At 67.6% G+C, this 47,798-nt stretch carries 43 protein-coding genes and 2 pseudogenes; 23 read left to right on the forward strand and 22 right to left on the reverse strand.

The window, feature by feature from the left end; all coding sequences use genetic code 11:
- The 3 genes and pseudogenes from ACOJTB_RS07575 to ACOJTB_RS07585 form a co-directional block, all read right to left on the reverse strand.
- Positions 1-127, reverse strand: a pseudogene (locus ACOJTB_RS07575) (ABC transporter permease); the annotation flags it as partial.
- A 93-nt stretch (positions 128-220) separates the two neighbouring features.
- Positions 221-1,765 (reverse strand): ABC transporter substrate-binding protein, encoded by a 1,545-nt coding sequence (locus ACOJTB_RS07580; protein ID WP_420101916.1) that lies wholly within the window; start codon positions 1,763-1,765, stop codon positions 221-223.
- Between the two features lie 20 nt (positions 1,766-1,785).
- Positions 1,786-2,664: an alpha/beta hydrolase family protein gene (locus ACOJTB_RS07585; protein WP_420101917.1), complete on the reverse strand. Its 879-nt coding sequence runs from the start codon at positions 2,662-2,664 to the stop codon at positions 1,786-1,788.
- 107 nt (positions 2,665-2,771) lie between these two features.
- On the opposite strand from ACOJTB_RS07585, the gene ACOJTB_RS07590 reads away from it, so the two are divergent.
- Entirely contained in the window at positions 2,772-3,446 is a 675-nt protein-coding gene (locus ACOJTB_RS07590; protein WP_420101918.1) for a GntR family transcriptional regulator, read from the forward strand.
- Between the two features lie 23 nt (positions 3,447-3,469).
- On the opposite strand, the gene ACOJTB_RS07595 is transcribed toward ACOJTB_RS07590, so the two are convergent.
- Together ACOJTB_RS07595 and ACOJTB_RS07600 are read right to left on the reverse strand one after the other, a co-directional pair.
- Positions 3,470-5,047, reverse strand: coding sequence for an ABC transporter substrate-binding protein (locus ACOJTB_RS07595; protein WP_420101919.1), 1,578 nt, complete (start codon positions 5,045-5,047; stop codon positions 3,470-3,472).
- A 50-nt stretch (positions 5,048-5,097) separates the two neighbouring features.
- A complete protein-coding gene (locus ACOJTB_RS07600; RefSeq protein WP_420101920.1) occupies positions 5,098-6,240 on the reverse strand; it encodes a C45 family autoproteolytic acyltransferase/hydolase in 1,143 nt (380 codons plus the stop codon).
- A gap of 74 nt (positions 6,241-6,314) precedes the next feature.
- On the opposite strand from ACOJTB_RS07600, the gene ACOJTB_RS07605 reads away from it, so the two are divergent.
- A complete protein-coding gene (locus ACOJTB_RS07605; protein WP_420101921.1) occupies positions 6,315-7,178 on the forward strand; it encodes a GntR family transcriptional regulator in 864 nt (287 codons plus the stop codon).
- Between the two features lie 46 nt (positions 7,179-7,224).
- Here the strand turns inward: ACOJTB_RS07605 and ACOJTB_RS07610 are convergent, their stop codons facing one another.
- Entirely contained in the window at positions 7,225-8,508 is a 1,284-nt protein-coding gene (locus tag ACOJTB_RS07610) for an NAD(P)/FAD-dependent oxidoreductase (RefSeq protein ID WP_420101922.1), read from the reverse strand.
- 387 nt (positions 8,509-8,895) lie between these two features.
- On the opposite strand from ACOJTB_RS07610, the gene ACOJTB_RS07615 reads away from it, so the two are divergent.
- The 3 genes from ACOJTB_RS07615 (at position 8,896) to ACOJTB_RS07625 (ending at position 12,135) form a co-directional block, all read left to right on the forward strand.
- Positions 8,896-10,023: an NAD(P)/FAD-dependent oxidoreductase gene (locus ACOJTB_RS07615; protein WP_420101923.1), complete on the forward strand. Its 1,128-nt coding sequence runs from the start codon at positions 8,896-8,898 to the stop codon at positions 10,021-10,023.
- Positions 10,024-10,132: 109 nt separating this feature from the next.
- Positions 10,133-11,029, forward strand: coding sequence for a LysR substrate-binding domain-containing protein (locus tag ACOJTB_RS07620; protein WP_420101924.1), 897 nt, complete (start codon positions 10,133-10,135; stop codon positions 11,027-11,029).
- Positions 11,030-11,334: 305 nt separating this feature from the next.
- A complete protein-coding gene (locus ACOJTB_RS07625; protein ID WP_420101957.1) occupies positions 11,335-12,135 on the forward strand; it encodes a DUF72 domain-containing protein in 801 nt (266 codons plus the stop codon).
- Here ACOJTB_RS07625 and ACOJTB_RS07630 read toward each other — a convergent pair whose 3' ends face one another.
- The 5 genes and pseudogenes from ACOJTB_RS07630 to htpX form a co-directional block, all read right to left on the reverse strand.
- Positions 12,136-12,624, reverse strand: coding sequence for a YbaK/EbsC family protein (locus ACOJTB_RS07630; protein WP_420101925.1), 489 nt, complete (start codon positions 12,622-12,624; stop codon positions 12,136-12,138).
- Positions 12,625-12,639: 15 nt separating this feature from the next.
- The gene (gene purH / locus ACOJTB_RS07635) at positions 12,640-14,232 is read right to left on the reverse strand and encodes a bifunctional phosphoribosylaminoimidazolecarboxamide formyltransferase/IMP cyclohydrolase (protein WP_420101926.1); all 1,593 of its coding nucleotides are present in this window, start codon (positions 14,230-14,232) and stop codon (positions 12,640-12,642) included.
- A 154-nt stretch (positions 14,233-14,386) separates the two neighbouring features.
- Complete coding sequence (locus ACOJTB_RS07640) at positions 14,387-16,168, reverse strand: heparinase II/III family protein (protein WP_420101927.1); 1,782 nt, start codon at positions 16,166-16,168, stop codon at positions 14,387-14,389.
- A gap of 91 nt (positions 16,169-16,259) precedes the next feature.
- Entirely contained in the window at positions 16,260-17,603 is a 1,344-nt protein-coding gene (locus ACOJTB_RS07645; RefSeq protein ID WP_420101928.1) for an RsmB/NOP family class I SAM-dependent RNA methyltransferase, read from the reverse strand.
- Between the two features lie 4 nt (positions 17,604-17,607).
- Positions 17,608-18,531: pseudogene (htpX, locus tag ACOJTB_RS07650) on the reverse strand (zinc metalloprotease HtpX).
- Positions 18,532-18,629: 98 nt separating this feature from the next.
- Here htpX and ACOJTB_RS07655 point away from each other — a divergent pair.
- Together ACOJTB_RS07655 and ACOJTB_RS07660 are read left to right on the forward strand one after the other, a co-directional pair.
- Positions 18,630-18,854: a DUF1674 domain-containing protein gene (locus ACOJTB_RS07655; protein ID WP_420101929.1), complete on the forward strand. Its 225-nt coding sequence runs from the start codon at positions 18,630-18,632 to the stop codon at positions 18,852-18,854.
- 74 nt (positions 18,855-18,928) lie between these two features.
- Positions 18,929-20,251: a class I SAM-dependent methyltransferase gene (locus tag ACOJTB_RS07660; protein WP_420101930.1), complete on the forward strand. Its 1,323-nt coding sequence runs from the start codon at positions 18,929-18,931 to the stop codon at positions 20,249-20,251.
- A gap of 16 nt (positions 20,252-20,267) precedes the next feature.
- Here ACOJTB_RS07660 and ACOJTB_RS07665 read toward each other — a convergent pair whose 3' ends face one another.
- On the reverse strand, positions 20,268-20,585 hold the full coding sequence (locus ACOJTB_RS07665) for a DUF2853 family protein (protein ID WP_420101931.1): 318 nt from the start codon (positions 20,583-20,585) through the stop codon (positions 20,268-20,270).
- 293 nt (positions 20,586-20,878) lie between these two features.
- Between ACOJTB_RS07665 and ACOJTB_RS07670 the strand changes: the two genes are divergently transcribed.
- Positions 20,879-21,826, forward strand: a complete 948-nt coding sequence (locus ACOJTB_RS07670; RefSeq protein ID WP_420101932.1) for a 2-hydroxyacid dehydrogenase — start codon at positions 20,879-20,881, stop codon at positions 21,824-21,826.
- Between the two features lie 26 nt (positions 21,827-21,852).
- Here the strand turns inward: ACOJTB_RS07670 and ACOJTB_RS07675 are convergent, their stop codons facing one another.
- The 4 genes from ACOJTB_RS07675 to ACOJTB_RS07690 all read right to left on the reverse strand — a co-directional run bounded on the left by ACOJTB_RS07675 (position 21,853) and on the right by ACOJTB_RS07690 (position 25,356).
- Positions 21,853-22,368, reverse strand: a complete 516-nt coding sequence (locus tag ACOJTB_RS07675) for a L,D-transpeptidase (protein ID WP_420101933.1) — start codon at positions 22,366-22,368, stop codon at positions 21,853-21,855.
- 120 nt (positions 22,369-22,488) lie between these two features.
- Positions 22,489-23,322, reverse strand: coding sequence for a heme ABC transporter ATP-binding protein (locus ACOJTB_RS07680; RefSeq protein WP_420101934.1), 834 nt, complete (start codon positions 23,320-23,322; stop codon positions 22,489-22,491).
- On the reverse strand, positions 23,315-24,367 hold the full coding sequence (locus ACOJTB_RS07685) for a FecCD family ABC transporter permease (protein ID WP_420101958.1): 1,053 nt from the start codon (positions 24,365-24,367) through the stop codon (positions 23,315-23,317). The genes ACOJTB_RS07680 and ACOJTB_RS07685 overlap by 8 nt, the downstream gene beginning before the upstream one ends.
- A 65-nt stretch (positions 24,368-24,432) precedes the next feature.
- Positions 24,433-25,356, reverse strand: a complete 924-nt coding sequence (locus tag ACOJTB_RS07690) for a heme/hemin ABC transporter substrate-binding protein (protein ID WP_420101935.1) — start codon at positions 25,354-25,356, stop codon at positions 24,433-24,435.
- Between the two features lie 228 nt (positions 25,357-25,584).
- On the opposite strand from ACOJTB_RS07690, the gene ACOJTB_RS07695 reads away from it, so the two are divergent.
- From ACOJTB_RS07695 to ACOJTB_RS07705, 3 genes are all read left to right on the forward strand, one after another.
- Positions 25,585-25,932 (forward strand): antibiotic biosynthesis monooxygenase family protein, encoded by a 348-nt coding sequence (locus ACOJTB_RS07695; RefSeq protein WP_420101936.1) that lies wholly within the window; start codon positions 25,585-25,587, stop codon positions 25,930-25,932.
- 9 nt (positions 25,933-25,941) lie between these two features.
- A complete protein-coding gene (gene hutX, locus ACOJTB_RS07700) occupies positions 25,942-26,463 on the forward strand; it encodes a heme utilization cystosolic carrier protein HutX (protein ID WP_420101937.1) in 522 nt (173 codons plus the stop codon).
- Positions 26,464-26,586: 123 nt separating this feature from the next.
- A complete protein-coding gene (locus ACOJTB_RS07705) occupies positions 26,587-28,044 on the forward strand; it encodes a hypothetical protein (RefSeq protein ID WP_420101938.1) in 1,458 nt (485 codons plus the stop codon).
- A 1-nt stretch (position 28,045) separates the two neighbouring features.
- Here the strand turns inward: ACOJTB_RS07705 and ACOJTB_RS07710 are convergent, their stop codons facing one another.
- Positions 28,046-28,768 (reverse strand): fused DSP-PTPase phosphatase/NAD kinase-like protein, encoded by a 723-nt coding sequence (locus tag ACOJTB_RS07710; RefSeq protein WP_420101939.1) that lies wholly within the window; start codon positions 28,766-28,768, stop codon positions 28,046-28,048.
- 154 nt (positions 28,769-28,922) lie between these two features.
- Between ACOJTB_RS07710 and ppa the strand changes: the two genes are divergently transcribed.
- Positions 28,923-29,459 (forward strand): inorganic diphosphatase, encoded by a 537-nt coding sequence (gene ppa / locus ACOJTB_RS07715; RefSeq protein WP_420101940.1) that lies wholly within the window; start codon positions 28,923-28,925, stop codon positions 29,457-29,459.
- A 66-nt stretch (positions 29,460-29,525) separates the two neighbouring features.
- Here the strand turns inward: ppa and ACOJTB_RS07720 are convergent, their stop codons facing one another.
- Positions 29,526-30,401, reverse strand: coding sequence for an HpcH/HpaI aldolase/citrate lyase family protein (locus ACOJTB_RS07720; protein WP_420101941.1), 876 nt, complete (start codon positions 30,399-30,401; stop codon positions 29,526-29,528).
- Positions 30,402-30,490: 89 nt separating this feature from the next.
- On the opposite strand from ACOJTB_RS07720, the gene ACOJTB_RS07725 reads away from it, so the two are divergent.
- From ACOJTB_RS07725 to ACOJTB_RS07750, 6 genes are all read left to right on the forward strand, one after another.
- Entirely contained in the window at positions 30,491-32,200 is a 1,710-nt protein-coding gene (locus ACOJTB_RS07725) for a serine/threonine dehydratase (protein ID WP_420101942.1), read from the forward strand.
- Positions 32,201-32,290: 90 nt separating this feature from the next.
- Positions 32,291-33,352 (forward strand): MaoC family dehydratase, encoded by a 1,062-nt coding sequence (locus ACOJTB_RS07730; protein ID WP_420101943.1) that lies wholly within the window; start codon positions 32,291-32,293, stop codon positions 33,350-33,352.
- 166 nt (positions 33,353-33,518) lie between these two features.
- Complete coding sequence (gene sdhC / locus ACOJTB_RS07735; protein WP_420101944.1) at positions 33,519-33,920, forward strand: succinate dehydrogenase, cytochrome b556 subunit; 402 nt, start codon at positions 33,519-33,521, stop codon at positions 33,918-33,920.
- Positions 33,921-33,931: 11 nt separating this feature from the next.
- Positions 33,932-34,321, forward strand: a complete 390-nt coding sequence (sdhD, locus tag ACOJTB_RS07740; protein ID WP_420101945.1) for a succinate dehydrogenase, hydrophobic membrane anchor protein — start codon at positions 33,932-33,934, stop codon at positions 34,319-34,321.
- Positions 34,322-34,325: 4 nt separating this feature from the next.
- Positions 34,326-36,158, forward strand: coding sequence for a succinate dehydrogenase flavoprotein subunit (gene sdhA, locus ACOJTB_RS07745; protein ID WP_420101946.1), 1,833 nt, complete (start codon positions 34,326-34,328; stop codon positions 36,156-36,158).
- 3 nt (positions 36,159-36,161) lie between these two features.
- Positions 36,162-36,959 carry a succinate dehydrogenase iron-sulfur subunit gene (locus ACOJTB_RS07750; protein ID WP_420101947.1) on the forward strand — a complete coding sequence of 266 codons (798 nt, stop codon included), beginning with the start codon at positions 36,162-36,164 and terminating at the stop codon, positions 36,957-36,959.
- A 237-nt stretch (positions 36,960-37,196) separates the two neighbouring features.
- Here ACOJTB_RS07750 and ACOJTB_RS07755 read toward each other — a convergent pair whose 3' ends face one another.
- Positions 37,197-38,438, reverse strand: coding sequence for an NAD(P)/FAD-dependent oxidoreductase (locus ACOJTB_RS07755; RefSeq protein ID WP_420101948.1), 1,242 nt, complete (start codon positions 38,436-38,438; stop codon positions 37,197-37,199).
- Positions 38,435-39,229, reverse strand: coding sequence for a glutamine amidotransferase (locus tag ACOJTB_RS07760; protein WP_420101949.1), 795 nt, complete (start codon positions 39,227-39,229; stop codon positions 38,435-38,437). Before ACOJTB_RS07760 ends, ACOJTB_RS07755 begins: the two co-directional genes overlap by 4 nt.
- A gap of 236 nt (positions 39,230-39,465) precedes the next feature.
- On the opposite strand from ACOJTB_RS07760, the gene ACOJTB_RS07765 reads away from it, so the two are divergent.
- The 5 genes from ACOJTB_RS07765 to ACOJTB_RS07785 all read left to right on the forward strand — a co-directional run bounded on the left by ACOJTB_RS07765 (position 39,466) and on the right by ACOJTB_RS07785 (position 46,405).
- Positions 39,466-40,104: a TetR/AcrR family transcriptional regulator gene (locus ACOJTB_RS07765; protein ID WP_420101950.1), complete on the forward strand. Its 639-nt coding sequence runs from the start codon at positions 39,466-39,468 to the stop codon at positions 40,102-40,104.
- Positions 40,101-41,345: an efflux RND transporter periplasmic adaptor subunit gene (locus ACOJTB_RS07770; RefSeq protein WP_420101951.1), complete on the forward strand. Its 1,245-nt coding sequence runs from the start codon at positions 40,101-40,103 to the stop codon at positions 41,343-41,345. Before ACOJTB_RS07765 ends, ACOJTB_RS07770 begins: the two co-directional genes overlap by 4 nt.
- A gap of 13 nt (positions 41,346-41,358) precedes the next feature.
- Complete coding sequence (locus ACOJTB_RS07775; RefSeq protein ID WP_420101952.1) at positions 41,359-44,583, forward strand: efflux RND transporter permease subunit; 3,225 nt, start codon at positions 41,359-41,361, stop codon at positions 44,581-44,583.
- A gap of 89 nt (positions 44,584-44,672) precedes the next feature.
- Positions 44,673-44,837, forward strand: coding sequence for a DUF2256 domain-containing protein (locus tag ACOJTB_RS07780; protein ID WP_420101953.1), 165 nt, complete (start codon positions 44,673-44,675; stop codon positions 44,835-44,837).
- Positions 44,834-46,405, forward strand: a complete 1,572-nt coding sequence (locus tag ACOJTB_RS07785) for a cryptochrome/photolyase family protein (RefSeq protein ID WP_420101954.1) — start codon at positions 44,834-44,836, stop codon at positions 46,403-46,405. Before ACOJTB_RS07780 ends, ACOJTB_RS07785 begins: the two co-directional genes overlap by 4 nt.
- Before the next feature lie 34 nt (positions 46,406-46,439).
- On the opposite strand, the gene ACOJTB_RS07790 is transcribed toward ACOJTB_RS07785, so the two are convergent.
- The gene (locus tag ACOJTB_RS07790; RefSeq protein ID WP_420101955.1) at positions 46,440-47,117 is read right to left on the reverse strand and encodes a hypothetical protein; all 678 of its coding nucleotides are present in this window, start codon (positions 47,115-47,117) and stop codon (positions 46,440-46,442) included.
- Positions 47,114-47,798, reverse strand: a 685-nt coding sequence (locus ACOJTB_RS07795) for a hypothetical protein (protein ID WP_420101956.1), incomplete at its 5' end; no start/stop codon positions are given. The genes ACOJTB_RS07790 and ACOJTB_RS07795, both read right to left, overlap by 4 nt.

A 47,798-nucleotide genomic window follows, 5' to 3' on the forward strand; every position in this document is an offset into this window, starting at 1 on the left:
CCAGATCCCCCAGCATCAGCTGCGCCGGATCCCCCGGTATCAGACGGATCAAGACAAAAACCGACACCGCAACGATCACAAGCGTCGGCAACGCCATCCCAAGCCGCGTCAACCCAAAACGAACCATCAATGCCCTCCCAAGCCCGATGCCGCCCGATTACCGGCGGTCTGCGCAGAGACCATCACGGCGACCCACGCCTTTCTCCCCTACGCTGCCCAGCTACTTCGCGACGCTGACCTCCCAGAGCCGGGGCTTCGAGGCCACCCAAGGCGCAAAGCCCCGGATCCGCTTCGAAACGGCGGCCGTGTCGACCTGGTTGTAGAGGAAGATCAGCGGCGCATCGGCCAGCATCATCTCGTGCAGCTGGTCGAAGAGCTTCTGCCTTTCGGCCTGATCGTTGATCAGCGTCGCCTTTTCGATCAGCGCATCGGCCTCGCGGTTGTCCCAGACCTTGGACGGCATCTTGTCCTTGGCCCCGGAAAACTGGTTGTAGCTCTGGGCCGGGTCGATGCGCGCCGAATAGCTGAAGGACATCATCTGGAAATTGCCCTTGGAATAGCGATCGAGCTGCGTCGCCCATTCCAGGATCTCGATCTCCGCCTTGATACCGGCGGCCTGCAGCATGGCCTGCGCCATGATGGCGACCGGATAGCTCGGCACGGTGGAACGCTTGTTGGCGATGAGCTTTATCGTCTCGCCCTTATAGCCCGCCTCCGCCAGCAGCTTCTTCGTCCGGGCGGGGTCGTGCGCGTAGCGCTTCTTCTGGACCTCGTCATGGAAGGGCGAGGAGGTATAGACCGCCGAGTTGTTGGTCTGGCCCAGGCCATTGGAGGCCGCGCCGACGATTTCGTCGATGTCGAGCGCCGAGGCGATGGCCTGGCGCATGCGCACGTCCTGAAGCAGCGGGTCGCGCGTCTGCATGAGGAGCGCATGCTTGGTGGCACTGGGGGCGGTGAGGACCTGAACGGCGCCGCCCTTCTTCATCTCCGCGACCTCCTCGTCGGGGATGTCGGCGACGTCGAGCGCGCCCGAGGCCAATCCCGCCTTCACCGTGGCACCGTCGGCGATCGCGAGGAACTTGACCTCCGCAATCAAGGGACGCTTAGCACCGACATAGCCGTCGCGCTTGTCCCCCGGCGGAGAAATATAGCCGTCGAAACGTTTCAGCAGCACATATTCGCCGCGCCGCCAATCCGCGAGCTGGAAAGGCCCGGTGCCGATCGGCTTGTCCCAGCTGCCGTCGGGCTTCACCGAATCCTTGTGCAGCACCGCGACCATGGCGCAGTCGGTGCGGGCCATGGTGTCGAGGAAAAGCGCACTCGGCTTCTCCAGCGTCATGACGAAGGTCGCCGGGTCCGGGGCCGCCGCCTGCGTCACCTTGAGGCCGATGCGCCCGTCGAATTCCGGCCGGCAGCGCCAGTCGGTCTTGGCGTCCATGTAGCGGTTCCAGCTCCACAACACATCGGCCGAGCTCATCTCGGCGCCGTTGTGGAACGTCACGCCCTTGCGCAGATGGAAGGTGTAAGTCAGCCCGTCCGGCGAGATGTCGATCCTTTCGGCCAGAAGCGGCCCGACCGCCCCGTTCTCGCGATAACCGACCAAGCCTTCGACCATGTGCAGCACCACGGCATCGGTGTTGTCGTCACGGTTGACGCCCGGATTGGTCGAACGGATGTCGGCGTTGAGCGCGACGTTAATGGTCTGCGCCTGTGCCGAGGCGGTGCCCAGTACCAGAGCCAGGGCGGATACGGCGATACGGATCATGCGCGTTCCTCTCATCGTCGTCAGGCAGCCAGACCACGCCGCTTCGCCAGAACCCCGGCCAGGAAATCCTCGACCTTCGGCACCGCCCGCGGGCCGTCATGGGCCATGTTCGGGACGAGGTCGAAGCGGACGTCGATCCCGGCCGCGACGAAGGAGTCGCGCAGGGAGGCGAGCCGCTCGGGCCGGGTCCGGCCGGCATCGTTGGCCCCCGCCATCCAGTTGCGCCCGCCTTCGCGATGCGTGATCTCCCAGGTGTCGAGATCGGCGGCACCGACGACCATCTGGACGGCGACCTCGCGCATCGCCGGCAGATCCGGCTCCACGCCGAAGAGAGCGTGGAGATTGCGGGTGCCGACCCACCAGTCGCGCGTCGGGTCGAGCAGCGTCACCGAGCCCGGCGCACCGATCGAGACCGCCCAGAGCCGCTTCGGATTGAGCAAGAGGAAACGATGGGCGAAATGCCCGCCGCCGGAATAGCCGAACAGCGCGAAGCGGTCGAAGGCGAGGCCGTAGCGCTGCGCCACCTCTTCGACCATCGCCAACAGGACGTGATCGTAGCGGATCTCGCCCTCGCGCATGTATTTGAAACCGTCGCGGTAGCCGTCGCCCAACACTCCGATCGGGAAGAGAGGCGCCAGCACGATGCAATGGTTCCAGCGCGCGAAGGCCTCGAAGGCGTCGCGATAGCCGGTGAAGCCGCGGCCGGTGCCGTGCATGGCGACGACCAGCTCCGGCCTGACGCCCGAGGTTTCCAGGTCGTGCGGGACATAAAGGCAGTAGCTGAAACGCGGGTCCCGCTTCGAGGCATAGACCGGGGTGGCGCCGAATTCGTAGAGGGCCTTGCCGCGGGCGGCCGCATCCTCCTCGGGCTTCAGCTCCGGTGCGAGCGCCTGGCTCATTGCGCATTTCCTTTGGCGTTATAATTGGCGCCAATTATGTTGCACGTCGAAGCAGGAGGCGCAACCCGGCCGTTCCGGCCCGCGAGATTTCTGCTAGAGAGACGCCCATGCCGGAACGGACGACGCGCAAGACCAGCAGCAACGCCAGCACCCGACGCGCTGCGCTCGCCAACGAAATCGCCCAGGCGATTCGTCAGCGCCAATTTCGGCCGGGGGAGTGGCTGCGGCAGATCGATCTGGAAGAACGCTTCGAGGCGACGCGCTTCGACGTGCGCAGCGCGCTGGACGAGCTCGCGGTTCGCAAGACGATCGAGCACGTGCCCAACCGGGGTTATCGCGTCGCGGAGCTCGATGGAAAGACCTATGCCGAGATCCTGGCGACACGGATCATCCTCGAACAGGCGACGGCCGAGGGCATCGTGGCGCGGATCGACGCCGCCGGGATCGCGCGACTCGAGGAGCTTGCGGCACGCTTTTCCGCCGCCGTGACGACGGGCAGCCAGAGCGAGCAGAGCGAGATCAACCGAGCCTTCCATCAGTTCCTGTATGGTTTCTGCGGCAACGCGGTCCTCGAGGAGCTCATCTGGAGCCTGCGCGACCGGGGGCGCGGCTCGCAGATCACGGTCTGGAGCTCGCATGAGCGGCTCCAGAGGAGCGACCGCGAGCATCTGGACATGATCGCGGCGGTAAAGGCGCGGGATGCGGGCGTTCTGGCGACGCTGATTGCCGAGCATATCCAGAAAGGCGCGCCCGTCGGCCCGGCTCCGGCCGAACCGGGCTGAGCCGCCGCCCGACGGCCCGCGCCTCACGGCTCGGCCGTGACCTCCCAGGCGCGCGGCAAACCGCTCATCGTGGAGACATAACCCTTGACCCTGGCGCCCATCGCGCCGCCGACGATACCGTTATAGAGCATCACCATCGGCACATCGGCGAGGAAGCGCCGGTGCAGCTCGTCGAAGATCGCCTGGCGCTCGGCCTTGTCGTTGACGATCATCGACTTGTCGAGCAGTGCCTGGACCTGCGGATCGTCCCAGAGCTTGCGGGGCTGCTTGTCCTTCGGCCCGGTCATCGAGTCGTAGCTCAGCGCCGGATCCATGCGGCCCGAATAGGGGAAGGCCTGGATCTGGTAGTTGCCCTTGGTGTAGCGGTCGAGCTGCGTCGCCCATTCGAGCACCTCGATCTCGACCTTCAGCCCCACCGCCTGCAGCATCTGCTGCGCGACGACCGCGGCATCGAAGCTTTCGGGGTACCGCTTATTGGCGAGCATGGTGATGGTCTCGCCCTTGTAGCCGGCCTCGGCGCTCAGTTTCCTGGCGGCGGCCGGATCGAAGCTCCACCCCTGCTTCTGCACGGGTCCGTAATAGGCCGACTGCATCGGCACGATCGAGTTGTTGAGGGTGCCAAGACCGTCCGTCGTGGCCGCGACCAGCTCCTTGCCGTCGATGGCGGCGGCGATCGCCTGCCTGAGCTCGACCTTGCCGAGCAGCGGATCGCGAGTCTGGATGATCAGCCCGACGAGGCCCATGCTGCTGACCACCGAGGTCTGCACCGCTCTGTTGCTCTTCATCTCGGCGATGTCGGTGTTGGCGATGTCCGGCACGACATCGACCTCGCCGCTCAGGAGCGCCGCCTTGGCGGTCGCGTTGTCGGGAATGACGAGGAAGCGGACCTCGTCGACCAGCGGCGTCTTCGCGCCCGTCAGCCCGTCCGTCTTGCCGGGCCGCGCGGCATAATCGGCGAAGCGCTCAAGCCGAATGTATTCGCCGCGCCGCCATTCGGCGAATTTGAAGGGCCCGGTGCCGATCGGCTTGTCGAAGGAGCCGTCCGGCTTCAGCGAATCCCTGTGCAGGATCGCGGTCATGCCGCAATCCGTGCGGGCCAGGGAGGAGAGGAAGAGCGCGCTCGGCTTGTCGAGCCGGAACACGACCGTTCTGTCGTCGGGCGCCGACACGTCCTCGACCTTGACCTGGCCGCGTCCGTCGAATTCCGACAGGCAGCGCCAGTCGGTCCTGGGGTCCATGTAGCGCCGCCAGCTCCACAGCACGTCCGCGGAGGTCAGCGGGGCGCCGTTGTGGAACTTCACCCCCGGACGCAGCGCGAAGCTGTAGCTCCTGCCGTCCGGCGAAACGTCGATCTTTTCGGCCAGGAGGGGCTTGGGCAGCGCGTCCTCGCCATAGGCGACGAGGCCTTCCACCATCTGAATCACGACGCCGTCGGTGTTGGCATCGCGGTTGACGCCCGGATTGATCGAGCGGATGTCGGCCCTGAGCTGGATCTTCAGGGTGCTCGCGGGTTTTGCCTGCGCCTGGGCCTGCATAGGGCCTTGCGTCAGGCCGCCGCAAAGGAGAGCGGCGACGAGCAGGTCGGTCTTGGTACGGCGCATCGTGTTCCCCTTGTCTTTATCGGTCGTGACGCGGTGCGGCGGGCAGCTCTTTATTCGGCGGCTTGCGCCAGCAGCATCGGCTCCTCGGTCAGGCTGTAGCGGGTGAAGACTCGGTTCTGCGCCGGCAGCGGGGCGACTTCCATGATGCCGCGCGCCGGCTGCATCACCACCATCGCGACGGTGGCCGAGAGATTGCCCTGCTCGTTCGGGCGGGCCGGACGGCAAACGGAATAGGGCGAGAGGAAATCGTCGAAGAGCGCGTCCTTGAGGTCCGTGACCGTCAGCTTTCGGCCGGCCTCGTCCAGCAGCTTTTTCACCCGCCAGTCGCGGTAGAAGCTCTCCGGCACGCGCGGAATGCTGGTGTTCTTGACTTTGGTCAGCGCGATCGCGCCCACCCAATGGTTGGCATGCACGATCATCCCGTCTTCCGGGTAGAGCGGGAAGGCCTCGTCCGGCGCGCATTCGAAATCGATGCCGAAGCCCTGCACGGCCGAGAGCATCATGTTGTTCGAGCAGGCCTTGGGCGTCGCCGCCACGGCCTTGATCGCGAAGGCGAGATGCTCCTGCTCCAGCACCTTGCGCCGGATCAGCGCCAGCGGCACGCCGGCTTGCGTGAAATCGCGGTCGCATTCGAGATAATTGGCGGTGATCGAGATGCCGGCCGCGTTCATGCCGCAGCGGGCGAGGCCGCCGGCCTCGACGAAGGTCAGAAAGTCCGGCCCATCCTCGCGGCGCACGCGCAGCACGATCGCGGTCTCGGCACATTCTGCGCGCCAGTCCCAGTTCTGTCCGTGGATCAGCTCGCCGGTGGCGCTGCGCTCGGGCAGGATGATCGCACCGGTGCAGCCGTCGTCATGCTCGTCGGTCACCTCGACCGGGCGGTTCTTCACCATCCGCGCCTTGGCGATCACCTCGGTGCGGGCATTGATCATGATGACGTCTTCGAGCGAAACGCCGGCACCATCGGCAATGCCCCGCATCTCCTCGATGTAATGGGCGCCGAAGGCTTCGATCTCCTCGGCGAACTCGCCGATCAGCTCCGTCTTGGCCTCCCGATCATAACCGAGATCGCCGAGCTGGCCGCCATAGAGCTCGATCGAGCGCTTGACGCGGGAGGTCACGGCGGCGCCATGCTGGCGGCCGCGCTCGTAAGGGCTGCCGGAGACGTCGACGAAGGGGATGGGTTCGATCATGGGACAGATCCGCAAACGGGCTCGGGATGACTGCTAGTGTATTTCATCGCTCAGAAAAACAATCAAGCGCGATCATGACCACGAAGCTGCAGCAGGACCTCGCCGGGCGGATCCTGGCGCTGATCCGAGAGGACGGCTTGCCGGTCGGGAGCTGGCTCAACGAGAGCGACACCGCGCGACGGCTCAATGTTTCGCGCACGCCGATCCGTGCGGCTTTCGATCATCTCGCGCAGTTCGGCACCGTGCGACGGCATCCTCATCGGGGAATCGAGCTCCTCCAGATCGACCCGTCCGGCCTCGATTGTCGCGCCGAGGACGACATCGTCGAGGCCGCCATGGTGCGGCTGGCGCATGACCGTGAAGCCGGTGCGCTCGCAGACGAGTTCTCGGAAGGGGATGCGATGCGCCGCTACCACCTCTCCCGGCCTCAGGCGCAGCAGCTCCTGCGCCGGCTGGCCGAGCTGGAGATGGTCGAGCGCAAGCCCGGTTATGGATGGCGTTTCCTGGCGCCGCCGCGTGACCCGAGCGCTCATGACGAGCGCTACCGGTTCCGCCTGCTGATCGAACCGATGGCGCTGCTGGAGCCTGGCTTCGCTCTCTCGGCCAGCTGGATCGAGGCGATGCGGCAAGCCCATATCGACACGCTGTCTCGGCCGTGGCGCGAGAGCTCCGCCATCGGCTTCTTCGAGATGAATGCGAGCTTCCACGAGGGCCTGGCGGCCGCCTCCGGCAACCGCTTCATCCACTCGGCCATCAGGCGTCAGAATCAGCTGCGTCGGTTGTCGAACTATGACTGGGTCTTCGGCTTCGAGCGTGTCGAGGTCAATTGCCGCGAGCATCTGGCGATGCTCGACGCTGTCGCAGATCAGAACCTGCAAAAGGCGAGCGACCTCATGAAGAACCATCTCGAGCGAGCCAGCCGGTTGCGACGGATTTGAGGAAGGCGACCGGCCAATGGCAGCGGGACCCTGCAGGCCCATCGGTTCAGAGCGGAGCATGAGCGCGGGCATAGGTGCCGGCAGCAAAGCGCCCCAGGCGCAAGGGCGCGAGGCACGCATCCGCAACGCCTCCGGTCGCGAGACGCGCGACATGTCGGCCGACCGCCGGCGCCAGACCGAACCCGTGGCCTGAGAAGCCGGTCGCGACGATCAGGCCTTTCACCGGGTCCGGCGCGTCGATCACCGGCAGCGCGTCCGGCAGAACGTCGATCAGTCCAGCCCAGGATTTTTCGACCGCAAGGCTCGCCGCGGCCGGAAACAGCGCCCTGACCGCATCGCTCGTGCGCTGGACCCGCAGCGTATTCGCCGGGATGCTCGGATCGCGCCCTGCCGCAGCGTGCTGCCGGCGCGGGACGGTCAGCCGCTCGCTCAGATCGTGCAGGAAAGGGCGCCCGAGCCGGAGCGAAAAGCCCGAGCGGTTTCGCCAGAACTCGGGCAGGAAGAAGCGCACCGCTCGAAACGAATCCAAAGTCAGGTCGATGTCCGAGGTCGAGTCCGCGGCGATGATGCAGGAGCCGTCCGACCTCTGCCGCAGACCGATGCCGAAGCCGCAGAAACAGGGATCGCTGATCGGCGGCAGCGGGCTCGTGAGCGACACCGTGCTGCGGACCGTCTGCTGCGGCAGGGTGAGCCCGAGCGGTGCCAAAAGAAGGTGGCTTTTCGCACCGGCCGCGCAGACGACGACGCCAGCCTCGATCGGGCCCCGCTCCGTGACGACTCCGGTCGCACGCCCAGCCCCCGCTTCGATCGCAAAGGCTCCGCAATGCTCGAAGATCTGGACGCCGGCACGGAGAGCGGCCCTTGCGAAGGCCATCGTCGCCATCAGGGGCTCGGCCTGTCCGTCGGAAGCCGTGAAGAGCGCACCCATGGTCGTGCGCGCGAGCGCCGGCAGAAGCGCTTTGGTCTGGCGCGCCGAGAGCATCTCGGCGGCTTGGGAGATCGCTCGCGTCTTGTTCAGCCAGGCGCCGAAGGCAGCCTCCTCTGCCTCTGTCGCGGCAAGAAAGACGCAGCCTGTCCGGCGCCAGCCGATGGCTTCCTGCAACTCGACCTCCAAGCGAGGCCAGATCGCCAGCGCCTCCAGGGCCAGGGGCAGTTCGTGTGGGTCCCGGTACTGGGTGCGGACAAACCCCCAGTTGCGGGACGATTGCTGCGCCGACACCGTGTCGCGCTCGATCAGGACCACCGACAGGCCGGCGCGAGCGAGGTAATAGGCCGAAGCGCATCCGATGATGCCACCACCCACGACCACCGCATCGGCGCGTCTCGGCAAGGTCGAGCTGTCCCGCATCCGCCCCGGTTGAAGGGCATCGCCAGCCTGAGCGAGTGAAGGGGGCGTCGGCATTCGTCAGCTCTCGGCCGCAAGGATCGGCGGAAAGCCGTTTCCGAAAGGGCCACTCGCCGCGATCCTCCGCCGGGGTGACTTTCGATCGAAAAACGCCATGGCCACCCCCGTCGTCCCGCTCTTCACGCAGGCAAGGGTGAGGCCTCCGACGAGGGGCTGTCGATGTCATTAATTCGAGGCGTACCCCAGGAAATCGGACCCGGCCCGCGTTTCCCAGCACACCTCTTCGCAAAATTGGAATCGACAAGGGACGCGCGCGATGCCGTGGTCGCGATGGCGCCGGCAGTCCGGCCTAGCGTGAGAGACAGGGATCCGATGCAAGTCGATATTGCCATCGTTGGCGGAGGAATAGCCGGGGCCTCGGCTGCCTATTTCCTCTCGAAGCATGGCTCGGTCGCGCTGATCGAGCGCGAAGAGCATTTCGGCTATCACAGTTCCGGCCGCACCGCCGCGCAGTTCACCGTGGGCATCAGTGCCGACACGATGCGCCGAATGGCCCAGGCGAGCCGGGGTTTTCTCGAGGCTCCTCCGCCGGGATTTGCCGAAGGCGCGCTTCTGTCGCCACGCGGCTGCCTGACGGTGGGCCGTCACGAGAACGAAGCTCGGCTGACCCGCTTGGCGGACAGGCTCGCCAAGGCCGGCGCCCGCGCCCAGCGGCTCGACCGCGACGAGGCTCTGGCGTTGTTCCCGGCGCTACGCCCCGAAGTCTTCGATCTCGGCGTCTATGAAGCCGATGCGATGGACATCGACGTCGATAGGCTGCTTCAGGGCTATCTTCGCGGCGCCCGGGCGGCGGGGGCAAGGCTCGTCACGGCCGCGGGCATCGAGGCGATCGCCAAAGAGGACGGGCGTTGGCGGCTGGCATGGCCGGGCGGCGAGATCGTGGCACAGACCATCGTGAACGCGGCCGGAGCCTGGGCGGACGAGATGGCCGCGATGGCAGGGCTCCGTCCGATCGGCAACGTACCGCATCGGCGCACGGCCTTCACCTTCGCGCTGCAAAAGGAGTTCGACACCCGTAACTGGCCGCATCTGGGGACCGCCGCCGACGATTGGTACGTCAAGCCCGAGCCCGGCTGCCTGATGGGCAGCCTGTCGGATGCGGTGCCCGTTGCCCCGGGTGATGCCTATCCGGAGGATATCGACATCGCTCAGGCGATCGCGAATATCGAGCGCGACACCCGGCTTCATGTCGGACGACCGCTCAGCCAATGGGCGGGGTTGCGGAGCTTTGTCCAGGACCGTGAGCCGGTCGCTGGAGCGCACCGAGACGAGGCCAGTTTCTTCTGGCTCGCGGGCCAAGGCGGTTGCGGGATTCTCACATCACCCGCGATGGGCCAGGCCATCGCCGCGCTCGTCGCCGGCTCGCCCTTGCCGCCTCTGATCGCCGAACACGGCGTGAGCGAGGCCGATCTCTCGCCACGTCGCAGCGGCCTGGCGTAGACCGGTCCGGTGGGACGCCTCTCATCGCCTCGAGCCATCGAGGCGGGAGCCGGATACGCCGATGGACCTGAAGAGGCCCGGCGGTTAAGCCTCGTCCAAGGAGATCGGGATGGGCCGCAGACTGCCGTCGCTCAATGCGCTTCGCTGCTTCGAGATCGTCGCCGAGCAATTGAGCATCAAGAAGGCCGCGCAACTCCTCAACGTCAGCGAAAGCGCGGTGAGCCGCCAGGTGAAGATCCTGGAAGATCAGCTCGGCACGCCGCTGTTCATCCGCGCGCCCAACGGGCTGACGATCACCGATGGCGGGCGTCATCTGGCCATCAGTGTCAGGGAAGCCTTCGACCACATCGCCAATGCGATCCACCCGTTTCGTGATGAGCGCGACGCCGTCACCATCAAGGCGCTCCCGACCTTCGCGTTGCGTTGGCTTTTGCCGCGACTGAACGGCTTTCGCGAACGCCACCCCCTCATCAAGGTCAATGTCCTCACACGTCTCGACGACATGGGGCTCCACGACACCGACGCCGATCTCGGAATCCGTTACGGGACCGGCGACTGGCCGCGCGACTATGCGACCGAGCTCTATGCCGAGTGGATCGTGCCGGTCTGCGCGCCGGACTATCTGCACCATCTCGACGGAGGCGATCTGACGCGCGCCGCGCTCCTCCACCCTCTGCCTGACCGGCGGGATTGGCAGATCTGGTCGGAAAAATCAGGCGTGAGGCTCGACACCCGCGGCGGCCTCGATTTCGATGCGTTGGACATGGCCCTGAGTGCGGCGCAAGCCGGGCTCGGCGTGGCGATCGCGGATGTGGTCCTCGCCCATGCCGCCATTCAGTCCGGCCAGCTGGTCGTCCCGATACGCAAGCCGGTTCCCACCGGCTTTTCATACTATCTCGTCCGCCCGCCGGAGATGCGACGGCGCCGGGAGGTCGTCATTGTCGAAGACTGGATCAGCGAAGAAATCAAACGCGAGACAGAGCTCCCTCAAAGCTATTCGGCCTGACGGAACGACGATGGATCGATTTCTGCCGTGTCCGACAGTCGGCACAATTTCCATCGTCTCGGGGAAGGCCATCGCACACCGCGACCGCTCTGACCTGAGACGCCGCCGTGAGGGCACGATCCCGTCGAGGAACAACGCCCCGGAAAGCCGGCGATGCCAAGCATCGCAAGGCCAGAGCGGACGCTTCGCATCCCCGAACCCCATCCTGACAGCATCGGACCGCGAAATGGCGATGCTCACGCGAGTTGGGTAAATCGGATAAGGTGCGCCCGGTGCGGCGACCCCGCGCCATGGCTGCAGGAGGGATGATGACGACGGGCAAAATCCACATCGGCATCGGCGGTTGGGTGTTCGAGCCCTGGCGCGGCAGCTTCTATCCCGAGGGCCTGCCGCAGAAGCGCGAGCTGGACTATGCAGCGGGCAAGCTGACCTCGATCGAGATCAACGGCACCTATTATGGCGCACAGAAGCCGGAAAGCTTCGCCAGATGGCGGGAGGACACGCCGGATGATTTCGTCTTCGCCCTCAAGGGCTCGCGCTACTGCACCAACCGCAAGGTGCTGGCGGAAGCGGGGCCTTCGGTCGAGAAATTCTTGAAGAGCGGGCTCACCGAACTGCGGCACAAGCTCGGTCCGATTAACTGGCAGTTCATGCCGACGAAGCGATTCGATCCTGACGACTTCTCCGCCTTTCTCGCGCTGCTGCCGAAGGAGCTCGACGGTGTGAGGCTGCGTCATGCGGTGGAAGTGCGCCACGACAGCTTCCGCTCGCCCGATTTCGTCGCTTTGTTGCGCGAGCATGGCGTGGCGGCGATCACGGCGGGCGATAGCGAGCATCCGCAGATCGCCGATGTGACCGCCGATTTCGTCTATGCGCGGATCATGGGAACGCAGGAGGAGGAGCCGAAGGGCTATCCGCCGGCCGCGCTCGCCCGCTGGGCGCAGGCGGCGCAGGCCTGGGCGCGTGGCGCCGTGCCGGAGGGAATGGAGATGATCGCGCCGGAAGCAGAGGCCCGGCCGCGCGACGTGTTTCTCTATGTGATCAGCGGGGCCAAGATCCGCAATCCGGCCGCCGCGATGGAGCTGATCGCCCGCGTTGCCGGCTAATCAATTCTCTTGCGGCTGCTCTGTCGTCGCCGTCTGGCAGACATCGACCCAGACCGCGCCGGTGAGTTCGGCCAGGCGCTGCGGGCTGATGCGCAGGGCGCTGTGGGTCGAGCCGGCGGCGGGCACGACCTCCTCGAAATCCTGCAGCGAGACGTCGCAATAGACATCGAGCGGTGTCGCGAGCCCGAAGGGGCAGACCCCGCCGACCGGATGGCCGGTGATGGCCTCGACCTCGTCGGTGCCGAGCATGCGGGGCTTGCCGCCAAGGGCCGCCCGCGCCTTCCTGTTGTCGAGCCGCGCATCGCCGCGCGCCACGACCAGAACCACCTTCTCGCCGATCCGCAGCGAGAGCGTCTTGGCGATCTGGCCGGGCTCGACGCCATGGGCGGCGGCGGCCAGCGGCACGGTGGCGCTGCTGTGCTCGGTGACGATGACCTCGATCTCCGGCGCATGCGCGGCGAAGAAGGCCCGGACCGATTCGAGGCTCATCGCCCGCCGCTCCGCTCAGTGCCGGAAATGGCGATGGCCGGTGAAGACCATGGCGAGACCGGCCTCGTCCGCAGCCTGAATGACGAGATCGTCGCGCATCGAGCCGCCGGGCTGGATCACTGCGGTCGCGCCGGCTTCCGCCGCCGCCAGCAGCCCGTCGGCGAAGGGGAAGAAGGCGTCGGAGGCGACGACCGAGCCCTTGGCAAGGCTCTCGGGCAGGCCGGCCGCCTTGGCGGCCTCCATCGCCTTCCAGGCGGCGATGCGGGAGGAATCGACGCGGCTCATCTGGCCGGCGCCGATGCCCACCGTGGCGAGGTCCTTGGCATAGATGATCGCGTTCGACTTGACGTGCTTGGCGACGCGGAAGGCGAAGCGCAGATCGGCGAGCTCGCGCTCGCTGGGCTGGCGCTTCGTCACGACCTTGAGCTCCATGTCGTCGACCACGACGTTGTCGCGCGACTGGGCGAGGAAGCCGCCGGCGACGGTGCGCAGGGCAAGGCCCGGTGCGCGGACATCCGGCAGGCCGCCGGTCAGCAGCAGCCGCAGGTTCTTCTTGGCCGCGATCATCGCGATCGCCTCCTCGTCCGCGTCGGGGGCGATGATCACCTCGGTGAAGACCTCGACGATCTTCCTCGCCGCCTCGGCGTCCAGCTTACGGTTGAGCGCGACGATGCCGCCGAAGGCCGAAACCGTGTCGCAGCGCAGCGCCTTGTCATAGGCGTCGAGCAGGGAGGGGCCGGTCGCGACGCCGCAGGGATTGGCGTGCTTGACGATGACACAGGCCGCGGTGGCGGCCGGATCGAATTCCGCGACGCATTCGAAGGCGGCGTCGGTGTCGTTGATGTTATTGTAGGAGAGCTGCTTGCCCTGCACCTGCCGGGCGGTGGAGACGCCGGGGCGATTCTCGGGCGTGCGGTAGAAGGCCGCCCATTGGTGCGGGTTCTCGCCATAGCGCATCGTCTCGGCGAGCTGGCCGCCGAGCGCGCGGAAGGACGGGGCGGTGTCGCCGAGTTCATCGGCGAACCAGTTCGAGATCGCCGCGTCATAGGCCGCCGTACGGGCATAAGCCTTCTGGGCGAGCTTGCGGCGCAAGGTCAGTGTGGTCGCGCCCTTGCGGGCCGTCAGATCGGCGAGGACCGAGGCGTAGTCCGCGGTGTCGACGACAACGGCGACGTCGTGGTGGTTCTTGGCGGCCGCGCGGATCATCGCCGGCCCGCCGATGTCGATGTTCTCGATGCAGTCGTCATAGGCGCTGCCGGCGGCGACCGTCGCCTCGAAGGGGTAGAGGTTCACCACGAGAAGGTCGATCGGCTGGATGCCGTGGCCCAGCATCGAGGCCTGGTGCTCGGGATGGGAGCGGATGGCGAGAAGGCCGCCATGGACCTTGGGATGAAGGGTCTTGACCCGGCCGTCCATCATCTCCGGAAAGCCGGTGAGGTCGGAGACGTCGCTGACCGGCAGGCCGGCCTGCTGGATCGCCCTGGCGGTTCCGCCGGTGGAGACGAGCGCGATGCCCAGATCGTGCAAGGCGCGGGCGAAGTCGATCAGCCCGGTCTTGTCGGAAACGGAAAGAAGGGCGCGCTCGACGCGGCGAAGCTCATTCGGCATCGGTGTCAGATCCGGCTGGGCATGGGTCGACGCGAAGACACTCGTCGGGGCGATCCGATGCGGGATACGAGGTGCGGTGCAGGCCGTCGATCCTGGATCGACGCGGGCGGGCTATCATGCTGCGTCGCGAAAGGCAAAATTCCGGCCGCGCTCCTCAGCCGACGGGGTCGCCGTCGCCTTCCGTCGGAGCTTCGCTTTCAGCGGTCATGGCGCCGTCCCGCCGCTCGGCCAGCAGCGATGCCAGCGTCTGGCCGGCGCGGGGGTTGGCCGCGGCGATGCGATGGATCCGCCAGGTGATGCGTGGCGTGGCGGCGGCATCGTAGGCGACGACGATCTGCTCGGTGCGCCGCCTGCCGTCGGCGGAAGCCAGGAAGAGGCTCTCCTCGAGCACCAGCGGCAGGCCCGCCGCCTCGAAGCTCCAGACTTCGCCGGAGGGCAAGGCGAGCAGCGCGCCCGTCCCCTCCCGCACGAGGCTGGCATGCACGTTCGGATGCAGGTGGAAGCGGGCGGCGGCCGGCAGGGTTTCGCGCGGGGCGGCGAGAGCGACCTCGTCCTCGCCCGAAAGGCTGGCTCCATCGCGCGCGAGCAGGAGGCGCCGGGTATGGGTGGCGCCGAGCGCATAGCGGTAGCCGTCATGGCTGGCGACCCATTCCGGCCCATCGACCCCGTCCTGCCGGGCGAGACGCACGTCCGTGGGGCCCGAGACGATCCGCATCTCGCCGAGGACGCGACCGAAATTCGCGCTGGAGCGGTCGTCGAGCACCAAGGTCGAATGGGCCGCGGTGCTGCGCGAGGCCAGTCTCAGCTCCGGCGGACCGAAGCGGCTTGCGCCGCAATTGACGACGATGCGATGCGCGCCGCTGGAGAATTCGAAGGCGAGGCAGCCGGCATGAGCCTCGACCGAATAGGCGCCGCGCGGCGGGGCGCCGGCATCGACGACGACGACGCTGCGCTCGGCCGCGAGCCGGCTGTAGCCGGAGTAGGCGGCATGTTCGGTCGGCCGGCCGCGCGCATCGTCATAGGCGGCGAGCGTCGCCATCAGATCAGGAGGGGTCAGTCCCATGCCGTTGAACAGCGCCAGCGCGCCGTCGCCATGCCGGAACAGCCGCAGATGCGGCATCATCCGCTCGATCGCGGTCAGCACGCCGCGCGGCGGCTCCAGCCCGCGCGCCGCGAAGGTCTCGCGCAGCGGCAGGAGATCGAGCAGCAGATCGATCAGCAGGCGCGGATTGCGCGAGAGGTGCCCGCCATCGGGCAGGATCTGGTCGTCGAGCTCGTCCGAGAGCAGGATTTCGATGCGGCGCCGGCGGGCGTCCTGCCCGTCGAGGCAGATGGCCGCGAAGGCGAGCGCGATCAGCCCGTTCAGCCGGTCTGCGCCTTCGACCGCCCCGGCCAGCGCAAGCCCCACTCGATCGGCCAGGCGCGAGACATGGCGCACGAAGCGGTCGTAGAAGGCGTGCTCGGCGCCTTCCAGCAGCAACGGCGAATGGGAGAGCAGAGAGATCAGCCGGCGGGAGGCCACGGCCGGGCGCCGCGCGATCTCGCCACGATCGCGCCGCCTGAGGATGAAATCCTCGACCAGGCTGCGGGCATGGGCCCGGGCGATGGCGGTGTCGGCGGCGCGCATATGGCGCAGCCAGGCGAAGCCCAGCAGCGCCTCGGCCCAGGCCTCGCTCGGCGCCTCGAGGTCGAAGGGCGTTTCGCCATGGCTGCGGATGGTGCGCCCGGCGAACGCATAATAACCGGCGTAGAAATCGGCGGCGGTGGTCGGATCGGCCGTGCGCAGATCATGGGGCGCGAACAGCAGGCGGCTGGCCGGCCTGCGGCCGAAGGGCCAGAGCCGCCGCAGGGTGGCGACGAATTGCCCGCGCGTGCGCCGTGCGGCCCGCCAAATGGCGGCCTGAGCCAGTCCCCGACGCTCGGTCCAGGCGCTCAACTCTCCGCACGCTCCGCTGCCGGGCGCAGCCTCATGCCGCGCCGCCCCCCGTCGGACGCGGCGCATCGGCGCGCGAATCCGTATCAGGCCGTCATAGCCTGATCAGCCGGCTTGCGTAAAATCCCGCCCATCCCGAGAGGCGCGGTGTTTCGCCCGGCAACTGGTGCGGCAGGGTCCGAAGATCGCCATGGGCGTCGATCCCGGCGGCAAGGTCGCCGATCTCATGGGCGCTGACGGGGCTGCGACGAAACTGGGGATGACGCTCGAGAAAGGCCTCGACCTGCGACTCGCCCTCCTGAGGCTCCAGCGAACAGGTGCAGTAGACCAGCCGGCCACCGGGGGCGACGAGCGCGGCGGCGGCGTCCAGCAGGCGGGCCTGCAAGGCACCGAGGCGGTCGCGGTCCTCCTCCGTCTTCGTCCAGGCCACGTCCGGATGGCGGCGGATGGTGCCGGTCGCGCTGCAGGGCGCGTCGAGCAGCACGGCGTCGAAGGGCTCATCCGTCCATGTGGCTGCGTCGGCCGTCACGATCCGCGCCTCGAGGCCGAGGCGATCGAGATTGGCCTTCAGCCGCTTCAGCCGCGGGGCCGAGCGGTCGAGCGCCGTTACCTGTGCGCCCGCGGCGGCGAGCTGTGCGGTCTTGCCGCCGGGGGCGGCGCACAGATCGGCGATGCGTTCGCCCGGCGCCGGCGAGATCAGGCGCACCGGCAGCGCGGCGGCGGCGTCCTGCACCCACCATTGCCCTTCGGAGAAGCCGGGCAGCGCCGTGATGGACTGGCGGCCGCGCAGCCGGACGGAGCCCGTGGGCAGCAGGATGCCGTCCAGCTTTTCGGCCCAGCCGGCCGCGTCGCTCTGCACGCTGATGTCGAGCGGCGGCTCCTCGCGGTGGCTCAGCGCGATGGCCCTGGCCGCCTCGTCGCCATAGGCGGAGGACCAGCTGTCGGCCAGCCATTCGGGCACGTCGCGGAAGGGATCGGCCTGGGCTTCGCGCAGAACGGTTTCGCGCTCGCGGGCGAGCCGGCGCAGCAGCGCATTGCCCAGCGCGGTATAGCGCGCGGAGCGGGGATCCTCGTGCAGCTGGCGGATGGCGAGATCGACGGCGGCGTGGTCGGGCACGTCGAGAAACAGGATCTGCGCGGCGGCTGCGGTCAGGATCGGCTCGAACAGCCCCGAATGGCGCGGGCTGCCGCGGTCGAGCCTCTCGTCGAGCGCCTGCCGGATCGTGCCGAGGCGGCGAAAGGCGGTGATCGCGATCGCGCGCGCCAGCGCTGCATCGGCCGCGTCGAGGCCGGAGGCCGGCAAGAGCCGCTCCAGCGTCTCGTCCAGCGCGACGCGGGCGCGCAACACCTCGTCGATCACGACGGCGGCGAGCCTGCGTGCGGGCAGGCCCGGTGCATCGCCGGTTTCCGGGCTGGGTTCTTGGGTCGTCGAGCTCATTCCCTCAGCCCCAGGGGCCGCGCTGGCGGGGAGCGCCGGCCCAGGGATTGCCCGCCGCCGTCGTGAAGCCCGCCGAAGCGCCGCCCGAAACGCCCATGGCGCGAGCCTGCTACATCAGAGCGGCGATGCGGTTGCAGGTTTCGGGATGTGTCGAGAAAAGATTGTCCATGCCGCCTGCAGTCAGGGGATTGATGATGAAGAGAGGCGCCGTAGCAGGCTTCGCCTCGGCTGTCTCGTTGGGAACATGGCTCACCCCGGCGGCGATCTTGGCCAGCGCATCGGCCAGCCAGACCGGATTGCCGCAGATCTGCCCGCCCAGCCGGTCGGCCTCGTATTCGCGCGAGCGCGAAATCGCCATCTGGATCACCATCGCGGCAAGCGGCGCCAGGATCGAGAGCAGGATCTGGACGATGAAATTGGGCCGGTGGTCGCGCGAGCCGAACATCATGCCGAAGGTCACGAGCGAGGAGATCGCGCCGGCCATGGTGGCGCTGATCGTCATCGTCAGCGTGTCGTGGTTCTTGATGTGGGCAAGCTCATGCGCCATCACGCCCGCGAGTTCCTCGTAGCTCAGCGTGCGCAGGATCCCGGTGGTGGCGGCGACGGCGGCGTTCTGCGGATTGCGGCCGGTGGCGAAGGCGTTGGGCTGGTCCTCCTGGATGAGGTAGACGCGCGGCATCGGCATGCCGGCGCGGGCGGCGAGATCGCGCACCATGCGCCAGAGCTCCGGCGCGGTCGTTTCGTCGACCTCCTGCGCATTGTAGGCGGAGAGCGCCAGACGGTCCGAATTCCAATAGGTGAAGAGATTGGTGACGACGGCGAAGCCAAGCGCCGCCAGCATGCCGCCGGCCCCGCCCAGAAGATAGCCGACCGCGCCGAACAGCGCGGTCAGCCCCGCCATCAGCATTCCGGTGCGGACGTAGTTCATCGGTCGCCTTTCTCGGTTTCACGTCGGCGGCCCTCGCGCGGGCCGGTTTCCTGCCCTATGTGGTGGGACGAAACCCGATCCTGCAAGGGAGACGAGGCATGGCAACGAACGAAACCGCACCTTCGGACGCGCTCGTCGAGGCGCCGCGCAAGCCGCTCTCTCCTGCGGCGGAGCGTGCGCTGGCCGAGGCGCAGGCCCGGCGCGCGGCCTTCGATGCGCGCGCGGCCGAGCTGACGAAGGCGCGCGAAATCGACGGCCGCGGCGGGCTCGAACCGGTCCGCTATGACGATTGGGAAGTGAAGGGCATCGCCAGCGATTTCTGACGGCCAGCGCCGACATTGCCAATCGACCGGTTTTGCGTCCAAACAGCAGCCGTAACGGATCGGAACGTGACGGCATGGACAGCAACGACAAGCGGCTCGTCGCCCTGCGGCGGCTCCTGACGGAAGTGCATGAGAAACTCGGCCTGAAGCTCGGTTTCCGGCTGTGGGACGGCACGATGGTCCCTGCGGCCTGGCCGCAGGACGGGCTCGCCATCGGCATTGCGGATACCGGCGTGCTGGCCGCGCTGCTGCGCAAGCCCAAGCTCGACACGGTGCTGAACCTGCACATCTCCGACCGGCTCTCCATCCTGAACGGCTCGATCTTCGATCTTGCGGCGGCGCGGCCGGAGGGCAAGATCGGCCGGCTGGCGCGGGGTATTTCCAAGCGCGCGGTGTTCGACGTGCTGCGGCATTTCCTGTTCGCGCCCGGCCAGGTGGCGGACGCGGTCAGCCATCGCAAGGGCGACGAGATCGCCCGCGACGGCGATCCGGCCACCAACAAGGCCAATGTCGCCTATCACTACGACGTCTCCAACGATTTCTACCGGCTCTTCCTCGATGAGGAGATGGTCTACACCTGCGCCTATTTCACCGAAGATCATGGCGACATCGCCCGCGCCCAGCAGGACAAGCTGGACATGATCTGCAGAAAGCTGCGCCTGAAACCCGGCGACCGCTTTCTCGACATCGGCTGCGGCTGGGGCGCGCTGGTCTGCCATGCGGCGCGCTATTACGGCGTCGAGGCCCATGGCGTGACGCTGGCCGAGGAGCAACTGAAATATGCGCGCGAGAAGGTCGAGCGCTGGGGGCTGCAGGACAAGGTGACGCTGCACTTGCGCGACTACACGCAGATGGAGGGCGAGTTCGACAAGATCTCCTCGATCGGCATGTTCGAGCAGGTCGGCATCCGCAATTACCCGACCTATTTCCAGACCGTGAACCGGCTGCTGCGGCCGCGCGGGCTTTATCTCCACCACACCATCTCGCGCCGGGCGAAGAAGACCGAGAAGGCCTTCAACAAGATGCCGGCGGAATACCGGGCGCTGGTGCGCTACATCTTCCCGGGCGGGGAACTCGACCATCTCGGCATGTCGATCGCCAATCTCGAGCGCCACGGCTTCGAGGTCCATGATGTCGAGGGCTGGCGCGAGCATTACCAGCGCACGACGCGGCTGTGGTGGGAGCGGCTGAACGCCAACAAGGATAAGGCCGAGGCCGAGATCGGCCCCGAGCGGACTCGGATGTGGCTGCTCTATCTCGCCGGCTGCTCGCTCGCCTTCGAGCGCGGCGGGGCGCTGATCAACCAGACGCTGGTGTCGAAGCGGCGCAAGGGGCCGTCCGGCCTGCCGCTGTCGCGGGCCGATCTCTACGAGGATTGGGGCAAGCGGCCGGCGTGAGGCGCCGGCCGACTCGTCAGGCCTTCACGAAGAGGTCGAGCTTCCCGTGATGCTCGGCCAGCAGGTAGTAGAAGGTCAGGCGCGACTTGGTCCGGTCCGCCTTCATCGCCTCGCAGACCGCCTTGATCGAGCCGTCCAGGTCGCCGGACTTCAGGCCGAGCTTCTTCTTGAGGAAGTTTTCGCGCACGCGCTCGATCTCGGCCGGGTCGGAGCAGGCGACGTAGCGCGTATCCGGCTTGCTCATGACCAGCGCATAGGCCTTCTGCATACCGGCGAAGGCGGCCTCGTTGATCGGCTTGGTGGTGAACTTCTTCAGGTCGGCGAGGTGGTCCATGCTGTGCCCCTTCCTGGCCCGCGTGAGCGGGACGATTACGTGTCGCGGCGGCGAAGCTAGAGCATCGGACGAGAAAGCGAAATCTCCTTTTCGGAAAAATCCGACGCTCCGGCAATGCCTTAGGGCAGCGTGACCGCGTCCGACCGGGCGCGCACCGGTCTCACGCGCTTTTTCGGATCGGGGCCAGAGGCGGCGCGGCGCCTGCAACGAGCGGATGCCCGTTGCCGCACCGGCATGGGTTGAGTGCGGCGTGCACGGGTGCTGCGATGCAGCATCCTCGAAAGGGTCCTGCGATGAAGCCGACGATTCTGACGGTGCCCCGACTGCCCGATCCTCTGGTCGCCCGCCTCCGGGAGTCTTTCGAGCTGGTCGGACCGATGGAGCGATCCTCGCCGGAGGCGTTGCCCGCAGGCGCCGAGACGGTCCAGGCGCTGCTGACCGTCGGCAGCCAGAAGACCGATGGCGCGCTGATGGATGCCTTGCCCGCGCTGAAGCTGATCTGCTGCTATGGCACCGGCATCGAAGGCGTCGACCGTGCGGCGGCGGCGGCTCGCGGCATCCGGCTGACCAATGCGGCCGATGCGAATGCGACCAGCGTCGCCGAATTCGCGATGGGGCTGGTTCTGGCGACGGCGCGCATGATCGCGCATGCGGATCGGTTCACGCGCGCCGGCAGATGGAAGGGCAATTCGGTGGAGCGGTTGCCGCCGGTTCCGGGCCTCGCGGGCCGCAGGCTCGGCATCTACGGGCTCGGCGCCATCGGCACCCGGATCGCCACGCGCGCCGCCGCCTTCGAGATGGAGATCGGCTATCACAACCGTTCACCCCGCAGCGACGCGCCGTACGGCTATTTCGACGATCTGAGAGCTCTCGCGGAGTGGGCGGACGTGCTGATGGTCTCGGTGCGTGCCAGCGCCGAAAACCGCCATGCCGTCGATGCCGCGGTGCTGGCGGCGCTGGGGCCGAAGGGGCACCTCGTCAACATCTCGCGCGGCATCGCCGTGGACGAGGAGGCGCTCTGCACCGCGCTGGAGCACGGAACCATCGCGGGAGCCGCGCTCGACGTCTATGAAAACGAGCCGAATGTGCCCGAAAGGCTGCGCGCGCTGGAGAACGTGGTTCTGACCCCGCACATCGCCGCGGGCTCGGATGCCGCGCAGATCGCGCAGCAGGAACTGCTGCTCGGCAATCTCGATGCCTTCTTCGCCGGCCGGCCGCTGCTGTCGCCGGTCGACCTCTGAGGGGATCGCAGCCGCGGCGCGCGGCGCTACGGCATCACCACGACCGGCGTGCCCATCTGCACCCGGGCATAGAGGTCGATCACATCGGCATTGTGCATGCGGAAACAGCCATAGGAGGCGGCGGTGCCGACCGTCTGCGGCATGTTGGTGCCGTGGATCGCATATTCGCCGCCCGGTCCGAGCCCGATCACGCGGGCGCCCATCGGGTTGCGCGGCGAGCCGCCGGGAATGACGTCCGGCAGGCGCGGATTGTCGCGCTTGACCTCGGCCGGCGGGCTCCAGGCCGGATCGACCTGCAATTCCTCGACATATTTCACGCCGCGCCACTGCTTGCCGGCCTTGCCGACCGCGATCGGATAGCGGATCGCCTCGCCCGGCGCGTGGACGAAATAAAGCCGCCGCTCGCCGGTGCGGATCAGGATGGTGCCGGGCCTCAAGCGCGCGTCGCGCAGTTCCACGACCTCCCGCGCCCGGCTGGGGCCGGCGAAAACGGGCATGACCGCACAGGCGATGAGGCTGGCGAGGAGAAGCGATCGCGACATGGGGAGGCTCCGCTCGAAAGATCGGGAAGCTGTCCTCCGGCGCGGCTGAATCCCCGGTTGAGCGACATGGTGAATCGACGCGGGCCGCGATTCAGTATGAATCGGCGGTAAAAGCGCCTTTTAGGCCGATGGCCGGCCGCGATGCTGCTGCGGCAGCAGGAAGGGCAGGCCCGGCGCCGGGGCGCGGCTGAGCGAGAGATCGACCCGGAACACCTGCTGGAGCAGGGCGTCGTCCAGCGTCAGCGCCGGCGGCCCCTGCGCGATGATGCGGCCGCGATCCATCACCACGAGGTGGTCGGCATAGGTCACGGCGAGATTGAGGTCGTGCAGCACGATCAGCACCGCGACGCCGCGCGCGGCCACGCTGCGCGCCATGTCGAGCAAGGCGAGCTGGTGGCAGAGGTCCAGGCTGGCGATCGGCTCGTCGAGGAAGAGCAACTGGCGCTCGGCGACGCTGCGGCCGGCTTCGAGCTGGCAGAGCACGCGCGCGAATTGCACGCGCTGCTGCTCGCCGCCCGAGAGGGTCTGGTAGTGGCGCGCGGCGAGGTCGAAGACTCCGGCCGCCGCCAGGCATTCGGCGAGAATCGCGTCGCGCCGCTCGCGCGGCAGTGCGCGGCCGATCCCGTCCACCCCGAGGCGCGCCACCTCGTAAACGCTGAAGGGAAAGGCGAGCCTTGCATGCTGCGCCATCACCGCCCGCTCGCAGGCCAGGCGCCAGGCCGGGATCGCCGGCAACTGCTCCCCACCGATACGAATCTCGCCCCGGGCCGGCGCGATCTCGCCGGTCAGGAGCTTGAGCAGGGTCGATTTGCCGGCGCCGTTGGGGCCGATCAGGATCGTGGTCGTTCCGGGCGCGAGATCGAGGCTGGCGTCGGACACCAGTGCGCGTCCACCGGCCGAGAAACCAAGGTCGCGGCCGGCGAGAAGCGGAGTCCGGAGCGCGGCCTCAGACATCGACGAGGCTCGTGCGCCGCAGCAGTAGCCAGAGAAAGAAGGGCGCGCCGATCGCGGCGGTGACGATGCCGATCGGCAGTTCGGCGGGTGCGACGACGAGGCGCGCGGCGATGTCGGCCGCGACCAGCAGCATCGCCCCGCCCAGCGCGGCCAGAGGCAGCAGCAGGCGATGGTCCGGCCCGATCCAGAGCCGCACCAGATGGGGAACGACGATGCCGACGAAGCCGATCAGCCCGGCGGAGGCGACGCTGGCCCCCACGGCGAGCGCCACCAGCAGGATCGTCAGCGCCTTGATGCGCTGCACCGGGATGCCGAGGTGATAGGCTTCCGCCTCGCCTAGCATCAGCCCGTTCAGGCCGCGCGCCAGCACCGGCATGCAGCAGAGCAGCGGCAGGATAATCGGCGCCACGGTGGTGAGCTTGGTCCAGCTCGCTCCGCCGAGGCTCCCCAGCGACCAGAAGGTCAGGTCGCGCAATTGCCGGTCGTCGGACAGGAAGGAGAGCAGCCCGGTGAGCGAGCCCGCCAGCGCGCCGAGCGCGACGCCGGCCAGCAGCATGGTGGCGACCGAGGTGCGCCCCTCGCGCGTGGCGATGAGATAGAGCGCCAGCGTCGAGACCAGCCCGCCACAGAAGGCGCCGAAGGGCAGTATGGCGAAGGGCAGCTTCATCAGCGTGCCGGCGAGGAAGCGGTCGCCGAGCACGATGGTGGCGGCGGCGGCGAGCCCTGCGCCGGCGGAGACGCCGACGAGGCCGGGATCGGCCAGCGGATTGCGGAAGAGCCCCTGCATCAGCGCGCCCGACACGGCGAGGGCGGCGCCGACCAGCAGCCCGAGCAGGACGCGCGGCAGGCGGATGTTGAGCACGACGAGCGCATCGCGCCCTTCGAGCACCGCCCCATCGCCGCCGAGCCAGCCCCAGAGGATCGCCGCGACGCGGCCGGGCGCGATCGGCACCGCGCCCTGTCCGGTCGCGACGATGGCGAGCAGCAGACAGGCCAGCGCCGTGCCGCCCAGAGCGAGCCAGCCGCGCCGCCTGTGGCCCGCCACGAGGCGCAGCAGCGCCTGCGTTGAGGCCGGCTGAGCGCCGCGCAGGGCTGCCGGCACGGCCAGGCTCACGGCGCTCCACCCGTCGTCAGCGGGGGCAAGGTGCGGTCCGGATCGATCGCCGCCATCAGGTCGCGCGCCGCCAGCGGCGTGCGCGGGCCGAAGCCGAGGAGATAAAGTCCGTCCATCTGTACCAGCCGGCGCTGCGCCGCCGCCGGGGCTTGGGAGAAAGCCGGCAGGGCGAAGAGCTCCTCGGCGCTGGTGCGATGGTTGCCGCGGCTCATCATCAGCACGATCTCGGGCGCGGCGGCGATGATAGCCTCGTCCGTCATCGGCTTGTAGCCTTCGATGCCGCTCGCGGCATTCTCCGCGCCGGCGAGCGCGATGATGGCGTCCGCCGAGCTGTTGCGTCCGCCGACGAGGGCGCGGCCATTCTGCAGCGAGAGCACGAACAGCACACGCCGCCGCTGCGTCAGCCCGGCGCGCAGCTCCTCCAGTTCTCGAAAGCCCGCGCTGGTGCGGGCGGCGAGCCGGCGGGCCGCCTCGGCCGCGCCGATCGCGTCGCCGATCGCGACGATCTTGGCCGCCACGCCTTCGGCATCCTGGCCGTCGGGGATGCGCGCGACCCGGACACCGGATTCGGCGATCAGCGCGAGCGCATCGGGCGGGCCGGCGCCGTCGATCAGCAGAACGAGGGACGGCTTCAGCGACAGCACGCCCTCGGCCGATACCGCCCTGACATAGCCGATATCGGCCTTGCTCTGCAGCGCCTGGGGTGGGAACTGGCTGGTCGAATCCACGCCGACCACTCGGTCCTGCTCGCCCAGCGCATAGATCACCTCCGTTATGACGCCGCCCGCCACGACGATGCGATCGGCCTGGCCCCCATGCGTGGCGGTCCCTGCGGCAAGGGCGGGGAGGGCCAGGCCGAGGGCGGCGAGGGCACCGCGCCGGCTGACGGAGGCGGTGGGGGCGGCTTTGCTGGCGGTCATCGGGCGACTCCCACGGGCGCTGCGGAGACGCCATGTCCTCCGCAGCGAGGTCGTTCATTTTCCAACGTAATGCTCAAGTAGATCTCAGTTTTTAATGATTAAAAAATAAATCAACACTCAAACGTTGTTGACGCAGATATTCGCGTTTACTAGAAGCGGTCAAGCGCTGCGGGGCCTTTTCCGGCGCGGCTTTGGGAATGGCCTCGTGGCCCAGATCAGGATCGTCCGATGTTCATCGCCATGAATCGCTTCAAGGTCGTCAAGGGCCAGGAGGCTGCCTTCGAAGCGGTCTGGTCGTCGCGCAAGAGCCGCCTCGACGAGATGCCGGGCTTCCTCGCCTTCCACCTGCTCAAGGGGCCGGCGAAGGAGGATCACACGCTGTATTCGTCGCATACGAGCTGGGCCTCGAAGGCGGATTTCACGGCCTGGACCACCTCCGAGCAGTTCCGGGAATCGCACCGCAATGCCGGTCAGCCTCGGCCCGCGCCGCTCTATCTCGGCCATCCGGAGTTCGAGGGATTCGAGACGATCCTGAGCGAGATCAATCCGCAGACGCCCCGCCATGCGGCGGCCTGAGTCGCAGCCATGAGCAGCACCGATATCGCGGCCCCCGAACCGATTGAGCGCGCCCGCGGCCTGCTCGCCGCCAAGCCCGACGGGCTGATCGAGGCGATGGCGCGCGAGGCTGGCGTCTCGACCCGGGCGATGCTGGAACTGCTGCCCGCCGGGCAGCGCCTCTTCGTCGCTCCCGAGCGCTTCGAGGCGCTGTGGCGCGACATCGCCGAATGGGGGACGGTGCTGTTCCTGATGCATACGCCCGACATCGTGCTGGAGGTCGAAGGCGCCCTGCCGGTCGGCAGCTTCGGCCATGGCTATTACAATATCCATGGCGACAGCCCGATCGGTGGTCATATCCGGGCGGAGAACTGCCAGGCGATCTATCTGGTGGACCGCGCCACGGGGCAGGGCCGCCGGGCCTGTTCGGTGCAGTTCTTCAACGGCGCCGGCGAGGTGATGTTCAAGATCTTCGTGCGGCGAGATGCCGGTCGCGCTCTGCTGCCGGATCAGCTAGAACGATTCGAGGCGCTGAAGACGCGCTTCGCTTGAGCCGCGGGCGCTAGAGGCCTCGCCGCGATTCCGCGCCCGGCTCGTTTCCCGACCGCCGCAGAAGGCCCTTTACCGTTTGTTTACCATGAAGGCGCAGCCTGTTTCCGGGCGTGACCGACTGCCGTGACGTCGTTCTCCCGCTCCAGCCCGGATCTGCCCGATCCGGAGGATCCCGGCCTCGCCGCCGGGATCGGTATGCCCGACGGTCCAGCCGAGGATATCGCCATGGCCGCGCATGTCGTGATGGAGCGGGCGAGCTTTCCGCGCCGCCATGCTCCGCTCAATTTTGCAGCAGGTCGCCGCTTCGTCGCGCGGCGGGCGCCGCTGCTGCGCTCCAGCCTCGGTTCGGCCCTGCTCCTGGGTTTGCGCTTTCTGCAGGCGCGCTTCATCTCGGTTTGGGGCCTGATCGTCGCCGCTGCGCTGTGCCCGCCCGGCGTGTTCGCCGCTTTCGCCGTCTTCTCGGCGGCAGTGAATTTCGTCGGCATGGCGTCACTGCTGCGCTTCGAGGTCGTGTTCTTCCAGAGCCGCAATCGCGACAGGCTCGGCCAAGGCTTCCGGCTCGCCACCCTTGCCGGGCTGGTGTATCTGGCCGTTTCGGCCCTCGTGCTGGCGGGGCTGGCCGCCGCGGGCTGGGTCGCTCCGGCCGTGGCGTTCTTCTTTCTGGTCTCGCTGGCCGCGCGCGCGGCGCTTCGCCTGCTCTGGTCGGAGGCGACGGCGGAAGGAGATTTCCGCGCAGTCGGCAACAGCAATGTTGTGCAGGCGATCGTTCAACCGGTGCTGATGCTGCTGCTGATCTTCATCTTCGGACCCAAGGCGCTCGCGCTCTTCATGGCCGATGCGGTAGGGCATGTGCTGGCGGCGGGGTATCTGCTGCGGCGGCGGTTCGGTGCCGTGGCGGCGCTGCTGCGGCCCGCATGCTGGTCGCTCGAAGGCCTGCGCCGGAATGCGGCGCGCTGGCGCAGCGTGCCGCTGCTGCTGCTGCCCTCGGCGCTTCTCTCCTACGGTTTCGCGATCGCGCCAATCCTGGCGCTGCCCTATGCCTCGAATGCGCTGCTGGCGGCCCATGTCGCGCTCGCGATGCGGCTTCTGGAGATGCCCTCGCAATTGTTCGGCACCGTTTCCGTGCCGCTGACGATGAACCGGCTGCGTGCCTATGACGGGCCACGCCGTCGCTTCTGGACCAAGCTGATGAGCCTGGTGCTGACGGTGGCCGCCGCGACACTCTTCGCCGGTGTCGGTGCAGGCGCCTGGCTGCTCGATCCGCTGTTCGATGGAACGCGCTGGGCCGATGTCGGCGCGACGATCGCGCTGCTGAGCCTGTTCTACGCGGCCTCGACGCTGGTCGGCCCGTTGCAGGAGATCGCGACCCTGTCGCATCGGCCGTTTGGGCAGCTGGCGATCAATGCGGCGGCGCTGGCCGTGCTGATCGTGGTGATGCTGGTCTATGGCGCACTGACGCCCGCCCTGCTCGTCGCGCTCGGCATCGTCTCCGCCTGCCGCACGCTGGCGTATCTCGTCTTCATCTGGCTTTCGCCGCGTATCGCCACGCCATGGGACGCCGCCAGGGCGGTACCGGCCTGAGCTATTCGCGGCGCATCAGCCGGTCGGCCAGCAGCGAGGAGAACAGCCCCGGCTTGAATTCCCGTTCGAGCCTGGCCGGGTCGTAGACCGTGGCGGCCCAGTCGAGAAAGCCGATGCCCTTCGCCTCGCCCTCGCGGCGATAGGCCTCGAAGAACGCATCCAGGATGCCGGTCTTGGCGAAGCGGAAATGGCCGTAGCGCAAGGAGAGCTGGGCCATCGCCTCGGCGAGCGGCCGCTTCTCGTGGATCAGCAGATAAAGCGCCGAGAAGAAGCCGGCGCGATCGGCCCCGGATTTGCAGTGGACCAGCGCAGGCTCCTGCAGCTCGGCGAAGAAAGCCTGCGCGCTCAGGATCGTCTCGCGGTCCGGCGCGCCGCGCGAGCGCAGAACGAAATCGACGAGGCGAATGCCGTGGCGTTCGCAGGCTTCCTTCTGGAGCGGCCAGCCGCCATGCTCGCGCCCGCCGCGCAGGTTGACGATGGTCTTGATGCCCTTGCGAGCGAAGGCCGCGATCTGGCCGGGTGCGGGCTGGGCCGAACGCCAGAGACGCGGCGTCACACGGTGTGCGTTGAGGTAGGCCAGCCGGAAAATGCCGTGATCGACCAGCAGCATGTTGGCCCAGGCCCGCAAGCGCTGCCCGCCCGATTCGATCGGCCGGTCCCAGCGCGCGATCCGGGCCATGCGCCGGGCATAGCGCTCTTCGTCGGGGCGCAGGCGGTTCAGCACGGCCTGCTCGCGGGAACTGTCATGCCCCGCCCGATAGCAGCGACGGCGCAGGCGCGCAAATCGGCGCCCCGAATGGGCAGGAGAAACTGTTGGATTTTTCACCGTAAACTTGCATAAGGCCCCCGCTCATTTCGTCAGCGACAGGTCTGAACCCATGCGTATCGATGCCATCTCCATCGGCAAGAACCCGCCGGACGAGGTCAATGTCGTCATCGAAGTGGCGATCGGCGGCGAGCCGATCAAGTATGAAATGGACAAGGAGGCGGGCACCCTCTTCGTCGACCGCTTTCTCTATACTCCAATGCGCTATCCGGGGAATTACGGCTTCATCCCGCACACCCTGTCGGAAGACGGCGACCCGTGCGACGTGCTCGTCGCCAACACCCGCCCGCTGGTTCCCGGCTCCTATATCGCGGTGCGCCCGATCGGCGTGATGCTGATGGAGGACGAGGGCGGCGGCGACGAGAAGATCATCGCCGTGCCGGTGCCGAAGCTGACCAAGCGCTACGAGAACGTCCACAACTACACCGATCTGCCGAAGATCACGCTCGACCAGATCCAGCACTTCTTCGAGCGCTACAAGGATCTGGAGCCCGGCAAGTGGGTGAAGCTCAAGGGCTGGGGCGATGCCGCGATGGCCAAGAAGCTGATCGTCGAGGCGATCGAGCGCGCCAAGGCCGCGAAGGCCTGATCCGCGCCCAGCGAGCGAACGCCGAATCCGGAAGGGCCGCGCCTCGCGCGGCCCTTCGTCGTTTCATCAAGCCGCGATGGCCTCGGCCAGGGCGACAGTGCGTCGGGCGATCTCGGCATGCAGCAGCTCGACCATGCGTCCGTCGAGCTGGATGGCGCCCTTGTCGGCATTTTCGGGGCGGTCGAAGGCGGCGATGATCGCGCGGGCGCGCTCGAGCTCGGCCTCGTCCGGCGCGAAGATCGTGTTGGCCGCGCTCACCTGCGCCGGGTGGATCAGCGTCTTGCCGTCGAAGCCGAGATCGCGCGCCTGCTCGCATTCGAGCCGGAAGCCGGCCTCGTCCTTCAGCTCGTTGTAGACGCCGTCCAGAATGTCGAGCCCGTGGGCGCGCGCGGCGAGCAGCGCGCTCGTCAGCCAAGGCAGCATCGTCGCCCGGCCCGGCACGAAGCGAGCCCGCGTCTCCTTGGCAAGGTCGTTGGTGCCCATGACGAAGCAGGCCAGCCGGGTCCCGGGCTGGCGGGCGGCGCGAGCGATCCGCTCGACATCGAGGATGGCGAGCGGCGTCTCGATCATTGCCCAGACCGAAAGGGCGGCGTCTGCGCCCATCGTTGTCAGACGCTCGCCGATCTCGACCAGCGTCTCGGGCGCCGAGACCTTGGGGATGAGAATGGCATCCGCGCCGGCGGCTGCCGCGGCGGCCAGATCTTCCTCGAACCAGGGCGTCTGCGTGCCGTTGAGCCTGATCACCAGTTCGCGCTTACCGTAGCCGCCGGCTTTCACCGCTGCGCAGACCTGCTCGCGCGCGGTTGCCTTGGTCTCCGGCGCCACCGCATCCTCCAGATCCAGAATGAGCACGTCGGCCGGGATCTCGCGCGCCTTTTCCAGAGCGCGTGCGTTGGAGCCCGGCATATAGAGCGCAGAGCGGCGGGGGCGGATGGTCGGCATCGGATGGTCCTGACGAAACGCGGAGCGCTGCATTGCAGCGTAGAGCAACGCGGCGAGAGGAAAAGCGCTGCGAAAGGCGGAGAGGCGCGATGAAGCGGGTCGCAGGCGTGGACGGATGCAAGGGGGGCTGGATCGCGGCCATCGCACCGGCGGAGGACGATTCTGCCCCGGTGATCCGCGTTGTGCCGCGTCTTTCCGATTTGCTGGCGGAGCCGGATGCGCCCGTGCTCGTCGCCGTCGATATGCCGATCGGGCTTCCGGACCGGATCGAGGGATCGGGACGCGGGCCCGAGCAGCTGGTGCGCCCGCTCCTGGGCGGTCGGCAGTCCTCTGTCTTTTCGATCCCCTCGCGGTCGGCCGTGGAGGCGCAGGATTATGCCGAGGCCTGCCGGCTGGCGCTCGCCACCTCGCAGCCGCCCCGCCGGGTGTCGAAGCAGGGCTTCCATCTTTTTCCGAAGATCCGCGAGATCGACGGGCTGCTCAGGGCCGAGCCGGAACTGGTTATGCGTGTCGTCGAGGTGCATCCGGAGCTTGCCTTCCGAACGCTCGCAGGACGGCCGCTGCTTCACCCGAAGAAGATCAAGGGCGCGATCAACCCGGCAGGCATGGCTGAACGGCGGAGGCTGCTCGCGCAAGCGGGCCTGCCGGTTTCGGTTCTGGAAGGACCGGCGCCCCGTGGTGCCGCCCCCGACGATCTGCTCGATGCGCTGGCGGCTCTGGTCGTCGCGCGGCGCATCGCCGCCGGGCGCGGGACGCCCTTTCCCGATCCGCCCGGCCGCGATAGCCATGGCCTGCCCATCGCGATCTGGACCTTCGCGCCCGATCCGCCCCAGCAGGATGCCGCTATGACCGACCGCCCCGTCACCCGCCCAATGATCGACGAGGCGGCCGCACGCATCGCCGGCCATGCCCGCGTCACGCCGGTGATGCGGCTGGGGGCGGGCGCGCTGGGCTCCGAGGCCGACATCTCGCTGAAGCTCGAGTGCCTGCAGCATGCCGGCTCGTTCAAGACGCGCGGGGCGTTCAACAATCTTCTGTCGCTGAGCGTGCCGGAAGCCGGTGTCTCGGCGGCCTCGGGGGGCAATCACGGCGCGGCGGTGGCCTATGCCGCGCAGCAGCGCGGAGTGAAGGCGACGATCTTCGTGCCGGAGATTTCCCCCGCGGCGAAGATCGAGGCGATCCGCCGGTTCGGGGCCGAGGTGGTCATCGGCGGGGCGCAATATGACGATGCGCAGCTCGCCTGCGACCGCTTCGTCGCCGAGACCGGCGCACTCAAGATCCATCCCTTCGCCGCTCCGGAAACGATCGCCGGCCAGGGCACCCTCGGCCGCGAATGGGATGGGCAGGAGCCTGATCTCGACACGGTGCTCGTCGCCGTCGGCGGCGGCGGGCTGATCTCGGGCATCGCCAGCTGGTTCGCCGGCAGCAGGGTCAAGGTGGTCGGGGTCGAGCCTGAAGGTTCGCGCGCTTTGCAGGCCGCGCTCGAGGCGCGCGGGCCCGTGACCGTCTCGGTGGAGTCGGTCGCGGCCGATTCGCTCGGCGCCCGCAATGTGGGCCAGCTGGTCCATGATTGCTGCCAGGGTGCCGTCGACCATGTCGCGTTGGTGCCCGATGCCGCGATCACCGAGGCGCAAAAGCGGCTGTGGCGCGATTTCCGCCTCGCCATCGAGCCCGGCGGGGCCGCGGCCTTCGGCGCCCTCATCGCCGGCGCCTACAAGCCGGGGAAAGGCGAACGGCTGGGCGTGCTGGTCTGCGGGGCGAATGTCGACCTGGCAAAGCTGGCCGTGATCGCGGGCTGAGGCGGCACAGCCTGCGGCTTTCGTCTTTGGTCGGGGCTGGACGGGGCTCCATGTTGCGCCGCAAGATCTGCCCGATCAGGAGGCCGTCCGATGACCGGCAGCACGACGAAGACCAGTTCCGGCCGCTTCTTCGAGGATTTCGCCCTCGGCGAAACCATCGTGCATGCGACGCCGCGCACGGTGACGAGCGGCGACGTCGCGCTCTACACCGCGCTTTACGGGCCGCGTTTCGCCGTGCAGTCCTCGCAGGCCTTCGCTCGTGCGATCGGCTATCCCGAAGCGCCGGTGGACGATCTGCTGGTCTTCCACCTCGTTTTCGGCAAGACGGTTCCCGATGTCTCGCTGAACGCGGTCGCCAATCTCGGCTATGCCGATGGGCGCTTTCTCAAGCCGGTCTTCGTCGGCGACACGCTGTCGACGACCTCCGAGGTGATCGGGCTGAAGCAGGCCTCCTCAGGGGAGGCCGGCATCGTCTATGTGCGCTCGACCGGGCGCAACCAGCATCACGAGATCGTCCTGAGCTATGTGCGCTGGGTGCTGGTGCGCAAGCGTCTGCCGGGCACGCCGCCCCATGCCGAGCTGGTGCCGGAACTGCCGGCGGCGGTGGCGCCCGAGCGACTCGGCGAGGGCTGCCCGCCGCTCGATCCGGCCGCCTATGACGAGGCGCTCGCCGGATCGCGCTTTCGCTGGGCCGATTACCACCCCGGCGAAAAGATCGACCATGTCGACGGGATGACCGTCGAGGAAGCCGAGCATCAGCTCGCAACGCGGCTCTACCAGAACACCGCGCGGGTGCATTTCGACGGGCTGGCGGCGCGCGAAACCCGCTTCGGCAAGCGGCTGATCTATGGCGGCCATGTCATCAGCCTGGCGCGGGCCCTGTCGTTCAACGGATTGGGCAACGCCTTTCACCTCGCGGCCCTCAATGGCGGGCGCCATGTGGCGCCGCTCTTCGCGGGCGACACGGTCCATGCCTGGAGCGAGGTTCTGGACACAGCGCCGCTGCCCGGGCGCGGCGATGTCGGCGCCTTGCGGCTGCGGCTGGTGGCAGCCAAGAACCGCACCGCGAGCGAGCACCCCTACAAGGACGGCGAGCGCTACGCCGAGGGGGTGATCCTCGATCTAGACTATTGGGCGCTGCTGCCGCGATGAGCATGTCTGCATTTCAGCCGCGTCAAACACGAATGACAGATTTCGAAATCCGTCACCGAGGCGGAAGATGTCGCATTGCGGGGGCGCTCCTGTTTCGATAGAGAGCGGTTCATTCTAGAATGATCCCAAATGCGTCCCGCGTCCTGCGGGACCGCCCGACCGGAGAATGATCTTGGCCGAGGTCAAGCCCGCGGCTCGCCCGCTTTCCCCCCATCTGCAGATCTATCGCTGGTCCTGGACGATGGCGATGTCCGTCGCCCATCGTGTCACCGGCACCGGGCTCTATCTCGGCACCGTGCTGATCGCCGCCTGGCTGGTCGCTGCCGCCTCGGGTCCGCGCGCCTTCGAGACCGCGCAATGGGCGGCGGGCTCCATTCCGGGCCGGCTGGTGCTGTTTCTCTACAGCTTCGCGCTGATCCACCACATGCTCGGCGGCCTGCGCCATTTCGTCTGGGACATGGGCAAGGGCTACGAGCCCCAGACCCGCATGACCATGGCGAAATTCACGCTGATCGGCTCGGCCAGCCTGACGGTCCTGGTCTGGATCTTCGCTCTCGTCCTGCGCTGAGGAGCCTCGCCATGTCCCATTCCTCGATGCGCACCCCGCTCGGCCGCGTCCGCGGCCTCGGCTCGGCGAAATCCGGCACCGGCCATTTCTGGCTGCAGCGCGTGACCGCCGTCTCGAACCTGGTCCTCACCGTGATCTTCATCGGGATCGTGATCGCGCTCAGCGGCCGGCCCTATCCGGCGGCGATGGCTCTGCTCGGCAATCCGCTCGTCGCGATCCTGATGCTGCTCTTCATCCTGTCCGCCTGCGTCCATATGCGCCTCGGCATGCAGGTGATCATCGAGGATTATGTCCAGGAGGAAGGCCCCAAGATCCTCTTCGTGATGCTCAACACCTTCTTCGCCATCGCAGTGGGCGCCGCCAGCGTCTATGCGGTGTTGAAGCTCTCCTTCGGAGGCTGATCCCATGGCGATCACCAAGTTCCGCCCGGTCCCGGCCTATACCGGCACCGTCTATCCGATCACGGACCACACCTTCGACGTCGTCGTCGTCGGCGCCGGCGGCGCCGGCCTTCGCGCCACGGTGGGCTGCTCGCAGGCCGGCCTGCGCACGGCCTGCATCACCAAGGTGTTCCCGACGCGCTCGCACACCGTCGCGGCGCAGGGCGGCGTCGCCGCCTCGCTCGGCAATATGGGCAAGGACACCTGGCAGTGGCACATGTACGACACCGTCAAGGGGTCGGACTGGCTGGGCGACCAGGACGCGATCGAATATCTCGTGCGCAATGCGCCGGCCGCCGTCTACGAGCTGGAGCATTGGGGCGTGCCCTTCTCGCGCACCGAGGACGGCAAGATCTACCAGCGGCCCTTCGGCGGCATGACCACCGAGTTCGGCGAAGGCCCGCCGGCCCAGCGCACCTGCGCCGCCGCCGACCGCACCGGCCACGCCATGCTGCACACCCTCTATGGGCAGGCGCTGCGCTACAATACCGAGTTCTTCATCGAATACTTCGCCATCGACCTGATCATGGACGAGGAAGGCCATTGCCGCGGCGTGATCGCGCTCAAGCTCGATGACGGCACGCTGCATCGCTTCCGCGCCCAGCAGACGATCCTGGCGACGGGCGGCTATGGCCGCGCCTATTTCTCCGCGACCTCGGCCCATACCTGCACCGGCGACGGCGGCGGCATGGTGCTCCGTGCCGGCCTGCCGATGCAGGACATGGAGTTCGTGCAGTTCCACCCGACCGGCATCTATGGCTCGGGCTGCCTGATCACCGAGGGCGCGCGCGGCGAGGGCGGCTACCTCACCAATTCGGAAGGTGAGCGCTTCATGGAGCGCTATGCCCCCTCGGCCAAGGATCTCGCCTCGCGCGACGTCGTCTCTCGCTCGATGACGATGGAGATTCGCGCCGGCCGCGGCGTCGGCAAGAACAAGGACCACATCTACCTGCATCTCGACCATCTGGATCCGAAGATCCTGCACGAGCGCCTGCCCGGCATCTCGGAAAGCGCCAAGATCTTCGCCGGCGTCGACGTCACGCGCGAGCCGATCCCGGTGCTGCCGACGGTCCATTACAACATGGGCGGCATCCCGACGAACTTCCACGGCGAGGTGCTGACGAAGGTCGGCGGCGATCCGGACACGGTCGTGCCGGGGTTGATGGCGATCGGCGAGGCGGCCTGCGTCTCCGTCCACGGCGCCAATCGCCTGGGCTCCAACTCGCTGATCGACCTCGTCGTCTTCGGCCGGGCGGCCGGGCTGCGCTGCGCCGACACGGTGACGGCGGGCGAAAAGCAGCCGGAACTGCCGAAGGGCTCCTCCGATCTCGCGCTGTCGCGGCTGGACAAGTACCGCAACGCCTCGGGCGGCACGCCGACCGCGGTGCTGCGCGACCGCATGCAGCGGACGATGCAGAACAATTGCGCCGTCTATCGCGAAGGCGAGACGCTGGAAGAGGGCCACAAGCTGATCCACGAGGTCTGGAACGGCATCACCGATGTCGGCACCAAGGACCGCTCGCTGATCTGGAACTCGGACCTGATCGAGACGCTGGAATTCGACAACCTGATCACCCAGGCGGTCGTGACCATGGATTCGGCGCTGAACCGTCCTGAAAGCCGCGGCGCGCATGCCCGCGAGGATTATCCGAACCGCGACGACAAGGACTGGATGAAGCACACCCTCGCCTGGATCGACGACGCCAAGCGCGAGGTCACGCTCGACGACCGTCCGGTCCATACCTACACGATGTCCAACGACATCGAATACATCAAGCCGAAGGCGCGGGTGTACTGAGCGATGGCCGAATTCAATCTCCCGAAGAACTCCCGCCTGACCGAAGGCAAGACCTGGCCGAAGCCGGCCAGCGCCAAGAACGTCACCGAGTTCAAGGTCTATCGCTGGAGCCCGGACGACACCGAGAACCCGCGCACCGACACCTATTATGTCGACCGCGACGATTGCGGGCCGATGGTTCTGGATGCGCTGATCTGGATCAAGAACAAGGTCGACCCGACGCTGACCTTCCGCCGCTCCTGTCGCGAGGGCATCTGCGGTTCCTGCGCCATGAACATGGACGGCAAGAACGGGCTCGCCTGCACCACGGGTATCGACGAATGCAGCGGCACCGGCAAGGCGAGCGGCAAGGTCACCATCTATCCGCTGCCGCATATGCCGGTGGTCAAGGATTTGGTGCCGGACCTGACGCGCTTCTACGCCCAGCATGCCTCGATCGAGCCCTGGCTGCAGACGACGACGCCCGCCCCCGAAAAGGAGTGGCGCCAAGCCAAGGACGATCGCGAGAAGCTCGATGGGCTCTATGAGTGCATCCTCTGCGCCTGCTGCTCGACCTCCTGCCCGAGCTATTGGTGGAACGGCGACCGCTATCTCGGCCCCGCCGCGCTGCTGCAGGCCTATCGCTGGCTGATCGATAGCCGCGACGAGGCGACCGGCGAGCGGCTCGACAATCTGGAAGATCCCTTCCGGCTGTATCGCTGCCACACCATCATGAACTGCGCGAATGCCTGCCCCAAGGGCCTGAACCCGGCCAAGGCGATCGCGGAAGTGAAGAAGATGATGGTGGCCCGCCAGGTCTGAGCCGGCGCGCACGCTGCTGGCGCGGCCGTCCGGCGCGACGGCCTGCGCTTCCGGTGCTCACGGACGGCAGTCCGCTGCGCTCCGGTTCTCATCCGCCACACCAGTCGACTCACGCCAGCGCATTCGCGTCCGGCTCAGCAGCGCGTCATTCTGGCGTTCTGAGCCGGGGATGTTCCGCAGAAGGTCCTGCTGCCGAAGTGATCGGGTTGGTCCAGACCTCGAAGCGCTGTGCCGCGTTCAGCGGATATACCGCCCCGGCCGGAACGGCGCCGGGTCGATCGGCGGCTTCTCCCCGCAGACCATCGCCGCGATGATCTCGCCGGTGATCGGGCCGGTCGAGAAGCCGATATGCTGGTTGCCGAAGGCGAGCCAGAGTCCCGGATGGCGCGGCGCCTCGCCGATCATGGGCAGGGAATCCGGCAGGGTCGGCCGCGCGCCGCGCCAGGTTTCGCCGATGACCTCGCCGAGCGGCAGCGCCTCCCGGGCTGCCGCCGTCGCGGCATCGATCTGGCGATGCACGTCGGGCGCGTCGCGCAGCGAGAGATCGACCCCGCTGGTGATGCGGATGCCCTGCTCCATCGGGGCCATGTAATAGGCGCCGTCGACATCATAGATGGTTCGCGAAAGCCGCGCGCCGGCTTGGGGCGCGAGATGGCGGTGATAGCCGCGCTCGACATTCAGCCAGGGGTCGATGCCGAGCGGCTTCAGCAGATCGCCGCTCCAGGGGCCGAGAGCGACCACCGCGATCTCGGCCTCGGAGCCTCCCGTGGAGGTTTCGGCTCGCCAGCCTGCGGCGGCGCGGGAAAGGCGGGTGACGGCGGCCTGTTCGATACGGCCGCCCCGTTCCGCGAAGAGCGCGGCATAGGCCGCGGTGACGGCTCCGGGTGAATCGACCGAACCGACGCAGGGAATCAGAAGCCCGGCGGGAAAGATCGGGTTCAGCCCCGGTTCGATGCCAGAAATGCCCTGCCTGTCGAGGATCTGGGAATCAATGCCGTGGCTTTTCAGGAAGTCGTGCTCGGCGCGGGCGGCGTCGTGCCCGGCCTGCGTGCGCCAGAGCTTGAGCGTCCCGGTGTCGCGCAGGCGGTGCAGGACACCGGCCTGCTCCATCAGGGCGCGGTGGTGCGTCACCGTGTCGGCGGTCAGCGACTGCAGCGCGGCGATGCGGGCCCTGGCCTGCGAGGGCCGCGCCTCCCAGAGAAAGCGCAGCAGCCAGCCGGGCTGGGTGAGGGCGCGGCGCCAGCTCAGATTCAGCGCCGGGTGGCGGTTGCCAAGATAGCCGGCGATCTTGCCATAGAGCGCGGGGTTGTTCAGCGGAACGATCGAGGAGGCGGCAAGCACGCCGGCATTGCCATAGGAGGTCTCGCGCCCCGGCTCGCGCCGGTCGATCAAGGTGACGGTGATGCCGCGCTTCTGAAGCGCGAGCGCACAGGAGACACCGATCATGCCGGCGCCGAGAACGAGAGCGGTGCGGGTCACGCCGGCGCCCCGTCCGCCGGAGCTTTCAGCCAGTGGTCGAGAAAGGCGTCGAGCCAGCGGCGGATGGCCGGGTCATGCTGGAACCAGCCCGGGATATGCGTGTGGCCGAGCTGGGCGCCAGGCATCAGCGTGCGCTCATAGCCGCGCACCGACCAGCGATACATCATCGCCGGCGTCACCTCGGGGTGGAACTGGATGCCGTACGCCCTCGAGCCGGCGCGGATCGCCTGCGTCGGAAAATCGCCGCCGATGGCGAGGCATTGCGCGTCGCAAGGGCAGTCGAAGCCGTCGCGGTGCCATTGATAGACCGTCTCCGGCCAGACGAACCCCGCCTCGTCGGCATGGGCCTGCCCGGCCTGAGTGATCGCGAGAGGGTAATAGCCGACCTCGGCGCGGCCTTCGCCATGGGTATAGACTCGGGCGCCCATCTGCTTGGCGAGCATCTGCGCTCCGAGGCAGATCCCGAGGAAGGGCGCGTCTTCCTTCAAGCAGGTGCCGATCCAGTCGATCTCGGTCTTGACGAAGTCGTCCGGGTCGTTGGCGCCCATCGGCCCGCCGAAAATCACCGCGCCGGCATGGTCGCGCATCGTTCGCGGCAGCGGATCGCCGAAGCGCGGCTTGCGGATGTCGAGTGCATGGCCCCTCGCTTCCAGCAGGCGCCCGACGCGCCCCGGCGTCGATTGCTCTTGATGCAGCACAATAAGGATCGGCTTCGGCCGAGGCGCGCGCCTGCTCGCCGGGGAGCCGGACACGGGAAGCGAGGGGGCCAAGGGAAAAGCGTGATCGTTCATCCGCGAGTTTCGCCAGCGCCGGAGCAAGCGGATCCGGCATCGCAAAGAATGAATTCGGGCCGCGTCCCAGACAAGCAAATCCTGAGCCGACACCCTGCCGGGCGCGCAAGGCCCGCATGCCCATTTCGCAGGCAACCACTTTTCGCAGGCGATCATGGCCGAGGCGGGGCAACATTTGACCTCATCGTCGATATAAGGCATGAGAATGAACGTTCATTCTCATTCAGCGTCGTATGATGACCATCGTTGTCCAGCCCAACGCGGCCGAGCCGTCTCTTTCCGAGCGCCATATCCGCATCCTCGACGCGGCCGAGCGGGTCTTCGCGCGCGCCGGCTTCCATGCGGCGACGATGCAGGATGTTGCGCGCGAGGCTGGCATGAGCCCGGGTAATCTCTATCGCTACTTCGCCTCCAAGGATGTGCTGGTGGCGGGAATGGCGGAGCGCGATCGCAGCCAGATCGCCCAGGACTTCGCCGATCTCTGCCCCGCCCGGGGCCCGGTGCTGGATCAGCTCGAGGCGCTCGGAGGCAGGCTCCTCGTCGAGGAGCCGCGCGACAAGGCGGTGATCGCCCTCCAGATCTGGGCCGAAGCCGCGCGCAACCCCGAGATGGCGCGGATGTGCGCGTCGATCGACGGCACCGTGATGCGCGGTCTCGCCGCTGCCGTTGCCGAAGCCAAGCGCAATGGCGAGCTGCCGGAACGGCTGGACGAGCAGTGCTTCCTGCTCGCCATCAGCATGATGGCCGATGGCTTTCTCTGCCGGCGTGCCGTGGACCCTTTCTTCGACAGCGCCCTCGCGGGCCAGGCCCTGTTCGCCGCCATGCGCGCGCTGGCCCAGACCCTGCTGCTGCCGGAAGCGGAGGCCCGAGCATGATGGTCCAGCGCGACGTCAGGGCCGTATCAGCCGCCATCAACGGGGACGGACAGATGATGACGAAGCTTCGCGGGCTGCGCCGCGCCATGGCGAGGTTGAGCGTCCTCATCCCGCTCGCCGGGCTTTCGATCACCGGCACCAGCGCGCAGGAGGCGCCCGCCTCCCGGCAGGCGGCCGGGCCGTCCGTCACCGTTACGCAGGCGAAGACGACCGAGATCGTCCAGAGCGTCGTCGTCGCCGGCTCGATGGTGGCACGCGACGAGGTGCTGGTGCTGCCGGAAGTGGATGGGCTCTCGATCGTCGAGCTGCTCGCCGAGGAGGGGGACCGCGTCGCCAAGGGGCAGATTCTGGCCAGGCTCAACCGCAGCATGCTGGACGTGCAGAAGGGCCAGAACGACGCGCAGATCGCCCGCACCGAAGCGCTGATCGCGCAAGCCAGCGCGCAGATCGCCGAAGCCGATGCCAATCTGGTGCAGGCCAACAACGCCTTCGACCGGACACGGACCCTGCGCGAGAACGGCAATGCCAGCGTTGAGACCTTCGACCAGCGTGCGGCGGCAGCCCGCGCGGGCCAGGCGCGGGCCAATTCGGCGCGGCAGGCGCTCGCCATCGCCAAGGCGGATCTCGCCGCCGCGCAGGCACAGGGCCGCGACATCGAGCTGCGCCTCGCGCGTACCGAGATCAAGGCGCCGGCCGGCGGTCTCGTTAGCCGCCGCACGGCCCGGCTCGGCGCCATCGCGCCGATGGCGTCGGAGCCCCTGTTCCGCATCATCGCCGACGGGGCCGTCGAGCTGCAGGCCGATGTGGCCGAGGTCGAGCTGCCGAGCCTGAAGATTGGCCAGAAGGTCGCGGTGACGCCGGCCGGCGCGCGCGAAGCGCTGGCCGGGTCCATCCGCCTGATCGCGCCGGAGGTGGACAAGGCCTCGCGGCTCGGCCGGGTGCGCGTGGCGCTGGAGGGCAACCCGCCCGTCGCCATCGGCAGCTTCGCCAAGGGCGTGATCGAGACCGGGCGCAAGAGCGCCGTCACCCTGCCGCTTTCGGCGATCACCTATATCCGGGGCGGCGCGACGGCTCAGCTGGTCAAGGACGGCAAGGTCGAGACGCGCAAGGTCGTGCTCGGGCTCATGGGCGGTGGCCGCGTCGAGATCGCCTCGGGCCTCGCCGAGGGCGAGACGGTGGTGGCGCGGGCGGGCACCTTCGTGCGCGACGGCGACCTCGTCACGCCCGTGCCGGTTAACTGACGGGCAGGGCGGCATGAACATCAATTTCTCGGCCTGGTCGATCCGCAAGCCGATCCCGGCGATCCTGCTTTTCGTCGTGCTGTGCGTGCTGGGGCTGATCTCGTTCTCGCAGCTGCCGGTGACGCGCTTTCCGAATATCGACGTGCCGCTGGTCTCGATCACGGTGACGCAGTCCGGCGCGGCCCCGGCCGAGCTGGAGACGCAGGTCAGCAAGCGGGTCGAGGATGCCGTCGCCAACATCCCCGGCGTCAAGCATCTGCGCTCGACGCTGACCGACGGCCAGTCGCAGACGATCATCGAGTTCCGGCTGGAGACGAACACCGACCGGGCGGTCAACGACGTGAAGGACGCGATCGCCAAGATACGGGCCGACCTGCCGCGCACGATCGACGAGCCGGTGATCCAGCGCATCGATGTCGAGGGCCAGTCGATCCTGACCTATGGCGCGGCCTCGCCCGGCATGACGCTGGAGCAGCTCTCCTGGCATGTCGACGATGTCGTCGCGCGCGAATTGCAGGGTCTGAAAGGCGTCGGCCGGGTCGAGCGCTATGGCGGCGTCGACCGCGAGATCCGCATCTCGCTCGATCCCGACCGGCTGCTGGCGCTCGGCATCACGGCGGGCGAGGTCAACCGGCAGGTCCGGGCAACCAATGTCGACCTCGCCGGCGGGCGCGGCGAGGTCGGCGGCCAGGAGCAGGCGATCCGCACCCTTGCCGGCGCCAGGACCGTGGCCGATCTCGCCGAGACCAAGATCCTGCTGTCGGGCGGGCGCGAGGTCCGGCTGAAGGAGCTCGGCCGCGTCGAGGATTCCAACTCCGAGCCGCGCGCCTTCGGCCGGCTGAACAAGAGCCCGGTCGTCTCCTTCGCCGTGTTCCGCTCCAAAGGCTCGAGCGAGCTCTCCGTGAAGGATGTGGTGTCGGCGCGCATCGCCGAACTGAACAAGCGCTATCCGGATGTCAGGATCGCGCCGATCGACGACGCCGTCGCCTACACCGCCGGCAACTACAAGGCGGCGATGGAGACGCTGCTGGAGGGCGCCGCGCTCGCGGTCATCGTCGTCTTCCTGTTCCTGCGCAACTGGCGGGCGACGCTGATCACGGCGATCGCGCTGCCTCTGTCGGCCATTCCCACCTTCTGGGCGATGCAGCTGATGGGCTTTTCGCTCAACCTCGTCAGCCTGCTCGGCATCACGCTGGTGACGGGCATCCTCGTCGACGACGCCATCGTCGAGATCGAGAACATCGTCCGGCATATGAAGATGGGCAAATCGCCCTATCGCGCCGCGATGGAGGCGGCGGACGAGATCGGCCTCGCCGTCATCGCGATCACGCTGACCATCGTGGCGATCTTTGCGCCGGTCTCGTTCATGGGCGGGGTGGCGGGGCAGTATTTCCGCCAGTTCGGACTGACGGTCGCGGTCGCGGTGCTGTTCTCGCTGCTCGTGGCGCGGCTGATCACGCCGATGATGGCGGCTTATCTCATGAAGCCCGTCGATCATGCCGAGCCGAAGGATGGGCGCATCATGGGCGCCTATATCGGCCTGCTGCGCGCGACGCTGAAGAAGCGGCGCATTCCCATCCTGCCGCGACGCGGCGGGGCCGGCTGGCGGACGATCCCCTTCAACACGGCCTATGCGACGCTGATCGTCGGCTTCCTGTTCCTGTTCGGGTCGATCCAGGCGACGCAGATGCTGCCGACCGGCTTCATTCCGGACGAGGACACCTCGCGTGTCGTCGCCTCGGTCGAATTGCCGCCGGGCGCCACGCTCGACGACACCCGCCTCACCACCGACAGGCTGGTGGATGCGCTGAAGACCATTCCCGAAGTGCGCGACGTCTTCGTGCTGGGCGGCGCTTCCCCAACCGGCCAGCGCGAGGTGCGCCGCGCTGCCGTCTTCATCCTTCTCAAGCATAAATCGGAGCGCGCGATCGCGCAGAAGGAACTCAAGGTCACCATCGCCGAGAAGCTCGCCAGCGTGCCGGACGTCCGCGCCTGGTATGTCAACGAGCGCGGCGAGCGCGAAATGGCCTTCTCGATCCTGTCCAAGGACGGCGATGCGCTCGACGAGGCGGTGGCCAGGATCGAGGCGCGGATGCGCCAGGTGCCGGGCTATCTCAACGTCGCCACCGCCGGCTCGCTCAACCGGCCGGAGCTGCGCATCACGCCCAAGCTCGAGGAGGCCGCCAGCCTCGGCGTGACGCCCGAGGCGATCTCCGAAGCGGTGCGCGTCGCGACGCTCGGCGATGTCGGCGCCAATCTCGCCAAGTTCACGGCCGGGGATCGGCAGGTGCCGATCCGCGTGCAGCTCGACGAGGCGGCCCGCACCGACATCCGCAACATCGCGGCGTTGCGGGTGACCAACACGAGCGGCGTCTCGATTCCGCTGACGGCTGTGGCGCGGATCGGCTTCGGCGACGGGCCTTCCTCGATTGACCGCTATGACCGCGTGCGGCGGGCGCAGATCGGTGCCGATCTCAGACGTGGCTTCGAGCTGGGCACAGCGCAGGATACCTTCCTCGATATCGTCAAGCAGGTCGGCTTGCCGGACGGTGTCTGGATCGCGACCACTGGCGATGCCGAGGTGCAGGGCGAGGTGGTGCAGGGCTTCATCCAGGCGATGACGACCGGGCTCATGCTCGTCCTCGCCGTGCTGATCCTGCTGTTCGGCTCGGTCTTCCAGCCGATCACCATCCTGCTGTCCCTGCCACTCTCCTTCGGCGGCGTGGTGATCGCGCTGCTGGCAACCGGCAAGCCGGTCTCGATGCCGGTCTATATCGGGCTGCTGATGCTGATGGGCATCGTCACCAAGAACGCGATCATGCTGGTCGATTTCGCGGTCGAGGAGGTGGCGCGCGGCAAGGACCGGATGACGGCGGTGGTCGAGGCCGGGCGCAAGCGGGCGCGGCCGATCCTGATGACCACCATCGCCATGGCCGCCGGCATGGCGCCCTCGGCCTATGGCGTCGGCGATGGTGGCGAGTTCCGCTCGCCCATGGCGATCGCGGTGATCGGCGGCCTGCTGGTCTCGACCGTGCTGTCGCTGGTCTTCGTGCCGTCCTTCTATTCGGTGATGGACGATCTCTCGCGGCTCACGGGCCGGATCTTCGGCCGCTTCTTCAGCAAGGCCGAGGATGACAGCCAGTGGCGGCCGATCCATGATCCCGAACAGGGCACGCCCGGCGAGGCGACGGCCGAGGCGATGGGTGCGCGGGTGCCGCCGCGGCTGGCGGCCGAGTAAGGCAAGCCACCTCTCGGTGCCGGCGCGGCTGATCCGCCCTTAGCCGGACGGCGTAAGGACCAGAACAGTCCCGCCGGAGCGGCTTTCCCATGCCCAAGATGCGCAGCAAGGCCGATCTGCCGAGCAAGACCTGCGCGGTCTGCCGGCGCCCCTTCGCCTGGCGCAAGAAATGGGAGCGGGTCTGGGAGACGATCGAGACCTGCTCCGACCGCTGCCGGAATCAGGCGCGGCGCGAGCGGCGGGCGGCCCGATGAGCCGGCTCATTTTCATTCTCGGCGACCAGTTGAGCCGCGACGTCTCCTCCCTCGACAGACTGCAAGCCGGCGACGTCGTGCTGATGGTCGAGGTGGCGGAGGAGACGACCTATGTCCGCCATCACAAGCAGAAGATCGCCTTCATCCTCTCGGCGATGCGCCATTTCGCGGAGGAGCTGAGGGCCGAGGGCATCGCCGTCGATTATGTGCCGCTGGATGCGCCGCAGAATACCGGATCCTTCACCGGCGAGCTCGCGCGTGCGGTGAAGCGCCACCAGGCGACGGCCGTGGTCGTAACGGAGCCCGGCGAATGGCGCGTGCGCCGGATGATGGATGATTGGCCGGAGGCGACGGGCGTGCCGGTCGAGATCCGCGAAGACGACCGTTTCCTGTGCTCCCGCGCCGAGTTCCGGGCCTGGGCCGGCGAGCGCAAGAGCTATCGGATGGAGTTCTTCTACCGCGAGATGCGGCGCCGCACCGGCCTCCTGATGGAGGAGGATGCACCGGTCGGCGGGCAATGGAATTTCGATGCCGAGAACCGCAAACCCCTGCCGAAAGATCTTGCGATCCCGCGTCGGCCCGCCTTCCCGAAGGATGCGATCACGAGCGGGGTGATAGCGATGGTGGCGGAGCGCTTCGGCGCGCATTTCGGCGACCTGGACGATTTCGGCTGGCCGGTGACGCGGGAGGATGCGCTGAAGGCGCTGGACTGGTTCATCGCAAAGGGCTTGCCGCGCTTCGGTGACTTCCAGGATGCGATGGCGCAGCGCGATCCCTTTCTCTTCCACGCGCTGCTCTCACCCTGCCTCAATGCCGGTCTGCTGCTGGCGCGCGAGGTCTGCGTCGCGGCCGAGACGGCGTATCGCCGCGGCGACGTTCCGCTGAACGCCGCCGAGGGTTTCATCCGGCAGATTCTCGGTTGGCGGGAATATGTTCGCGGGATCTATTGGCTGGAGATGCCGGCCTATGCGCAGACCAATGCGCTGAAGGCCGAGCGGCCTCTGCCATGGTTCTACTGGTCGGGCGAGACGGCGATGAACTGCATGGCGCGCACGATCCACGATACGCGCCGCCACGCCTATGCCCATCACATCCAGCGGCTGATGGTGACGGGGAATTTCGCGCTGCTCGCCGGCATCCGCCCGGCCGAGATCGAGGAATGGTATCTTATCGTCTATGCCGACGCTTATGACTGGGTCGAATTGCCCAATGTCCACGGCATGGTCGCTTTCGCCGATGGCGGCCTGCTGGCCTCCAAGCCTTACGCGGCATCCGGCGCCTACATCGACCGCATGTCGGATTACTGCGGTGGGTGCGCCTATAGCCCGGGCATCAAGACCGGCGAGGGCGCCTGTCCCTTCAACCTGCTCTATTGGGATTTCCTCGCCCGCAACCGCGACACGCTCGCGCGCCTGCCGCGGATGGCGATGCCCTATCGCACCCTCGACAAGATGCCGGCGGCGCGGGTGGCGACGATCCGGGCCGAGGCGCAGGCGTTTCTGGACGGGATGGAAAAGCCGGAGGCGGTGGAGACGAAGCGAGGGCAGGGCGAGCTTTTCGAGAGGTGAATGCTTCGCTCAGTTCAAGCGAAGCCGCCGCATATCAGAGCTGTTCGAGCGGAAAGGGCGTCGGCTCATAGATGTCTTCGAGGCCATTGCGCACGACGAATTCGTCTTCCCATTGATGCAGGAGAGCGACGGCGCCAGGGCGGTCTCCTGAGGCCATGAGGTTGCCGAGCTCGAAAGCCTTCTGGTGGGATTCCAGCTCCCATTCGCGAATGGCCCCCTGCCTGGTCTCCTCATAGACCGCCAGCGCCTCTTCCCAGTTTCCCAAGGCCGCCGACATCGAGATGCGAAAGGGTCTGTACGCGAGAGCGCTGTCGTATTCGAAAGAACGTGGAAATCCCTCTATCCGGAACATGTCGTCGATTGTCTGAGCGCGGCGCAGCATCGGCAATATGCTGTTTTCAATCGTCTCTACTGCCGTCTCCGTGAACCCCGGTTCCGACCACTGGTTCGGCCTACCGCGCGGCATCCAGAACCATTCCCACGCAAGACCGTCCAGCCTGCCGTGCGGGTTGAAGCAGTGCCCGACATGCCAATGAAAAACCGGGCAATCGGCGCGAGATGTGCGGTCGATCGAGATCGCCCGACAGACGTGTCTCACGGGCTTGAGCAGCAGATAGGGGACCTTGAAGAACCGATGCTCCTTGACGACGAGATCGCCATTGCGCGCGACCAATACGTCGAACAATGACTTCATCTGCTTTTTTGTCGTCATCGTCCGGGCCTCACCTCCGTCAAGATGATGCGGTTGACGTTCGTGAACCCGAGCCTGGCGGCGTTGGCCATGATTTCCACCCGCCTATCACCTAAGCCGCTACGGCCCGTCTTGAGGTCATATACGCACAACGTGCCGTCAGGTCGGAGTTCATAGGCGTCGAAACGAACCGAGCTCGGATAGCCATAGCGTACTTCTCCCGCATTGCCTTCGAAGCGCTCCTTCAAGAACGAGCGTTCAGCCTTGAAATAGGGATCGCGCTGATCGTTGATGTACTTTGCGAAATGGGAGTGAACGTCGGTTCCGTAGGCTGCCAACGAGGGGAACAGGTCCGGCGAGCCCGCCGCATTGGCCGCTCGGTCCGCCAATGATCGGACCTCGGGCCAGCGTCGGCAAGCCAGCTCGACTTCTTCGTTACGGAGACGTCCGGAGTATGTCAGGGCGGCTTTGCCGCTGGTGCTGTCGCCAGCACGGTAATCCCAGGCGTTGAAGCCCATGATGGCCTGCTGGCCATCAATGCCGTTGCTCTGCGACTGCCAACCGAAAAGGATCGCGCCGCCTGTAACGATCGTGGCGCCGGCGGCGGGCAAAAGCGGAGCGAAGGCCGGCTGGACCGTCGCGTCAGGGTCCGGTCCATCCGGCGTCCAGACGGTCCGCGCGGCAAGCTCGCCATCGGGACCG

This window comes from Allobosea sp. (assembly GCF_048595345.1).
In the GTDB taxonomy this organism is placed as follows: domain Bacteria; phylum Pseudomonadota; class Alphaproteobacteria; order Rhizobiales; family Beijerinckiaceae; genus Allobosea.

Coding starts and splice junctions, on each gene's coding strand:
- ACOJTB_RS07580 (WP_420101916.1), bottom strand. CDS start 1,765: ATGATCCGTATCGCCGTATCCGCCCTGGCTCTGGTACTGGGCACCGCC.
- ACOJTB_RS07585 (WP_420101917.1), bottom strand. CDS start 2,664: ATGAGCCAGGCGCTCGCACCGGAGCTGAAGCCCGAGGAGGATGCGGCC.
- ACOJTB_RS07590 (WP_420101918.1), top strand. CDS start 2,772: ATGCCGGAACGGACGACGCGCAAGACCAGCAGCAACGCCAGCACCCGA.
- ACOJTB_RS07595 (WP_420101919.1), bottom strand. CDS start 5,047: ATGCGCCGTACCAAGACCGACCTGCTCGTCGCCGCTCTCCTTTGCGGC.
- ACOJTB_RS07600 (WP_420101920.1), bottom strand. CDS start 6,240: ATGATCGAACCCATCCCCTTCGTCGACGTCTCCGGCAGCCCTTACGAG.
- ACOJTB_RS07605 (WP_420101921.1), top strand. CDS start 6,315: ATGACCACGAAGCTGCAGCAGGACCTCGCCGGGCGGATCCTGGCGCTG.
- ACOJTB_RS07615 (WP_420101923.1), top strand. CDS start 8,896: ATGCAAGTCGATATTGCCATCGTTGGCGGAGGAATAGCCGGGGCCTCG.
- ACOJTB_RS07620 (WP_420101924.1), top strand. CDS start 10,133: ATGGGCCGCAGACTGCCGTCGCTCAATGCGCTTCGCTGCTTCGAGATC.
- ACOJTB_RS07625 (WP_420101957.1), top strand. CDS start 11,335: ATGATGACGACGGGCAAAATCCACATCGGCATCGGCGGTTGGGTGTTC.
- ACOJTB_RS07630 (WP_420101925.1), bottom strand. CDS start 12,624: ATGAGCCTCGAATCGGTCCGGGCCTTCTTCGCCGCGCATGCGCCGGAG.
- purH (WP_420101926.1), bottom strand. CDS start 14,232: ATGCCGAATGAGCTTCGCCGCGTCGAGCGCGCCCTTCTTTCCGTTTCC.
- ACOJTB_RS07645 (WP_420101928.1), bottom strand. CDS start 17,603: ATGAGCTCGACGACCCAAGAACCCAGCCCGGAAACCGGCGATGCACCG.
- ACOJTB_RS07655 (WP_420101929.1), top strand. CDS start 18,630: ATGGCAACGAACGAAACCGCACCTTCGGACGCGCTCGTCGAGGCGCCG.
- ACOJTB_RS07660 (WP_420101930.1), top strand. CDS start 18,929: ATGGACAGCAACGACAAGCGGCTCGTCGCCCTGCGGCGGCTCCTGACG.
- ACOJTB_RS07665 (WP_420101931.1), bottom strand. CDS start 20,585: ATGGACCACCTCGCCGACCTGAAGAAGTTCACCACCAAGCCGATCAAC.
- ACOJTB_RS07670 (WP_420101932.1), top strand. CDS start 20,879: ATGAAGCCGACGATTCTGACGGTGCCCCGACTGCCCGATCCTCTGGTC.
- ACOJTB_RS07675 (WP_420101933.1), bottom strand. CDS start 22,368: ATGTCGCGATCGCTTCTCCTCGCCAGCCTCATCGCCTGTGCGGTCATG.
- ACOJTB_RS07680 (WP_420101934.1), bottom strand. CDS start 23,322: ATGTCTGAGGCCGCGCTCCGGACTCCGCTTCTCGCCGGCCGCGACCTT.
- ACOJTB_RS07690 (WP_420101935.1), bottom strand. CDS start 25,356: ATGACCGCCAGCAAAGCCGCCCCCACCGCCTCCGTCAGCCGGCGCGGT.
- ACOJTB_RS07695 (WP_420101936.1), top strand. CDS start 25,585: ATGTTCATCGCCATGAATCGCTTCAAGGTCGTCAAGGGCCAGGAGGCT.
- hutX (WP_420101937.1), top strand. CDS start 25,942: ATGAGCAGCACCGATATCGCGGCCCCCGAACCGATTGAGCGCGCCCGC.
- ppa (WP_420101940.1), top strand. CDS start 28,923: ATGCGTATCGATGCCATCTCCATCGGCAAGAACCCGCCGGACGAGGTC.
- ACOJTB_RS07720 (WP_420101941.1), bottom strand. CDS start 30,401: ATGCCGACCATCCGCCCCCGCCGCTCTGCGCTCTATATGCCGGGCTCC.
- ACOJTB_RS07725 (WP_420101942.1), top strand. CDS start 30,491: ATGAAGCGGGTCGCAGGCGTGGACGGATGCAAGGGGGGCTGGATCGCG.
- ACOJTB_RS07730 (WP_420101943.1), top strand. CDS start 32,291: ATGACCGGCAGCACGACGAAGACCAGTTCCGGCCGCTTCTTCGAGGAT.
- sdhC (WP_420101944.1), top strand. CDS start 33,519: ATGATCTTGGCCGAGGTCAAGCCCGCGGCTCGCCCGCTTTCCCCCCAT.
- sdhD (WP_420101945.1), top strand. CDS start 33,932: ATGTCCCATTCCTCGATGCGCACCCCGCTCGGCCGCGTCCGCGGCCTC.
- sdhA (WP_420101946.1), top strand. CDS start 34,326: ATGGCGATCACCAAGTTCCGCCCGGTCCCGGCCTATACCGGCACCGTC.
- ACOJTB_RS07750 (WP_420101947.1), top strand. CDS start 36,162: ATGGCCGAATTCAATCTCCCGAAGAACTCCCGCCTGACCGAAGGCAAG.
- ACOJTB_RS07760 (WP_420101949.1), bottom strand. CDS start 39,229: ATGAACGATCACGCTTTTCCCTTGGCCCCCTCGCTTCCCGTGTCCGGC.
- ACOJTB_RS07765 (WP_420101950.1), top strand. CDS start 39,466: ATGACCATCGTTGTCCAGCCCAACGCGGCCGAGCCGTCTCTTTCCGAG.
- ACOJTB_RS07770 (WP_420101951.1), top strand. CDS start 40,101: ATGATGGTCCAGCGCGACGTCAGGGCCGTATCAGCCGCCATCAACGGG.
- ACOJTB_RS07775 (WP_420101952.1), top strand. CDS start 41,359: ATGAACATCAATTTCTCGGCCTGGTCGATCCGCAAGCCGATCCCGGCG.
- ACOJTB_RS07780 (WP_420101953.1), top strand. CDS start 44,673: ATGCCCAAGATGCGCAGCAAGGCCGATCTGCCGAGCAAGACCTGCGCG.
- ACOJTB_RS07785 (WP_420101954.1), top strand. CDS start 44,834: ATGAGCCGGCTCATTTTCATTCTCGGCGACCAGTTGAGCCGCGACGTC.
- ACOJTB_RS07790 (WP_420101955.1), bottom strand. CDS start 47,117: ATGACGACAAAAAAGCAGATGAAGTCATTGTTCGACGTATTGGTCGCG.